The organism is Pseudescherichia sp. AS216 (assembly GCF_037152055.1).
Classification (GTDB): Bacteria; Pseudomonadota; Gammaproteobacteria; order Enterobacterales; family Enterobacteriaceae; genus Pseudescherichia.
Genome location: NZ_JBBCMV010000003.1, coordinates 112,974 through 169,210, shown reverse-complemented (window position 1 = coordinate 169,210; position 56,237 = coordinate 112,974). Strand labels below are relative to the sequence as shown.

Below are 56,237 nucleotides of genomic sequence, written 5' to 3'. Positions count from 1 at the left end.
ACGGCTAAAGACGTGACCGATGCTATTGAGGCGCAGAACGCACAGATCGCCGTCGGCCAGTTGGGCGGTACCCCGTCTGTAGACAGACAGGCGCTGAACGCCACCATTAACGCTCAGTCGCTGTTACAAACCCCGGAACAGTTTCGCAACATCACCCTGCGGGTCAACCAGGATGGCTCGGAAGTCCGCCTTGGCGACGTCGCTCAGGTCGAGATGGGGGCAGAAAAATATGACTACCTGAGCCGCTTCAACGGCAAGGCGGCCTCGGGGCTTGGGGTCAAGCTGGCCTCCGGGGCTAACGAGATGGAGACGGCGAATCTGGTGCTCAACCGGCTGGACGAGCTGGCGCACTTCTTTCCTCACGGCCTGGAGTACAAGGTAGCGTATGAGACCACTTCCTTCGTTAAAGCCTCGATTATCGACGTGGTGAAGACCCTGCTGGAGGCTATCGCCCTGGTCTTCCTGGTGATGTACCTTTTTCTGCAGAACTTCCGTGCCACCCTCATTCCAACCATCGCCGTGCCGGTGGTGCTGCTCGGTACCTTTGCCGTGCTCTACACCTTCGGCTACAGCATTAATACCCTGACCATGTTCGCTATGGTGCTCGCCATCGGGCTGTTGGTGGATGATGCCATCGTGGTGGTTGAAAACGTCGAACGCATCATGAGCGAGGAGGGCCTCTCCCCGCGCCAGGCCACGCGCAAATCAATGGGCCAGATCCAGGGTGCGCTGGTAGGTATCGCGATGGTACTGTCGGCGGTATTTGTGCCAATGGCCTTCTTCGGCGGCACCACCGGGGCGATTTACCGCCAGTTTTCGGTCACTATCGTCGCGGCGATGGTGCTGTCGGTGCTGGTGGCGATGATCCTCACCCCGGCACTGTGCGCGACCCTACTCAAGCCAGTACAAAAAGGCGAGCAGCACGGGCAGACGGGCTTTTTCGGCTGGTTTAACCGCATGTTTAACCGCAGCGCGGCGCGCTATGAATCCGGCGTCGCCAGGATCCTCCATCGCAGCCTGCGCTGGATGCTGATCTATGCCCTGCTGCTCGGTGGCATGGTGTTTCTCTTCCTGCGCCTGCCCACCTCGTTTCTGCCGCAGGAGGATCGCGGCATGTTCACTACCTCGGTGCAGCTGCCCAGTGGCGCTACCCAGCAGCAGACGTTGAAGGTCGTGCAGAAGGTAGAGAAGTACTTCGCCACCCATGAAAAAGATAACGTTACGTCGGTCTTCGCCACTATCGGCTCCGGGCCTGGCGGCAACGGCCAGAACGTGGCCCGCATGTTTGTCCGTCTGAAAGACTGGAACGATCGCGATCCGACTACCGGCAGCTCGTTCGCCATTATCGACCGTGCCACCAGGGCGTTTCGTGATATCAACGAAGCGCGGGTTTTCGCCAGCAGCCCACCGGCCATCAGCGGCCTCGGCAGCTCGGCCGGGTTTGATATGGAGCTTCAGGATCACGCTGGCGCCGGACACGATGCCCTGATGGCCGCTCGCGACAAGCTGCTGGAGCTGGCCGGGCGCGATCCGTCTCTGGCCCGTGTGCGCCACAACGGTCTGGACGACAGCCCGCAGCTACAGATCGATATCGATCAGCACAAGGCTCAGGCGCTCGGCGTCTCCATCGACGACATCAACGACACGCTGCAAACCGCCTGGGGCTCCAGCTACGTCAATGACTTTATGGATCGCGGCCGCGTGAAGAAGGTCTACGTTCAGGCAGCGGCGAAGTACCGCATGCTGCCGGATGACATTAACCTGTGGTACGTGCGCAACAGCACCGGGGGCATGGTGCCCTTCTCCGCCTTCGCCACCTCCCGCTGGGAGACCGGCTCTCCGCGCCTGGAGCGCTACAACGGCTACGCCGCCGTGGAGATCGTCGGCGAAGCCGCCACCGGGGTAAGTACCGGCACCGCCATGGACATTATGGAGAACCTGGTGCGCCAGCTGCCCGGCAGCTTTGGCCTTGAGTGGACAGCAATGTCTTACCAGGAGCGGCTCTCTGGTGCGCAGGCTCCGGCGCTGTACGCCATCTCCCTGCTGGTGGTCTTCCTCTGCCTGGCGGCGCTCTATGAGAGCTGGTCGGTGCCCTTCTCGGTCATGCTGGTGGTGCCCCTCGGGGTGATTGGCGCTCTGCTGGCGACCTGGATGCGCGGTCTGGAGAATGACGTCTACTTCCAGGTGGGGCTGCTCACCGTTATTGGGCTATCGGCGAAAAACGCCATTCTGATCGTCGAATTTGCTAACGAGATGAATGCCAAAGGCCACGATCTGCTTTCGGCAACGCTGCACGCCTGCCACCAGCGTCTGCGGCCGATCCTGATGACCTCTCTGGCGTTTATCTTTGGCGTCCTGCCGATGGCGACCAGCAGCGGCGCAGGCTCCGGCAGCCAGCATGCGGTGGGAACCGGGGTGATGGGCGGGATGATCTCTGCCACCGTGCTGGCTATCTTCTTTGTACCGCTGTTCTTTGTGCTGGTGCGTCAGCGCTTCCCGCTAAAAGAGCGTCAGGAAGATTGAACAATAAAAAAGGCGGCCCACAGTGGCCGCCTCGCTGTTGCGTGATATTGTTCACGCTTTTGTTATATTAGTGCTTCTTGGTAGTGCTTATCTGGAATTATTTACGAAGCATGCCTTCGATAAAATCTTTCCAGTTCCCCAGTTCATGTTCAATCATAACAACCTCATCTAATTATTATGGGTATTCTACAAAAAATCGTCATTGCTGTGAAGAGACGCGAAATCAATTGCTATGATTGGCCACCTCCGCGCTATTTGTTGGGCTTGAACAGACTATGACGTAGCGGCGTGTGTAATAATGTGACACATAGCAACATTCCTAAAAACGGGCAGCGAAACGTTTCGCGAGCGTGATGCACGTCGCAAGTTTGCACTTTCGCTGGCTCAACGTTGCCGAATAACTGCAGGACACTATTCAGGGCATATATTGCGCAAGAGATAATTTAATTAGCAAACAAATCTATTAAGGATCGCCTGCTAATTATTTCCTGAATACGTTTTTCTTTATACAAAATAGATGAACACTAAACTAAAACTTAAACAAACTGCTTCACCATCATGGCATATCGGGTAATACTCTCTCTTTACCTGCTTACAAAGTGAAATTTTATGAATAACATTTCATCAGACGCTCTGCCGGTGATGTACGGCATCAAAAACTGCGACACCGTTAAAGAGGCGCGCCGCTGGCTAGACGCACAGCAGATAGCCTACCGCTTTCATGACTACCGGGCCGACGGGCTGGATGCGGCTCTGCTTGATACCTTTATCGTTGAGCTGGGATGGGAAGCGCTGCTGAACACCCGGGGCACCACCTGGCGCAAGCTGGACGATGCGCGACGGGAAAGCATTCAAAATGCCCCCTCAGCGGCAGAGCTGATGCTTGAAATGCCGGCAATTATCAAACGCCCATTGCTCTGCGCGCCCGGTAAGCCTATGCTGCTGGGTTTCACAGAAGCCAGTTACGAGCGCTATTTTAACGAGGTGTAGTCTATGTCATGCCCGGTTATTGAGCTGACCCAACAGCTTATTCGCCGCCCTTCTCTTAGTCCCGACGACGCAGGATGCCAGGCGTTACTGATCGAACGCCTGCGTGCTATTGGCTTTACCGTTGAACGGATGGATTTTGGCGACACGCAAAACTTCTGGGCATGGCGCGGCCAGGGCGAGACGCTGGCATTTGCGGGTCATACCGATGTGGTTCCCGCGGGCGACGTAGACCGCTGGATCAATCCGCCGTTTGAACCCACCATTCGCGATGGGATGCTGTACGGTCGCGGCGCGGCCGACATGAAAGGCTCCCTCGCAGCAATGGTAGTGGCTGCCGAGCGCTTCGTGGCCCGACATCCGAATCATACAGGTCGTCTGGCCTTCCTGATCACCTCCGACGAAGAGGCCAGCGCCACGCACGGCACGGTGAAGGTCGTGGAGGCGCTGATGGCGCGCAACGAACGCCTCGACTACTGCCTGGTAGGCGAACCCTCCAGTACCGAAGTCGTGGGCGACGTAGTGAAGAACGGGCGTCGCGGCTCGATGACCTGCAACCTGACCATTCACGGCGTGCAGGGCCACGTGGCCTATCCGCACCTGGCAGATAACCCGGTACACCGCGCTGCGCCGATGCTTAACGAGCTGGTCGCTATCGAGTGGGATCGCGGTAACGAATTTTTCCCGCCGACCAGCATGCAGATCGCCAATATCCAGGCCGGGACTGGCAGCAACAACGTGATCCCCGGCGACCTGAAGGTGCAGTTTAACTTCCGCTTCAGCACCGAGCTCACCGACGAGGCGATCAAGGCCCGCGTCGCTGCGCTGCTGGATAAACATCAGCTGCGCTACACCGTGGACTGGTGGATCTCCGGCCAGCCATTCCTCACCTCGCGCGGTAAGCTGGTGGATGCGGTGGTGAAGTCGATTGCACACTATAATGAAATTGAACCGCAGCTGTTAACCACGGGCGGGACCTCGGACGGGCGGTTTATTGCGCGGATGGGGGCTCAGGTGGTGGAACTGGGGCCGGTGAATGCGACCATTCATAAAATTAACGAATGCGTAAACGCCGCCGATCTGCAGCTGCTGGCCCGTATGTATCAACGCATTATGGAACGGCTCGTTGCATAATAGGCGTTTCTGAATGAGGACATGAGCATGGAATGGCTGGCTAAATACTGGTGGATTCTGTTACTGGTTTTCCTGGTGGGCGTGCTGCTGAACGTCATTAAAGACCTCAAGCGCGTCGACCATAAGAAATTTCTCGCCAACAAGCCCGATCTGCCCCCGCATCGCGACTTTAACGATAAGTGGGACGACGAAGACGACTGGCCGAAGAAGAAGTAGTCGGTGCTGATTACGCCGGGCGGCGCTACCGCTTGCCCGGCCTACAACTTGCTCCACCGACAACTTGCTCGACCTACGAAACTACATAAACTCGACAATATCGTCGTCGTTGAACTTGCCGCCGCTCAGCGCCTCATCAAAATAGTGCTTCGGCACGGTGTAGCTCAGACGGTCCAGCGCCAGCTGCATACTCTCATGGCTGATGCCGTGTCCCACATCATCAACAATATCCAGCGTGACATCGCCCCCGGCCTGTAACAGCGCCTCCTGAGCGGCAACGGCATGCGTCAGCTCAATCACGCGATCCTCCCCGCCGTGGATCAGGTGGATCGTCACCGTCGCGCTGATAGCCGCAGGCAGGCTGGCAAAGCGACCGCTAAAGGCGATCACCCGCGACGCCAGCGTGGGCTGGGCTTTTACCCCCTCAAGGGCCATGATCGCCCCCTGCGAGAAGCCGATCAGCGCCGTGGCCTGTGGCCCCAGTCCACTCTCCTGCTGCCAGTAACGTACCGCTTCAATAAAAGCGGGCATGATGGCGTCCACGCGTTCCTGACGATTCTCCTCCGTGACGCCCTGCACGGAGAACCACTGCCGCGCGGGCGGCGGACCGCAGGGTTCAGCCCCGCCAACGCTAACGATCAGCGCATCCGGAAAGCGGGCGGTAAAGCCGGTGCCGACCTGTCCCATGGCGACCGGATTATCACCGACGCCGTGAAACAGCAGCAGCAGCTGGCTGGCAGGTTTGTCCGGGCGTTGTACTACATGGTAGTCGTGTTCCATGGCGGTCTCCTTATAGCGTTGAGGTAAGTTTACGCCGCACGGCGGCGATGACCATGCCATTTAACTGAATGAGTTAGTTAGAAAAATTGCAGCTGTGCTATCTGCTGCTGGCTTTGCGCTGCCCGATCGGCATCGATTGACGTCAGCGCCTCTGCCGTCTCGTGTCGTTGAGCCGCCAGCAGCGCCTTACGTCCGGCTAACCGGAGGCGGTGGCAGGCCTGCGCCTCATTCAGACTCTGCTCCAGCTGGCTACGTAGCGCCGCCAGCGGCAGGGTGCTGTGCATCAGCAGACGGCTGAGCGCACCGATCGCCGCCGAGAGTGGGCGATGGGCAAAAGCAAAGCCAGCCAGCTCGTGCCAGTCATCACTATTAAGGGTAGTTGGCTCCCCCGGCGGCAGAGGTAACTTTTCGTCACGCCAGGGCGCTAGCCAGGGGAGATCCCTCGCCAGCCTGCGCTGCTCCGTCGCTGCCAGCGCCTCTGCCGCAGGGGTGAGCGGCAGGATAGCCATCGCCGTGTAGCAGCCGCTGCTGGCTTCGCGATGGCTGCCCAGCCGCACCAGTTGAAAACCGCAGCGCTGCCAGAAGCGCCATAGCTCGCGAGTGTAGCCGAAGCTCACCGACAGATAGTCATAGCCTGCGCTGTGGGCGTGCGCCTTTGCGATCAGCCGCTGGCCGATGCCCTCCCGTTGGCGCGAAGGGTGGACGGCAATACGGCTGATACGACACCCCACCAGCGTGGCCGCCAGCGGGCTGGCTCCGTGCGCCGCCAGCGACTGAGCGACCAGATTGCCGCGCGGCCGTCGAAAGCCCGCCCACACCGCCTGGCTAAGCTCGGAAGAGAGTCCTCCCTCCTCCACCAGCCACAGCGCGGCGATGGGCTGCTCTCCGGCCAGCGCCTGCCAGAAGCGCTGGCCTGGCGCATCCATCATCCGCCGCAAATCGAGAGGCGAGGTCCGGTAGTGGGCGCTGGTCAGCAGGCGATAGAGCGCGGCGGGCTGCGCCGGCGAGGTCAGCCAGGCATCCTGCGTCAGAGGAGAAATAGCGTAGTCAGCACCGGCAGCCGAACCGGGAAGAGCATCATCAAACAGCAGCAGGTCACTGATGAAGACCTCGAGCGGGCAGCCGCTGGCCCAGCGTAGCGGCGTGTTGAGGCGATGGTGTTGCAAGCGATCCAGCCCGGCGCAGAGCTTCAGCAGGAAGCCCTGCCCTGTTCCCTCGTAGCCCTGTACGGTCGTCGTAAGCAGAACCCGGTTGAATCCGGCGATCAGCTGGCGCAGCAGCGGGCCAGGTATCGCCGCCGCCTCATCCACGATCAGCCAGTCAGGATACGGCGTATCTCCGTCAGCCAGCCGCTGGCGCAGCGTATCCGGTGGAACAAAGTTCACCTCCTCTCCGGCAAACTGTGCCAGCACGTCGGTGGCGGCCCGGGTGGGTGCGGTCACGATAGCATTGCCGTGCAGATGACGAAGATGCATCCCTGCCAGCGCCGATTTGCCGCGTCCGCGTGGCGCGGTCACTACCATGACACCGGGCGACATCGCGTGTAATTCAGCAAGGATCGCGGCCTGCTCCTGCTCCGGCGCCCCGCTGGCTGGGTGCCACGTCGGGCGCACGGCAAACTCAGGAAGCGTGCGCGGCTCTCCCTGCTGCCAGAGGATCGCTTCGTCGTGCGTCCGTAGCATGCGGCAAACGTGGCTGATAAAACGTGGGGTGGCGATGGGTTGAGCGGTGTCGCTCCAGCGACAGGCGTCGGCGTCAGGCGTTTCTGCCCAGCGGGAAAAGGGAGGAGTCAACAGGATCAGCCAGCCTCCCGCCCGTAGCGTACCGCCGAGAGCCGCAAAGGCGGCCACGTCAAAGCCGCGGCGCGCATCAAAGACGGCGTGGCTAAACTCGCGGCCCAGCAGCGTAATGAGCGCCCGCGGATGGCAGTAGTCTGCGGCCTGAGCAGCATCCTGCTCGTCACCTACCCACAGCGCCGCCTGCGGCGCTATCAGGGCAGTGGCCTGCTGCTGGCACCACGTCTCTTCCCCGCTGATAACCAGCAGGCGACGGATCCCCTCGCGCGCCATCTGCGCGCTCAGGGCGATCAAACGCTCCATGTCACCGTTCCCGAAAATGAAGCCTTACAGCGTATTGCCAAAGGTGTTGCACTGGGCGACATCACCCGTATCAAAGCCGCGCTTAAACCAGGTATAACGCTGCTCGGAGGTGCCGTGGGTAAAGCTGTCCGGTACTACGTGGCCCTGGCTCTGCTTCTGAAGACGGTCATCACCGATCGCTTCGGCGGCGTTCAGACCTTCCTGCAGATCGCCCTCTTCCATTACGCCCTGCTGCTGCATGCTGCGGCCCCAGACGCCAGCAAAGCAGTCCGCCTGCAGCTCCATCTTCACCGACAGGCGGTTAACTTCAACCTGGGAGGCGTTTTGCTGCAGCTGGCGTACTTTCGGCTCGATACCCAGCAGCTTCTGCACGTGGTGACCCACCTCGTGGGCAATGACATAGCCCTGAGCGAAGTCGCCTGCCGCGCCGAGCTTGCTCTTCATCTCATCGTAGAAAGAGAGATCGATATAGACTTTGCTGTCTGCCGGACAGTAGAACGGCCCCATGACCGACTGACCGGTACCGCAGCCGGTTTGGGTAGCGTTACGGTACATCACCAGCGTTGGCTGCTGATAGGTGCGGCCCATTTTCTCAAACAGCTGGGTCCACGTCTCTTCGGTGGTCGCAAAAATGACGCGGGTAAACTTCGCTGCCTCATTCTCCTGGGGAGTAGCAACCTGCTGAGTGCCTGGCTGAGACATCGGCTGTCCGGTGAGCAGTCCGGTTAAATCCACCCCGTAGTAGCCGCCAATCACCACAATCACCAGCAAAATAATCCCGCCTTTGCCCCGGGGCAAACGTAGCCCTCGGCCGCCGAGCGGGCTACCTGATTCGTTACGCCTGTCTTCAACGTTATTACTTTCGCGACGCCCTTGCCAACGCATAATCACCTCAGAGATATTTTAATAAATATGATTGATCGTAGGCGGTTAAAGGCAGGATTACCATAAGAAAGGTGCTGTAACAGGCCGGAGGAGTGGGGAACGCCTCCGGCTAACAGTGAAAGGGTGAAACTAGTCCAGTTTCACACCGAGACGGTGGGCCACGGCTTCATAGGCTTCAATCACGCCGCCCAGGCTCTGGCGGAAACGGTCTTTATCCATTTTATCCATAGTCTCTTTGTCCCACAGGCGGCTGCCGTCCGGCGAGAACTCATCGCCCAGCACTACTTCGCCGTTGAACAAACCAAACTCCAGCTTGAAGTCCACCAGGATCAGACCCGCATCGTCAAACAGTTTGGTCAGCACATCGTTGGCCTTGTAGGTCAGCTCTTTCATGCGCGCCAGGTTTTTTTGATTCACCCAGCCGAAGGTTTCGCAGTAGGAGTCGTTAACCATCGGATCGTGCATTTCATCGTTTTTCAGGAACAGATCGAACAGAGGCGGATTCAGGATCATCCCCTCCTCAATACCCAGACGCTTCACCAGCGAACCCGCCGCGCGGTTACGGATAACGCACTCTACCGGCACCATCTCCAGCTTCTTCACCAGGCACTCGGTATCGGAGAGCAGCTGCTCCATCTGTGTTGGGATGCCCGCTTCTTCCAGCTTGCTCATAATGAAGTGGTTGAACTTATTGTTCACCATGCCTTTACGATCGAACTGTTCAATGCGCGCGCCATCCCCTGCTGACGTATCATTGCGGAATTCGAGCACCAACAGGTCGGGGTTTTCCGTGCTGTATACGGTCTTCGCTTTGCCACGATACAACTCAGCTTGCTTTTGCATCTTTGTTACTCCAGGTTCCAGGTGTGATGATTTGAAGTCTAACTGCGGCCATTATCCGCTACGCACACGTTTGCGTCTACCCTGATAAAAAAGGCCGGAGCAATCCGGCCTGATTTTTTACTTGAATGCAGCTTCGAAAACAGCCACCAGCGCGTCGTTTTGCGCCTGGGTCAGGGTGTGCCCTTTCGGATCGATAAACTGCAGGCTGCTGCGGTTATCGAGATCGCCTACCTGTAACTTGTAGTCACCGGAGGTGAGACCCGGATCGCGTGCGCCAAGTGCCAGCCAGTCGCTGTCAGAGAGCGGCTTGTAGGTCACTGCCATGCTGCCGGTTGAGCGCGTGGAGTCGGTCACTTTCATGCCCACTTTCTCGAGGGTCGCAGGCAGACGCTGCCAGACCACGTTAAACGGCCCGCGGACCACCAGCATCGGCAGACCGGTGTCGTCGGCACCGCTCTGTACGTCGAGGGTCGCGGCGGAGCGGTTCTGCGCGGCGTTCTGTGACGCAGTGGCGGTTTTATCCAGCCCGGCGGAGATTGCGTTCAGCATTTCGGTGCTGTAGCGCTGCAGCGAGGCGGTATCGGCCACCGGCTTGCCAGCCTGCTCGAGGTTCATCAGCTTGACGACAACCGCCTGCTGATAGCCCTGCGGTTTAACCGAGATTTGATAACGGCCACGGTACTGCTGATCTTCGTCGAGGCGATTCCAGTCAATCCAACCGGTTGTCAGGGTCTGCGCGGCATCGTCACGTTTATCAATCGCGTAGTTGTTGCCCTGAACGATGCTTACCACCTGTGGCCACAGCGTGCTACGGTTGCCGTTCTCCACCAGCAGCGTTGCGGTATCACCGGTAAACTGGGTGCGGGCCCCTGTCACCAGCGCCAGCGGCTGGGCCGGTGGGCGGATATCCAGCGCTTTACCGACGGCACCGCTGCCGTTGGTCACTGGAATGTTGTAGTCACCGTTCTGCACTGGCAGGATCATGCCAGCAGGCGCATGAAGTTCACCAAGCGGCGCGGCATCCAGATAGGATTCATCACCGCTAACCTGGCGTTTATAACGCGAGTCCGAATTACAGGCAGCGAGCAGCATAACAAGCGAAACACTCGCTACCTTCACCAGGCGCGACTTCTGTACTGAGTAAGCCATCAAATCTCCCTAAACTTTACAGCAAACCGGCGTGCTTAAGCGCAGCGGTAACAGCCTCACGACCGTGGTCGGTAATCGGCGTCATCGGCAGACGCAGCGTGTCGGTCGCCACAAGCCCCAACTCCTTACATGCCCATTTCACCGGGATAGGATTGGGTTCGACAAATAGTTTGTTGTGTAACGGCATCAGACGCTGGTTAATCACCCGCGCTTCGCTAAACTGCCCTTCGGCAGCCAGACGGCACATCTCTGCCATGTCGCGTGCGGCCACGTTAGAGGTCACGGAGATCACACCGTGACCGCCAAGCTGCATAAAGTCCAGCCCGGTGGCATCATCACCGCTCAGCAGACCAAAGTCATCTGAAACCAGCTCTTTGATCTGGTGAACACGACTTAAGTTCCCCGTGGCCTCTTTGATTGCGACAATATTGTTCACTTTCGCCAGGCGACCCACGGTTTCAGGCAGCATATCGCAACCGGTACGCGAAGGTACATTATACAGAATTTGCGGCAGATCAGTGTGTTCCGCGATGGCTTTAAAATGCTGGAACAGCCCTTCCTGAGTTGGACGGTTGTAGTACGGCGTGACCGTCAGGCAGCCTACCACGCCGCTGCCGTTGAAGCGCTCGGTAAGACCAATCGCCTCAGCGGTGGCATTTGCACCGGTGCCTGCGATAATCGGGATGCGCCCGTCGGCCAGTTCAAGCGTCAGCATCACGACGTCACCATGTTCCTCATGGCTCAGCGTGGCGGACTCACCGGTCGTGCCTACCGATACAATCGCCGAGGTTCCGCTGGCGACATGATAATCAATCAGTTTCTTCAGGCTTGACCGGCAGACATTACCTTTCTCATCCATCGGTGTAACAAGCGCGACAATACTTCCCGTGAACATGGGCCATCCTCTGTGCAAACAAGATTCTCAATGGTACGTTTGGTGCTGTAATAAAAGCAAGCGACGCGAGGCGTTCCGGCGGTTGTATGCCGGTTTTTTTTATGCTTTCCTTAGGATTACCGAAACCGTTAGCGAAGCATCTACAGGAAGAACAGGTTTGACCCCTTCATCACAACATTATCTGGTTATTACCGCGCTAGGTGTCGACAGGCCTGGTATCGTCAATACGATCACCCGTCACGTGAGCAGCTGCGGCTGTAATATTGAAGATAGCCGGCTGGCGATGCTCGGGGAAGAGTTCACCTTTATCATGCTGCTTTCCGGCTCATGGAACGCCATTACCCTGATTGAATCCACACTGCCGCTGAAGGGCGCGGAGCTGGATCTGCTGATCGTCATGAAACGCACTACCGCACGGCCCGGCGCGGCGCTGCCCGCCACGGTGTGGGTGCAGGTGGAGGTAGCGGACTCCCCGCACCTGATCGAGCGCTTCACCGCCCTGTTCGATGCCCATCAGATGAATATTGCCGAACTGGTCTCTCGCACCCAGCCAGCCCAGGCTGGTGCGGCCGCCCAGCTCTTTATTCAAATCACCGCCCATAGCCCGGCGCTGGAAGATGCGGCAAAAATTGAACAAGCTTTCAAAGTACTATGTACAGAATTAAATGCGCAGGGCAGTATAAATGTCGTCAACTATTCCCAGAACGAAGAACAGGATGGAGTGAAGTGATGAATCCACTGAAAGCCGGTGATACCGCACCGAAATTTAGCTTGCCGGATCAAGACGGAGAACAAGTTAATTTGGCCGACTTCCAGGGACAGCGTGTATTGGTCTATTTCTACCCGAAAGCCATGACCCCAGGCTGTACCGTTCAGGCCTGCGGCCTACGCGATAACATGGACGATTTAAAGAAAATAGGTGTGGAAGTGCTGGGCATCAGCACCGACAAGCCGGAAAAGCTCTCCCGCTTTGCTGAAAAAGAGCTGCTGAACTTTACCCTGCTGTCCGATGAAGACCATCAGGTCTGCGAACAGTTTGGCGTCTGGGGTGAAAAGTCGTTTATGGGGAAAACCTACGACGGCATTCACCGCATCAGCTTTTTGATTGGCGCTGACGGGGTCGTTGAGCATGTGTTCAACGATTTCAAAACCAGCAACCACCACGATATCGTGCTCGGTTGGTTACAACAGAACGCGTAATCTATTAATGCCCGGCGGCGCTGCGCCTGCCGGGCCTACACCCTACTCTTCAACCGCCGGGACATCCGGCCAGGCATGCACCACGGCCTTGATCAGCGTGGCAAGCGGAATCGCAAAGAACACTCCCCAGAAGCCCCACAGTCCGCCGAAGATCACCACCGACAGAATGATCACCAGCGGATGCAGATTGACCGCCTCCGAGAAGAGCACCGGCACCAGCAGGTTACCGTCCAACCCCTGAATAATCAGGTAAACCGCAAAGCAGCTCCAGAACTCGGTTCCCAGCCCAAACTGGAACAGCGCAACGCCGATCACCGGGATAGTGACCACAAACGCGCCGATGTAGGGAATGAGCACCGAGAAGCCCACCAGCACCGCCAGCAGCAGCGAGTAGTTGAGACCGAAGAGAATAAAACCAATCCACGTCGCCACGCCGACGACGATCATCTCCAGCACTTTGCCGCGAATATAGTTAGTGATTTGCTGGTTCATCTCCACCCACACCTGGCCTGCCAGGCCACGGTTGCGCGGCAGAATGCGGCGCACAGCGTTGAGCATCTGCTCTTTGTCCTTCACCAGGAAGAAGACCATCAGCGGCACCAGCACCAGATAGACCGCGAGCGTCAGCAGCCCCACCAGCGAAGCGACGGAGTATTTAACCACTGAATCCCCGAGGCTAAGCATGCGGGTGCGCATGTTCTCCGCCATGGCATCGATAATGCCCGCGTCCATCAGCGCCGGATAGCGTCGCGGCAGGGTAGCCGCAAAATCAGAGAGCTTGTTGAGCATGCCGGGCATATCGCGGATCAGATTGATGCCCTGCTGCCAGGCGATAGGCATCACCACGAAGGCCATCAGCAGCAGGATGCCGACAAACAGCACCAGCACGATGCTGGAGGCGACGGTACGTGAGCAGCCGACGTTTTCCAGCCTGGCGGTAGGCCACTCCAGCAGGTAGGCCAGCACCATGGCGACCAGCAGCGGGGCTAATAACCCGCTAAAAAAGAACAGGATGCTAAACCCTGCCAGCAGAATGACCAGCAGCGCAATCGCCTCCGGATCGCTAAAGCGACGGCGATACCACTGCATTAACATTTCGAGCATAACTTACCTTACCTGTAGGTCCCTGGTGGGTTTTCCGGAGGAATTGTATCGAAGTGAAACAAAAAAGACTTCGCTTTTCGACGCTGCCACAGGAAACTAACGCATCAATTGATTAAGATGTTCATCATGCTCGCCATACAGGATTGAGGTTATGTTCAGGACGTTGAGAAAAACGCTGGTTGCTACCCTGATTGCTACCCTGACGCTGGGCCAGGCCGCGCCGGTCTTTGCGGATTCAGCGGATACCCTGCCGGATATGGGCACCTCGGCGGGCAGCACGCTGTCGATTGCCCAGGAGCTGCAGATGGGCGACTACTACGTTCGCCAGCTGCGCGGCAGTGCGCCGCTGATTAACGATCCCCTGTTGGTGCAGTACATTAATGGCTTAGGGATGCGCCTGGTCGCCCATGCCAATTCGGTGCGCACCCCGTTTCACTTCTACTTAATCAATAACGACGAAATCAACGCCTTCGCCTTCTTTGGCGGCAACGTGGTGCTGCACTCGGCCCTCTTCCGCTATGCCGATAACGAGAGCCAACTGGCCTCGGTAATGGCGCACGAAATCTCCCACGTTACCCAGCGCCACCTTGCGCGGGCGATGGAGGATCAGAAAAACAGCGCGCCGTTGACCTGGGCCGGGGCGTTAGGCTCTATTCTGCTGGCGATGGCCAGTCCGCAGGCGGGGATGGCGGCGCTGACCGGTACCCTCGCCGGCACTCGTCAGGGGATGATCACCTTTACCCAGCAGAATGAGCAGGAGGCGGACCGCATCGGCATTCAGGTGCTACAGCGTTCGGGGTTCGATCCGCAGGCGATGCCAACCTTCCTCGAAAAGCTGCTGGATCAGGCCCGCTACTCTTCACGACCGCCGGAGATCCTGCTGACTCACCCCCTGCCAGAGAGCCGTCTCTCGGATACCCGCAACCGTGCCAACCAGATGCGGCCGGTCGTGGTTCAGTCCTCTGAGGATTTTTACCTGGCGAAGGCGCGTACGCTGGGGATGTATAACAGCGGGCGCAACCAGCTTACCAACGATCTGCTGGATGCGTGGGCCAAGGGCAACGTGCGCGAGCAGCGTGCCGCCCAGTATGGCCGGGCACTCCAGGCGATGGAGGGCGCTAACTACCCCACCGCCAGCCAGGCGTTGCAGCCCCTGCTGAGCGCAGAGCCGGGCAACAGCTGGTATCTCGATTTAGCCACCGATATCGATCTCGGTCAGAGAAAGTTTGATCAGGCCATCAACCGGCTGAAAAATGCGCCGAAGCTGAAAACCGACCCGGTGTTGCAGCTCAACCTGGCCAACGCCTATTTGCAGAGCGGCCAGGCAAGCGAGGCGGAGAAGATCCTTAACCGCTACACCTTTACCTATAAAGATGACACCAACGGCTGGGAGCTGCTGGCGCAGACCGAGGGCACGCTCGGCAATCGCGATCAGGAGCTGGCCGCCCGCGCCGAGGGCCTGGCGCTGCATGGTCAGCTGGATCAGGCGATCTCGCTGCTGGGCAGTGCCAGCGCGCAGGTGAAGCTGGGCAGCATGCAGCAGGCGCGCTACGACGCCCGCATTGACCAGCTGCGGCAGATGCAGGAACGCTTTAAGCCCTATACCAAGATGTAATCAGGAGAATGTATGTCCGACGCGGTCACTATCTACCATAACCCCCGCTGCTCGAAGAGCCGCGAGACCCTGAGCCTGCTGCAATCCCACGGCGTTGAGCCGCAGGTGGTGCTCTATCTGGAGACGCCGCCGGATGCGACCACGCTGCGTAACCTGGTGCAGATGCTCAATTTAAGCAGCGCCAGGGATCTGATGCGGCAGAAAGAGGATCTCTACCGCACGCTCAACCTGGCGAACAGCACGCTTTCGGAAGAGGCGTTAATTCAGGCGATGGTAGAGAACCCTAAGCTCATCGAGCGCCCTGTCGTGGTGAAGGGCGACCAGGCGCGTATTGGCCGACCGCCGGAGCAGGTGCTGGAGATCCTGTAGGTACCGTAGGCCGGATAAGCGAAGCGCCATCCGGCGACTTCAGAGTTTAAGGATCTCTTTCACAAACGGGATGGTCAGCTTGCGCTGGGCGGTAATCGAGGCGCGGTCCAGCTGATCCAGCGTCTCAAACAGCGTGCGCATCTCGCGATCCAGCCTCTTGAGCAGAAAACGGCACACGTCCTCCGGCAGCTCAAAGCCACGCTGGCGGGCGCGCAGCTGCAATGCCAGCAGCTTATCCTCATCCGACAGCGGCTGAAGCCGGTAGATCTGCCCCCAGTCGAGGCGCGAGGCGAGATCCGCCAGGTGCAAATTGAGCTGGCGCGGCGGGCGATCGCCGGTGATCAGCAGGCGCGTGCGGCCTGATTCCAGAATACGGTTGTAGAGATTAAAGATCGCCATCTCCCAGGGATCGTCCCCGGCGATGCACTCAATATTGTCGATGCAGACCAGCGAAAGCTGCTCCATGCCGTCCAGCACTTCCGGCACAAACCAGGTGCGCTTATCAAGTGGGACATAGCCCACGGCGTCGCCGCGTGCGGAGAGTTCGGCGCAGGCGGCATGCAGCAGATGGCTACGACCTGCACCTTCCCGCGACCAGAAGTAGATGTATCCGCTATGATCCTGACGCAGCACGTTTTGCACAGCTGCCAACAGAGAGGGGTTATCACCCGGCCAGAAACTGGCAAAGGTTTCATCGTCGGGAAGATAGAGTGGCAGAGAGAGCTGCGCCGGTGCGTTCAGAGATACCTCAACAGGGCTTACGGAAAACGCAGCGAGTTTACCACAAAACGATGCGCGGTTTGAACCGGGCACGACGCCCGGTTCACATTCCAGATTAATGCGGAGTGACGTCGTTCTCCTGGGCGTCAATCACCTCTTCTTCTGGACGCAGGACGCTGATCAGTTTGAAGATCAGCGCCAGGCCGATGCCAACGATGGTGGCCAGCGCCATGCCCTTCAGCTCTGCCGCGCCGATGTGCACCTTCGCACCGCTGACGCCGATGATCAGGATCACCGAGGTGAGGATCAGGTTCTGCGCTTTGCTGTAGTCCACCTTGGACTCAATCAGCACACGAATACCGGACGCGCCAATCACCCCATACAGCAGCAGCGATACGCCGCCCATCACCGGAACCGGAATGATCTGGATAGCCGCCGCCAGCTTGCCGACGCAGGAGAGCAGAATAGCAATGATCGCCGCCCCGCCGATAACCCAGGTGCTGTAGACGCGGGTAATCGCCATCACGCCGATGTTCTCGCCGTAGGTGGTGTTTGGCGTGGATCCGAAGAAGCCGGAGATGATGGTAGAGAAGCCGTTGGCAAACATAGAGCGATGCAGGCCCGGATCACGGATCAGGTCGCGCTTAACGATGTTGGCCGTTACCACCAGGTGACCGACGTGCTCGGCGATGACCACCAGCGCGGCAGGCAGAATGGTAAAGATAGCGAACCACTCAAAGCGCGGGGTGTAGAAGGTTGGCAGCGCAAACCAGTGCGCCTGGGCAATCGGAGTGGTATCCACCACGCCCATGGCGAACGACAGCGCATAGCCCGCCAGCACGCCGATCAGGATTGGGATAATCGCCAGGAAGCCGCGGAACAGTACCGAGCCAAACACGGTAACGCCCAGCGTCACCAGAGAGATGATCACCGTTTTGCTATCCGCAGACTGCCCATCCGCCGGCAGCAGGCCGGCCATGTTGGCCGCCACGCCCGCCAGCTCAAGGCCGATTACGGCCACGATTGCGCCCATCGCCGCCGGAGGGAACATCACGTCAAGCCAGCCGGTGCCCGCTTTCTTAACGATAAACGACACCAGGCAGAACAGCACGCCGCACATAATAAAACCGCCGAGCGCCACCTCGTATCCGAGCGGTAGCAGGAGCAGCACCGGGGAGATAAACGCAAAGCTGGAACCCAGATAGGCAGGAATTTTACCTTTACAGATAAAGAGATAGAGCAGCGTGCCGACGCCGTTGAACAGCAGCACGGTAGCCGGGTTAATGTGAAACAGGATTGGCACCAGCACGGTTGCACCAAACATGGCGAACAGGTGCTGCAAACTAAGCGGGATTGTCTGTAAAAGCGGCGGTCTTTCACTCACCCCGATAGCACGGCGCGTCATAGTGTTTTCCTCTGAGTTGTGTTTTGTATTAGGCGAACTGCGTCTTTTATTCAAAAAAAAGCCGACTATCAAAGTCGGCTCTTTTTCATTTATTCAATTACTTGGTACCAAAAATCTTGTCGCCGGCATCGCCGAGACCAGGAATAATATACCCGTGCTCGTTAAGTCCCTGATCGACCGATGCGGTATAGAGTTCAATATCCGGATGCGCCTTCTCCAGCGCGGCCACGCCTTCCGGAGCGGCAACCAGTACCAGCACCTTGATGCTGCTGCAGCCCGCTTTTTTCAGCAGGTCAATGGTGGCGATCATTGAGCCGCCGGTCGCCAGCATCGGGTCAACCACCAGCGCCATACGCTCGTCGATGTTTGATACCAGCTTCTGGAAGTAAGGTACCGGCTCCAGGGTCTCTTCGTCGCGGTAGATACCGACCACGCTGATACGCGCGCTCGGGACGTGCTCCAGCACGCCTTCCATCATGCCCAGACCGGCACGCAGGATCGGCACCACGGTAATTTTTTTACCTTTGATCTGCTCGATCTCCACCGGGCCGTTCCAGCCTTCGATGGTTACCTTCTCGGTTTCCAGATCGGCAGTCGCTTCATAGGTCAGCAGGCTGCCTACTTCAGAGGCGAGTTCACGAAAGCGTTTGGTGCTGATGTCATGCTCACGCATCAGTCCCAGCTTGTGTTTGACGAGTGGGTGTTTTACTTCCACGATCTTCATACTCTTCTCCTTCCCCAGACAGTTGGCAGCCACAAAAAAAATCGCCGGATTATACCGCTTTTTCTCCGTTGCGCTATAGGTAGAGGGTTGATCCCGATCAATCAGATTGAAAATCAGTATATCGCAATGATCTCTGAGAGCCATGAATAATGGACTCGCAAACGTTTGCCTTGACTGTTAGAATTGCGCCGAATTTTATTTCTATCGCCATGTGGGGATCCAAGCAGTGACCGATAAAACCTCTCTCAGCTACAAAGATGCCGGTGTTGATATTGACGCAGGTAATGCACTGGTTGACCGAATCAAAGGCGTAGTGAAGAAAACCCGCCGCCCGGAAGTAATGGGTGGACTGGGTGGCTTCGGTGCGCTGTGCGCGCTGCCGCAAAAATATCGTGAGCCGGTGCTGGTTTCCGGTACTGACGGCGTGGGCACCAAGCTGCGCCTGGCGATGGATCTCAAGCGTCATGACGCTATCGGCATCGATCTGGTGGCCATGTGCGTTAATGACCTGGTGGTTCAGGGCGCTGAGCCGCTCTTCTTCCTCGACTACTACGCCACCGGCAAGCTGGACGTCGACACCGCTGCCAGCGTGATCGGCGGCATCGCGGAAGGCTGCCTGCAGTCTGGCTGTGCGCTGGTGGGCGGCGAAACCGCTGAGATGCCGGGCATGTACCATGGCGAAGATTATGACGTCGCGGGCTTCTGCGTGGGCGTGGTTGAGAAATCGGAAATCATCGACGGCTCCAAAGTCACTGACGGCGACGTGCTGATTGCCCTTGGCTCCAGCGGCCCGCACTCTAACGGCTACTCGCTGGTGCGTAAAATCGTTGAGGTGAGCGGCTGCGATCCGGAAACGACCCAGCTCGACGGTAAATCGCTGGCGGATCACCTCCTGGCCCCGACCCGCATCTACGTGAAAAACATTCTTGAGCTGATTGCCAACGTTGACGTTCACGCCATCGCCCACCTCACTGGCGGCGGTTTCTGGGAGAACATTCCGCGCGTGCTGCCAGACAATACCCAGGCGGTGATTGACGAATCCAGCTGGCAGTGGCCTTCCGTTTTCAACTGGCTGCAGCAGGCAGGCAACGTCAGCCAGCACGAGATGTACCGCACCTTTAACTGCGGCGTCGGCATGGTGATCGCGCTCTCTGCCCAGGATGCAGATAAGGCGATTGAGCTGATGAACGCGAAAGGTGAAAAGGCATGGAAAATCGGTATGATTAAAGCCTCTGATTCCAGCGAGCGCGTGGTCATCGAATGAAAAACATAGTGGTGCTCATTTCCGGTAACGGAAGCAATTTGCAGGCAATTATTGACGCCTGCGCGCAAAAGAGAATTAACGCCACTGTCCGTGCGGTATTCAGTAACAAGGCCGACGCGTTCGGCCTGCAACGTGCGCGTGAGGCCGATATTGCGGCCCACGCCATTACGGCCGACCAGTTTGCCAGCCGTGAAGCATTTGACCGTGAGCTGATGATGGAGATCGACGCCTACGCCCCGGATCTGGTGGTGCTGGCAGGCTATATGCGCATTCTCAGCCCCGAGTTTGTTGCCCACTATCAGGGCCGCCTGCTGAACATCCACCCCTCCCTGCTGCCGAAATATCCCGGCCTGCATACCCACCGTCAGGCGCTGGCCAACGGCGACGAAGAGCACGGCACCTCCGTGCATTTTGTTACCGACGAGCTGGACGGCGGACCGGTGATCCTGCAAGCCAAAGTGCCGGTATTTCCTGGCGATGGTGAAGAGGACGTCACCGATCGCGTCCAGACCCAGGAGCACGCGATCTACCCTCTGGTGGTGAGCTGGTTTATTGATGGCCGTCTGGCAATGCGCGAGGGTGCCGCATGGCTCGATGGCGTTCAGCTTCCCCCGCAAGGACACGCCGCCGAGTAGGCCTTCTGTTGCCGGACAGCCTGCGCTGTTCGGCAATAACCTCCGTATTATCAGATTACTGTCATACTTATCTGTCACAATTGGACAAGCTGTGGTAATTCTCACCATAATAAAGGCTGAGATGGATTTGCCACGTCCCGAGATTGAACCGGAGTGTGAGTTGTAATGGGTCAGGAAAAGCTATACATCGAAAAAGAATTAAGCTGGTTAGCGTTTAACGAACGCGTGCTTCAGGAAGCCGCCGACAAGAGCAACCCTCTTATTGAGCGAATGCGTTTTCTGGGCATCTACTCCAATAACCTTGATGAGTTCTACAAGGTGCGTTTTGCTGAGCTTAAGCGCCGGATCATCATCAGCGAAGAGCAAGGCTCCAACGCCCACTCCCGACACCTGCTTGGTAAGATCCAGACCCGCGTCCTGAAAGCCGATCAGGAGTTTAACGGCCTGTACAACGACCTGCTGCTGGAGATGGCCCGTAACCAGATCTTCTTGATCAACGAGCGCCAGCTCTCTGAGAACCAGCAAACCTGGCTACGCCACTACTTTAAACACTATCTGCGCCAGCACATCACGCCGATCCTGATCAACCGCGAAACCGACCTGGTGCAGTTCCTGAAAGATGACTACACCTATCTGGCGGTAGAGATTATTCGCGGGGAGAGCATTCGCTACGCGCTGCTGGAGATCCCGTCGGATAAGGTGCCGCGCTTTGTTAACCTGCCGCCAGAGACGCCGCGCCGCCGTAAGCCAATGATCCTGCTGGATAACATCCTGCGCTACTGTCTGGACGATATCTTCTACGGCTTCTTCGACTACGATGCGCTGAACGCCTACTCGATGAAGATGACCCGTGACGCCGAGTACGACCTGGTGCACGAGATGGAGTCGAGCCTGATGGAGCTCATGTCCTCCAGCCTCAAGCAGCGCCTTACCGCCGAGCCGGTGCGTTTTGTCTACCAGCGTGATATGCCGGAGGCCATGGTTGAGATGCTGCGCGACAAGCTCACCATCTCCCGCTATGACTCTACTGTGCCCGGTGGCCGCTACCACAACTTTAAAGACTTCATCAGCTTCCCGAACGTGGGCAAAGCCAACCTGGTGAACAAGCCGCTGCCGCGCCTGCGCCATGTCTGGTTCGATAACTTCCGCAACGGCTTCGACGCCATTCGCGAGCGGGACGTGCTGCTCTACTATCCGTACCATACCTTTGAGCACGTGCTGGAGCTGCTGCGTCAGGCTTCCTTCGACCCTAACGTGCTGGCGATCAAGATCAACATCTACCGCGTAGCGAAAGATTCTCGCATCATCGATGCGATGATCCACGCCGCACACAACGGCAAGAAAGTGACCGTGGTGGTGGAGCTGCAGGCGCGCTTCGATGAAGAGGCCAACATCCACTGGGCAAGGCGCCTGACCGAGGCCGGGGCGCACGTGATCTTCTCCGCGCCGGGGCTGAAAATTCACGCCAAGCTGTTCCTTATCTCGCGTAAAGAGGGTGAAGAGGTAGTGCGCTACGCTCACATCGGGACCGGTAACTTTAACGAGAAAACCGCCCGGCTCTATACTGACTACTCTCTGCTTACCGCCGACGCACGCATCACTAACGAAGTGCGCCGGGTGTTTAACTTTATCGAGAACCCCTACCGACCAGTCCACTTTGAGTACCTGCTGGTGTCGCCGCAAAACTCGCGCCGCCTGCTGTACGATATGATCGACCGCGAGATCGCCAATGCGCAAAACGGTCAGCCGTCGGGGATCACCCTCAAGCTTAATAACCTGGTGGACAAAGGCCTGGTGGATCGGCTGTATGCCGCATCCGGCTCCGGCGTGCCGGTTAATCTGCTGGTGCGCGGCATGTGCTCGCTGATCCCTGAGCTCGAAGGGCTGAGCGATAACATTCGGGTGATCAGCATCGTGGACCGCTATCTCGAACACGATCGCATCTATATTTTCGAAAACGGCGGCGATAAGCAGGTTTATCTCTCGTCTGCCGACTGGATGACGCGTAATATTGACTATCGCATTGAGGTTGCGGCCCCGCTGCTCGATCCGCGCCTTAAGCAACGCGTGCTGGACATCATTGAGCTTCTGTTCAGCGATACCGTGAAGGCACGGTATATCGACAAGGAATTGAGCAATCGCTATGTGCAACGGGGCAATCGCCGCAAGGTTCGCGCTCAGCTGGCGATTTACGACTATATCAAATCACTCGAACAACCAGACTAATCTATGCCGATAAATGACAATACCCCACGGCCGCAGGAGTTTGCTGCGGTCGATCTCGGTTCGAACAGTTTCCACATGGTCATTGCCCGTGTGGTGGATGGCGCCATGCAGATCATTGGCCGCCTGAAGCAGCGCGTGCATCTGGCCGACGGCCTGGATGAGAACAGCGTCCTGAGCGAAGAGGCGATTGAGCGCGGCCTGAGCTGCCTGTCGCTGTTTGCCGAACGCCTGCAGGGCTTTGACCCGGCTAACGTCTGCATTGTGGGCACGCATACCCTGCGTCAGGCCGCTAACGCCTCTGATTTCCTTAAGCGTGCGGAGCAGGTCATCCCCTATCCGATCGAGATCATCTCCGGCAACGAAGAGGCCCGCCTGATCTTTATGGGCGTTGAGCACACGCAGCCGGAAAAAGGCCGCAAGCTGGTGATTGATATCGGCGGTGGCTCTACGGAACTGGTGATCGGCGAAGATTTTCAACCTATCCTGGTTGAGAGCCGCCGGATGGGCTGCGTCAGCTTTGCGCAAACCTATTTCCGCGGCCGCATCATTAACCGGGAGAACTTCCATCGCGCGCGCATGGCGGCGGTGCAGAAGCTGGAGAGCCTGACCTGGCAGTATCGTATTCAGGGCTGGAACGTGGCGCTGGGCGCATCGGGCAGCATTAAAGCCGCCCATGAAGTGCTGCTGGCGATGGGCGAGAAAGATGGTTTCATCACTCCTGAACGGCTGGACAAACTGGTTACCGAGGTGCTGAAACATAACAGCTTTGACGAGCTGAACCTGCCGGGGCTCTCCGACGAGCGCAAGGCGGTCTTCGTGCCGGGCCTGGCGATTTTGTGCGGCGTGTTTGACGCGCTGGCCATTCGCGAGCTGCGTCTCTCCGACGGCGCGCTGCGTGAAGGGGTACTGTATGAGATGGAGGGCCGTTTCCGCCATCAGGATATCCGCAGCCGTACGGCGCAGAGCCTTGCCAACCAGTATAACATTGACCGGGAGCAGGCTCGCCGCGTGCTGGAGACCACGACCCACATGTACGAGCAGTGGGAAGCGCAGAATCCGAAGCTGGCAAATCCGCAGCTGGCGGCGCTGCTGAAGTGGGCGGCGATGCTGCATGAGGTTGGGCTGAACATCAACCACAGCGGGATGCACCGCCACTCGGCCTATATCCTGCAGAACAGCGACCTGCCTGGCTTTAACCAGGAGCAGCAGCTGATGATGGCGACCCTGGTGCGCTTCCACCGCAAAGGGATCAAGCTCGACGACCTGCCGCGCTTTACCCTGTTCAAGAAGAAGCACTTTTTACCGCTGATCCAGCTCCTGCGCCTCGGCGTGCTGCTGAACAACCAGCGCCAGGCGACCACCACCCCACCGACTCTGCGTCTTACCACCGACGATAACCACTGGACCCTCAGCTTCCCCCGCGACTGGTTCTCCCAGAACGCGCTGGTGCTGCTGGACCTGGAAAAAGAGCAGGATTACTGGGGGGCAGTCACCGGCTGGCTGCTGAAGATCGAAGAGGAGCACTCCTCCGGCGTCGCGGCCTGAGCCGCACCGCCCTGCCCCTCTCATGCTCAGGCACGCTGTGACAGTGCCTGAGCATCTCCCGCCAGCGCCTCAAGCGGCGCGGGTTTACCAATCAAGAACCCTTGCAGATAGTCAATCCCCAGCGAAAGGGCCGCGCTACGCACCTCCTCCGTTTCGACGTACTCTGCCACCACCCGCATCTTTTTCATCCGTGCCAGATGGCAGATAGAGGCCACAATCTGGTAGTCGAGGCTGTTTGACGTCAGGTTGCGAATAAAGCTGCCGTCGATCTTCAAAATATCGGCGTTAATGTTTTTCAGGCGCGCATAGCTGGCATAGCCGGTACCGAAGTCGTCTATGGCGACCCGGCAGCCTAGTTGTTGCAGCTGGCCCAGTGTCTGGTTTGCCTGGTTAATATTGGTCAACGAGTTACTCTCCGTGACCTCAAAAATAAGCTGCCAGGCCTCAATGTTATAGCGCTCAAGCAGTCTGGCGACCTCACGGACAAAATTGCTCCGACAGACGGACGCTGGCGACAGATTGATGGAGAAGCGCGCCCCCGGCTCAGTTTCGCGATAGTGCGCCATAAAGCGCAGGGTGTGTTCAATGACCCACAGGTCGATGCGTGACGAAAGGCCAAACTCATGAGCCACTGGCAGGAACGCATCCGGGCTGATGAGCTCGTCATCGTCATCAAGCATCCGCAGCAGGATCTCGTGGTAGCCGTCACCGCGCACGCCGACGATTGGCTGGGCCATCAGGCGGAACCGGTCCTCCTCCAGCGCCCGTTGCAGGCGGTTCATCATCTCCACCTTACCTTTCAGGCTGCGCTGTAGGTTGACCGACCCGCGATGCTGCAGGCTTTCTGGACGTTGGGTTTCCAGGGAGAGATCCGCCGTGGTGCTCAGCTCGCCCAACAGCAGATAGAGATGCGCTACCGGCGAACGCACGTAGCAGTAGCTCATGCCGACCTGCGGCTGCAGCGGCATGCCATCCCAGGCGAAGCGGAACTGCTTGATGAGCTTATCCAGCTCGGCGATACGCAGCGCATAGGATTCGGTATTTAGCCGGATAACGACGTCATACCCCGACAGATGATACACACACTCATTGCGTTGCAGCTTCTGCATTAGCCACTCGGACAGCATCTGCTTGTACTGGATGCGCAGCATAATACCGTAGTGCCTTCCCAGCAGCTCCAGATCGGGGATGCGTAAAAAGCAGAGCACCGACCAGGGGGTATCCGCCAGAGCGCGGTTGAGCGCCCGCAGGTTGGGCATATTGAGGACCGGGTCTAGCCACGCCAGGCGGCTCACCCGCTCGTGCATCAGCCGCTGGCGCGTTGCCAGCATCGACATCCAGGCGATGATAAACGAGAACACCAGGTAGCTGGAGGAGAGGATCGTCAGCTGGATTTCGTAGCGCGGCGAGACCGGCGTATAACGGTAGAAGTAGTGAATGCTTACCATCATAAACGGCGTCCAGACGATAGACATCAGGCGGTAGCCATAGCGCATCGACCCCCATAGCATCACCGGCAGCAGCAGCGACAGCGTATAGTTAGTGGTGAAGATGCCGGTATTTTCATCCCACGGGGAGAGCATCAGCAGCATCAGCAGTGCAATGACGGCAAACCAGGCGACCACCTCCAGCCGGGTCACCTTGGGATCAAAATCCCGGCGCAGGCGAGAGAGGTATCCTTTTATGTGGCGCGGATGGTGGAGCACCCTGATCAGCAGATAGCAGAACGGCGTTCCGGTCAGGCCGCTCACCAGCAGCGCCTGATAGTTAATCAGCGTGCGCAGGCTAAACGGCGTTACTCCGGCCAGGGCCAGATATTTGTCATACAGGCCAAGCCAGGCGATGGTATGGAAGATCAGCAGGAACAGCGTAGCCGGGCAGACGACCTGCCAGAACATACGCTGCGCGGTGAGCTGCGCATTGCCGTAGGAGACGTTATGCCGCCGGGTGACGAAGATCCGGTAGCCGCCCCAGCTTACGATGATGGGCCCCATAAAATGGACGATTTTGAGCAACGTCTCTGGGGCGCTGGTCTGCGGATAGTAGTGCCAGGCCAGCGAAAGCACAATGCCGGGCAGCGCTGCCCAGCCGTAGAAAAGCATCAAGCTTAACAGGAGCGATAGCGGCAGGTAATAGAGCACCATGCTGCCATCCGAGACCCAGGTAAAGGTATCGACCATGTGGGCAAGGGGCAGCAGCAGGAAAGGCAAGACGAGCGGCAACGCCCACCATTTAGCTTTATAGAGAGTATAAATTTTCGCGTAGCTCATCGATGTTCAGTGTAAAACCCAGCGTGCTGAAATCGATTTCAGGCGGGGTTCCAGGCTAACCATGAAGATTATAGAGTCGGTCAGACTGTGCTATTTGTGAAGAGTTTAGTGCCGCAAAAGCGGCTGCAATTGACCAGGATCAAGCAACCGAGTGCCTTACAAATATTGCCATCTCTTCTTCGCGCAATTTTTGTTAATAATTCATGCGCTTTACTATTATTTCATTATTATTGCTTTAGTAAATGCTTTCTTTGACGAAATTTTACATAACGACCGATTGATCTGCGCTGCGCTCTGTGCATTAATACAGCAATCGCCCGCCCGTCGGGTTAACCCTTAGGAACCTCTTGTGAGCCAGTCACACAGTATGCGAAAACGACAGCGATTTGACAGTCGCATGACCCGTATCGTATTGCTTATCAGCTTTTTCTTCTTCTTCGGACGCTTCGTCTACTCCTCTATCGGTGCCTGGTACCATCATCAGGATAAAGCCCAGTCACAGCAGTCCTCTCTCTCCGTTGAGACGCCGGTAAATAAGACGCTAAATTAACTCGCTTTTCTTTTGCAGCATTTGAATGATTGCCCCTATGCCTCTGCTCAGGATCTTATCCTGACGGATGACTATCGCCAGCTGGCGCTGCAAAAGCGGATTCAGTGAACGCACGTTTAGCGCCTTACGATCGTTTGGGTGAGCCACTGACATCTGCGGAACAATGCTATATCCCAGCCCGGCGCTAACCATGCGTTTGATCGCTTCGATACTGCCAAGCTGCATCACAGGTATCGTCGGCAGCCCGGCTGTTGCAAACCAGCCGTCGATAAGCGTGCGCGTACTGCTTCCGTTCTCAAAGGCGATTAGCGGCAGCGCATGTAGCACCTCGGGCGTTAACGATCCCGCCGGGTGCGGTTGCGCCAGCGCTTCGATAAAAACAAACTCTTCGTTGAGAAACGGCGTGATATCCAGCGTTCGTCCGCTGGCGGGTAGCGTAACCAGCCCCAGATCGAGGCGATTTTCCTCTACCGCCTGGACAATGCTGGGCGTATTTCCGGTCGTAACGCCTACCTGCAGCAGCGGATAGTCTAGCCGCAGCCGCTGCAATAGCGGTGGCAAAAGGTGAATGCACGCCGTCGCCCCCGTACCGAGCGTAACCGTGCCGCTGACTTCATGACTAAACGCGCTAACCGAACGTATCGCTTCGTCCACAGCCTGACCAATCCGCTCGCCGTGGGCCAGCAACGCTACGCCAGCGGCGGTCGCCTTAACGCCTCGCCCGGTTCGCTCGATCAACCGTGCCTGAAGAAACTGCTCAAGCTGGCGAATTTGTAGGCTTACCGCAGGCTGGGAGAGGCCAAGCACGTTTGCCGCGGCAGAAAAACTGCCCCGCTGTACAACCAGCCGAAAGGTCGCCAGATTTCCCAGGTTTAGCGTCGTCATGCAAAGTTTCTCTTATAGAGGTGATAAACGTTGAGGCCTGCCTGAACCATACCGCGCACGGTATGCTCAGGACAACTGCCTAACGGAATGAAAAATAATGACTTCGCGCGCGATACCTCGCTTTATCCCTCTCTTCGCTGGCTGTAATCAGCTGATTAACTGGGGTATATCGTTCTATATGCCCGGCACGTTTGCCCATGCTATCGCCCGCGATACCCACTGGACGCAGCCGCAGATCTATCTCGGCCTGACGCTGGCGATGCTGGTCATGGCGCTGGTATCACCCTTTGTCGCCAGGCTGCTGACCAGACTGGGCGGAAAGCATGTTGTAACTATTGGCACGCTGCTGATAGCGTTAAGCTGCGCCGCTATGGCCTGCACGCACTCGCTTGCGGGCTGGTATAGCGCCTGGCTTATCATGGGTATCGGTATGCGCCTGTCGCTTTATGACGCGCTGTTTGCTGCACTCATCACCCTCTACGGACAGCACGCCCGACGCACGATTTCCCAGGTGACGCTGGCGGGTGGACTGGCATCCGCTGTTTTCTGGCCGCTCGGTGAGTCGCTGTTAGCCATCATGAGCTGGCGTGAGGTGCTGCTGATCTATGCGCTGTTCGGCCTGCTCAGCGCCGCGCTGATCCGCCCGCTGCCCAACCAGCCGCTGGCCATGACCGCTGCCTTAACGCCGAAAACCGGCACTGCCCAAGACCGTCGCAGCGGCTGGCTGTTTGCCGCTTTTATTGCCCTTATCACCTTTGTCTCTAACGGTACATCGACACACTTGCCGGAATTTATCGCCAGTGCTGGGCTACCGGTCGCTGCGGGCATGCTGTGGGGAATCGGCCAAACGGGAGCGCGGTTTATGGAGGTCGTTGCGGGCGCACGTCTCACCCCGCTCAGGTTGACGCTGGTTACCGCTCTGGCCATGCCGCTCTGCTTCCTGCTCGGTCTGAGCGGATCTCTGTTTGCCAGCTCGGCCGCAGGGTTTGTGTTGGGGTACGGCGCGATCAATGGCCTGATGACGATTGTTAAAGCGACGCTGCCGCTTCAGCTGTTCGCCGCAGAGGATTATGCCCGACGGACGGGCGTCCTGTTGATTCCGGCGCAGCTGATGGCTGCCGCATCGCCCTTTGCCTATGCATGGCTCGATCGGGCGCTGGGGATCCAGGGCGCACTGGCCTTCTCACTGGCGCTAACGGTAGTCATCGCCGCCCTGGCAATCGCCATCGTCATGTATCAAACGCTGCGCGCTTCGGGCATTATCAGTAAGTCACTGGAATAAAAATGATTAAAATAACAGGAGATAAAATGCAGCTGCACTCTGAACGACTCATTCTGCGCCAGGTAAGGCCTTCCGATCTCAACGATCTGTTTCGTATCTACGGCGACCCGGCGACAAATCAATTTAATCCGGCCGGGCCGCATCCGGATATCGCTCATTCCCGCACGGTGTTGGACGGCTGGCTTGAGCACTGGCAGACCCACGGGTTCGGCAACTGGGCAGTCTCCCGACTCGACAATCCTGATGAGATTGTTGGCTTTGGTGGAATACGCATCGTGCAATACGACACGTTCACGATCAACAATCTGGGCTATCGCCTGGCGGTAGAGGCGTGGGGACAGGGTTTCGCCTCCGAGTTCGCCAGTGCAGCGCTGCACTACGGTTTCGATACGTTAAACCTTGATGAGGTTTCGGCAGTGGTGAGGAAAAATCATACCGCGTCACAAAAGGTGTTAACCAAGTGCGGACTGGCGTTTGTCAGGGAGATCCACGATGTAAAAGACGCGCCGCCTAGCCTGCTCTATACGTTGACGCGCAGCCGTTACAGAAGCAAAGATCGGTAAGGTGATAGGGAAACCCTCTGTAAGAGCAGAGGGCTTGATCCGTTGAGGTGGGCTATTCTAAGCTTAGATTGCTCGCTAATCTGCTATTAAACTACTCACATCGCGAATAGATGTTAAAAACCTATCGCCTGTGTTCACCTCTGACCATCCCTAATAAATAACTCGCAATGTAAGCAATAGCAAATGACCCGACAAAACCCGCGACCTTCATGGCAATATTATCGAAAACAAATAGTGAATAAAGAGCCACAAAACTCATCGCTACTGTTATAGTTCCCTCTAACGCATGGGCAAGGAACCAAAAAAGTGTTTTACCTGGCCAACTTACAAGTTTCATTATCAATCCTTTTACACACCACTGGAAATTGGTGATAATTTAAAATTTCCGTTAATCATACAAAATTTAGATAATTTAATTTGAAACCATTTCCCCCAAAAATATAATCAAGCATCCTCTTAAAGGATTGAGTAATGAAAAAAAGCAGTATCTTAGTCATTATCATAGCAGTTTTAGCCCTGGGGTTTTTCTTTGTTAATAAACCTGCTTCCGTTGAAGTGATGGCGGTAGACAAAACCCCAAATACAGTATTGATTGCGGTGAAAGGACTCCCCTACTCAGCTAAAAGCAAACTGAGCTGGTGGCTTGATAACAAAAGTCTGCTGTCATCACAGTATAAACTTGATTTCACCGAGCCTAATGAGCAGCCTAGTGTTTACATCTATGACTTTGGCGATGGCTTTAAAAAGGAAGAGATGAAGGACAGGATATGCTTTAACAGCGTATCGCCGCCCAATAACTGCATTGATAAAGACATCGCTATGGTTATTTCTCAACTCAGGAATGGAGAGATAAAGCTAGCCATTGATGACGATGTTTTCATTCAGGATAAAAGTGGCAAGATAGCAAAACAAAGCCCGCATTAAAGCGGGCTTAGAATATTTAGCGGATAACAACGCTTAACAAGCGGTTATTCCCACTCAATTGTTTACAGTCTAATTAACTTGCTGATATATAATGATATTTTAGTAGGTGCGATTGCACCATACCGTTTTATATACCGTCACCGGGAAGAAGTGCCCCGTTTCGTCAGGGAGTCATACTGCCTTTCGCAGGTGGCTCCGGCGGCGGCAGCCCGGTCAGCGAAGTCTGCCAGCTGTCGATTTCGTTCGACAGATTTGCTGAGCAGGTCGGCAAGCAGTATGCCGGTTTTTCCGGCTGACGACCCAAAGCCGTTAGCGGCGGAATACTCTCTGAGCTGCTGCCCGATGGTATTGAGTTGGCGCTGCAGCCCGCCAGCACGCTGAGCAGCAAGCATAGCATCGTTGCGCGCCTGGTCGATACGGTTTTGCGCTTCACGTTCATTGCGGGCCTTCTCCTCTTCTCTGAGCTTAAGAGAGGCTTTATCAGCCTCTACCTGTTCTTCTCCTCGCTTGGCATACCCGGCGTCGTATTGCGTCAGCCCATGCTTAACCCAGGCGATCCGGCAACCAGCCACGAGAAAAGCTAAAACCGCCAACAACACCAGCGGTTTCCACCATGCCTTTAGGAAGTAGGTCATTCCCCGATCACCTTACCGCCAGCTGCGCGGAAGTATTTCAGGAAGTCATCCATAGTCTCCGTGCGCTGTCCGTACTTCGACCCCGGCAGCGAGGCCCATATGTTATTCACTTTCGACACAGCTTCCCGGATCCGCCCAGCATCGATATCCGCTAGCGCGCGGCGCTCGCTGATCTGCTGGAGGGCGATCTGGTCCTGACTGGCCGGTCCGAAATCCGGGAGGTTGAGCTGCTGTTTGTACGTATCGTAATACTTGCTCAACAGCTGATAGCGTCCGGCGGCGGTAGAAGATAACCCGGGACGGAGACGAACAAGGCGGTTAGGATGCCTGCTGTAATCCGAGAAAAGCGAGCCGCCGACCACCACGTCGTAACCGTGGTTGCGCGTTTGCTGGCGTCCGTTGTCCGTCCCTTCCCCTACGGCGATTGCGTCCAGGAACGCCCGGCGCTGAGGCGTAACGTTAAATTTCATTATGCTGACCTCTGGCTATCTTGAAAATTTGCACGACGTTGCCCTTTGTCTTGAGCATCGCCGCCAGGAAAACGCCGTTCAGGATGACGTCACCCCAGTCGACGGTTGTGTAGTGACCATAGAAAATGCGGATCGGGATGCTGGCCGCCACGACGATCACCAGGTAGGCCAGCCAGCCACCCCACCAGCGGTGGCGCGACCCCTCCCGGCGGAACAGCAGCACCCGCAGCGACAGCAGGCCGCAGATGATGGCGTTGGCTACTAGTAGAAATTCATGGCTGATCATCGTCCCCCCTTTTCGGCAGCATCTGCCCAGGATTGTCAGACCGGTGATACAGCCAGATGCCGACCCGCACGGCTACGATGCTCGCAACGAAAGCGCCGGCAGAGAAAACTATGCCGGTTTCGAATGAGCTGGCCGTGATGGTTGGGATCAGGCTGAATACACCGATGATGATGGCGGCGGCAGGCTTGAAGAAGAGAAGTCCACAGACGAATGACAGAAGCGCCAGCAGTAGCCTGCGACGTATTGGATACTCAATCGCAGAGGTAACAAATATTACTGCCCCGGCCAGTGCTCCAATCGCCACCTCCGGAGGAACGCCTACGAGCCATGCCGTCAGCGCACCGACACTAAGCCCCTGATTGATACCGGAGACGGTTAGCGAGGCTGACATGGTAGCCACCGATTTTTGTGCATATAAACCCCCTTATGTTGGTGGTTACATGATACACAATAAACCGAAAACGGATAATGTTACCTAGGAATGGTCTTAACAAAATTACCTTATTGGTATAAAGTGCATGTCTAAGGGAGTGACCAGCCGCCAACGGAGGTTACTTAATGATGATAAGCGCCTGCTTCAGGGCAATTTCAAAAAAAAATTCATGAAAAAATTTAGGAATGACATCGTCACTTTACGGGCTATCGCGGTCATTGCGGTGGTTTTCTATCATTTCAAGATCCCGTTTTTTAGCGGGGGATATGCAGGTGTAGATATATTCTTTGTTCTTTCTGGTTATCTCATGTCATCTATTTACTATGACAGGATTTCCACAGGAACACGGGGTGTGCTTGATTTCTACATTTCGAGGGTGAAACGTTTGTTCCCGGCTTTGCTGGCGACCTGCGTTGCAACAACCATCCTGATATATGCTATATTGCCTGAATATATGGCATTGAATTTTATTAAAGAAGCGAAGCACGCTCTCACATTTACTTCTAACTCATTCTATAACATTCGCTCCAGTTATTTTAGTGAAGCGTCAGAGACATACTGGTTACTGCATACATGGTCATTATCTGTTGAGTTCCAGTTCTATCTTATCTTTCCGTTTATAGTCCTGCTATCTAAAAAAATACCATCTAAAAATAAAGCAATCGCCACTTATATTGTGCTTATGATTATCTCATTTGCATATTGCCTGTATCTTGCCGGGCATAAAGGCGAATCACCGTTCTACTTATTGTCTACGCGTGCTTGGGAACTGCTTGCAGGTGCTGCAGCATCGAGAGTGGTGCTAACCGCAAGCAACCGCTTAAGATTTGTTTTGTCTTCAGTAGGCGCGATTATGGTCGTTGGCTCAATTCTTCTTTTAAAAGAGCCAACATCATGGCCGGATATGAAAACACTGCTTCCTGTATTTGGCGCGGTGATTTGTATCATAGCCTGCAACAATAGTCACTTTGACTTCAAGAGTAACAGGGTCGTCCGCTTCATTGCTGACATATCTTATTCCTGGTACCTGTCACACTGGATCGTAGTGTCTTACATCAACAACAGCGATTTGCAACTCGAAGGCAAGACAATAATTATAGGTATTGCAGCTTCCTTTGCTGCTGCTGTAGTTTCGTGGCTGTTCATTGAGCGAAGCCTTGGCGCATCGCTAAAGCGTGTTGTGTCTTTCGCCGTGGTCACAGCTGCCGTGATGGTTCCGCTTGGGCACACTATATCGACCTCTGTTGGTGCCATATCGCAATACACGGATTACGCATCGTCTGATGATGTAAAAACCCAGTTCCACTTCGAGTGCTTTGTGCAGGGGCCTAAGTTCAACGTCGCAGACTTTAGAGCTTCTGGTTGTGAAAGTATTGACCCTAAAAAGAAAACCGTTCTTCTAATTGGGGATAGTCACGCAGCCCAGCTATCAACCAGCTTCAGAAAAAACATCAGCGGTTATAATATTATTCAGTTCACCGCTTCTGGATGCTTCCCTTTTAAAGATGCATACAAAGATGTCGATAACGGGTGCAGCCAGTTAATGGCTTACCTGTTTAACGATTTCCTGCCGAAGCATCATGTTGATTATGCCGTGGTGTCCGCTCACCTGATCGTTTATGCCGGTGACCATATTGAAGAGCGTGTAGGTACTCTGTCCGGGGACCTTAAAAAATATGTTCCGAATGTTTATGCCGTAGGGCAAACTAAAGTTTTCCTGAAACCTTTTGTTAAGGTTGCTTTAACCAACCGGAAAGAGGATATTTGCATTCATCAGCGCGATGATGTTAAGGGTTTTAATGACTGGCTGCATAAAATGTACGCCAATGGCGGAGTTAGTTATATTGATGTGTTCGCTCTCGATGAGATCGATAATATTTGCGGCTTATCAAAAGATGGCGAACCTCTGTACTTTGACACTAACCATCTCACACCAACTGGCGCAGACATCATTACTAAAACCATTAAAAAATCAGTAGCGTTATAGTTTTACGCCGCAAAAAAATCAGGCCTTGCAGTTAGCAAGGCCTTTTTTTTATTTGTTCGCTGGTATGAAGTGTCCGGCACTATTATCAAACAATGCAACCATCCCGATGTCTACCCCATTAGTTGCATACATCGTTAACGTAATACCGGAGATATTTGTTTTGTTGGGAAAATTACCTGCAAGGATAGTTGAAAGATCCACCCGCACCATTGTCCACTCTGACGCAAACTCCAATTGTGGGATCGCTAGCGTGAGGTTTCCCGTCGTTACCCCTATGGTCAGCGTAGACCTATTGGTGCCGTTAAACTCAGGAGACAGAGAAGATATTGAGTGACCGTTTCTGGCAACGACAACCAGGTTGTAGTTAGAAAGGTTGCGCTCCATATTGTTCTGGATGTCAACGCACTGGATAAAGGTTGAGGGGTACGCGTTCAGCCTGACGCACCAGGAGCTACCAGCATATCCGTGAGCAATCTTGGTGCAGTTCCCTGACCAGGAATCCGGAGTCGCTCCTGTCCATGCATCAAATTTTGTATTTGGCACGATCGAATAAGGAGAATATCTCAGACATTGCTCGAAAGTCATTTTGCCCGCATTTCGGGTCTGTCCAAGATCTGCTTCCTTAAAATACCTAAGGAAGTTATTGTCCTGCCACCCGCATTTTTCTCCAGCCAGGTTCGAGAATCCGCTTGGGTTTTCAAAGTCTTTGGTTCCGATCTCCCTTCCGAAGAACTCCGCTTTGTTATTAAAGCCAGATGCTAATGCATGAATCTGTAAAGGCCAGCTCGCGTTTAACGTATCAAAATACCCTTTAACAAGACATCCCCGCGTCAGGCCCGTTTCAAACTTCACTACAGCATCGCCATTGCTTGGCGCGCCTGATGCGGCAGCAAAATTATTCTCGAAGTAACCATCGATCTGGATGTCGTCAGCAGTGCCATAAACTGAAACAGCGCGTCTCTTATTCCCCTCAATAATGGCCCATATTCTTACGGAGAACTGATTATTTAGCCCTATACCGTCCCCACCGCGGCAGGCAGTAATTTTGTTGACGCCGGTCATATAAAATGTCGTGCCTTTCGCACCGAAAGATTCGGAGCCATCGAGATAGATGCTGCTCGATCCCCTGGCCAGTAAACTATCGGAATTATGCCACTCGGTGTAACCAAGCCCAAACGCATACATATTGTATGTCTGGCCGTTCCATAGAGCGATATCTCTAATCTTGTTCCTGTAGCTCAGACCGCCTAACGCCACTAACGACGGTGGTATTTCCGGGTTCGTTAAGGATTGCAGTCGCAACAATCCATATTTGTAACCAGTAGCGTCGGGAAGCTTACTATCAAGAGAGATGGCTTCAAGGATGCAGTCCCAGCCCAGCGTTAACAGGTCAACATCAACATCATGCAGTTCGAGCCATGTAAAGAATTTGCCAGCGCCACGGATGTATGTGCCATCACGGGGCTTTAGGCCTGCTGTAATTTTATAGTGCCCTGCGGGTACAAAAACCTGATACGACGCATTAAATGCCTTGATGAAGGCCTGTGTATCATCTGTCTGGCCATCACCTTTAGCGCCAAAGTCTTTCACACTTATCCATTCAGCATTTTTATCATGCTGAGTCCGCGCTACCGCTCCCTGAAGAGGTTGTCGAACCGAAACCAGTTGATCACCTTTTCCATCGCTACTGCTGGCCAGCTGTAACAAAACGTCAGCAGCGCTACCCGATGGAACTGGTAAACCTACGGGCCTGCCATTGGCAAAGCCAAGTACAGTTCCCTCCATTTGCGACAGTGGAGGGAGGGGATCTACAAAGCCATCAGGAAGTCGTAGCGTCCTCTTAGAGAGGGCCTGCAACGAATAAATACTTTGCTGGATCAGCATTGTCAGATAATCAAAAGCATCTTCATGCACTTCAGGGAAAAACGCGCCCTGGTTGCGCAGGTCGGTCTCCTGAACAGCCGGCAGATCTCGGGTGATGGATAAAATGGTCCCGGCTGCGACCGGCACGCTGGTTACCACACTGCCGCCGCTACCGGCGTTAATGCCGGTAACAGTGTAGTCAGTTCCCAGCGCCAGCGTTTTCACGTTGCCAGAAGTATCTGTAGCGCTGACCTGTAGTTGAGTCTGATTAAAAATACGAAAACTATAGGGAAAAACAGTCGTCACACCGTTCCCTGTGTACTCGTTATGGCTGACCTCTGTCGATACCGTCATCGTGAAAGCTCCGTCATTCAGCGCGGGCGCGCATGGGGGATAACGGCATTTTATAACCTACCAACTCACATATGCATTATTATGACTAATAATCAACATAAAATTACCTATTAGGTAACTAATTACATTTTGAAAAAGATCGCCGAGTCTGTTATATGTATATATATACAGTGTTTGCGTGGAGGGATAGCGATGCGGAAGGTGTACAATCACCCCTTAGATGTTGGATTTTCTGAAAAAATACATACCCCGGACGGGGTGAGATCCTTAGTAGAAAAGTCCCATCTGATGGAGCTTCTGAGGGAACTGGAGAAGGATGGCCATAACGTCAGTGGCGCTTCGGCAGAGTTAGCTGCACTGGTGAACTATGTCACCGGAACGCATATCGCAATGAACGATATTCAGACCCACCTGGATTACTGCGCTTTAGCTTTGAAAAAAAATATTGGGTAATAAAAAGCCCGCCATATGCGGGCTGTGACATGTCACGTTTTCAATATCCCCAGCAACTCTAAACCGCGCCGAAGCCCCATAATAAGCAGACCTATACCTATCCCGAAAAACACGAGCACCAGGACAAAGTCGGTTGAGGTAAGCCTCGTATCATCAAAGAAAAGGATCGTGATGCTTGGCCATAGGAAGAATGCCACCATGAATATATAGACCAGAAAGAACTTTAATTTTTCCATTATTTACCCAGCATAAATTGCGATGGTGGCACCAGGAATTCATTGCCCTGCTCACGCTCAACACGACGCTGATAGCGCTCAAGCGACCCCGGATCAAGTGCATCCTGTATCCTGTTCAGAATTAAACCATTCATTGCCGTGCGAAGCCAGAACACGTTCAGGAATGGTGTGTTGTCCAGCGTGGTGCGATACCAGTCCCCCAGGTCAGCGTCGCCGCGCGTCGTGCTCTGCAGCAGGGTAATGATGCTGTCTGCATTGGATGCCGCGGGCCCCATCATCGAGGTTACGGGACCTGCGCCCATACGGTTAACCTCACCAAACATGAAGTCGCCAAGAATACCCAGCCCCCCGCCCTGCGCTGCCGCTGCAAGGAAAGTCTTTGCGTCCGCCGGGCGCGGCGTCTGGCCCTTCAGCAGCAGCTTGGCCTGCATTGACGTATAGCCAAACAGCGTCGCCCAGACAAAGAGGTTAGCGGCACCGATGAAAGCGCCATTGCCATTGCGCATCAGCGCATTGGTCATAGACGTAGTTTTCGATTCGCCCAGTCCGGCAGGCGTATAGCCGCGGCCAAACACCTCCCGGCCGAGCACGTTCTGCATGAAGCTGGCGGTAAAGGACTTGTACTGTCCTGCGAACCGGATCGCCTCCCCTGCTACTGTTCCCGGCACAGTGCCCATTTTCATGAATACCTGTGTGCGATCGCCAGGCTCCGACATAGCAATGTTCAGGCGGTCAAGGACGTAGCCGCGCAGCTGTCCCTCAAGCTGGTCGCGGGCATCGGCTATAGCGCGCTCGGTTGGCTTCAGGCCTTTGCTCTGCACATAACCGGAGATCACTTCTTCCGGCACGCCACGGATACCACTGGTCGTCATGAATTTACGGCCTTCGCTGTCGGCCATGTCCATGTGCCGGAAGATCTCCCACTCACGATCTCCAATGCCGTGCAGGTCCAGCACCCGGCGCAGGTCCTCCGGGAGTCGGGCATGCGCCTGGTCGGCGTTCTGCGCCAGCCAGTTGGTGATCATCATGGCGTTGCTGTTACGCCCGCTCTCCGTCCAGAAATTCATGAGGTTATATTTGAAGAACAGCTGCTGTGCGCGGCCCATTTTCCCGGTCAGGCTGTCATCGCCGGAGATGCGGCGGATGATCTCCTGCGTCATCGCATCGGAGTAAACGCCGATCGATGACAGGATCTCTTTCTGCTCAGCGCTGGTATAGCGGGTAAAGCGCCCTTTCATCGCGCCAAGCACCGCCTGCATGAAGTTCTGCCCCTGGTAGCGCATCTCGGTCGCGGAGATAGGCACGTCGTTGAATGAGGAGATCACCGCGCCGCCGAGCTGGCTCATACGCAGCCAGCCGCGCACGTTGGCTGACGCATTGGCCCAGCCCACGCTGCCGGGGATATTCAGGGAGCCATCAACCTGCGGCATGACGGTGCGGTTAAGCCTGCGTACCTTGGTCATGTAGTCGGCCAGCGCCGCCGGGTTGCCGGACTTGCTGACGTCATCGGCAATCGTGTCGGTCAGGTACTTGAACATGTTTCCGGGGTTAGTGCCCAGCACCCGCATCATGCCAGTGTTGCGCGCCGCGCTGTTCAGGCCGCCAAAGACTGCCTCGCGCAGGCTGCCGGTGCCGAACTGCTGATTGTATTCATGCCACGAGATACCGTCTCTAAAGTGCAGGACGCGCTCCTGGCTGGCGCGCTTGGCGGTGTTTGCCGACCCTTTGAAGCCGTTCATCCAGTCCGGCTTCTCAGACGTAAGGTGTACGCCGGAGGCCAGGCCGTTGTAAACACTGCGCATGAACTGATCCCGGTCGCTCACGCCGTCGAACGTGCGCTCATTGAGGCGCGGCAATATTGCATTGCGCCAGGCGTCGAAACCTGCGGCCCGGATTTTCATGATGTCGTGCGACTGCCGAACAATATAGCCTGGCTCTTTGCGGATCCATGCCCCTGCACGGTTCTCATCGATGCGCGCCGACTCCTGCCACTTAGAGATAATCTGCGCGGCGGCCACAGACTGGCGTGTCATGCCGTCGGTAGGCTCACCGCGACCGATACGCCACATGGCGTCGGCGATCTCTCGGTCATTACTGCCGCTGGCGATAAACTTCACCAGGTCAGCACGGTCAAAATCGTAGTTAATACCGGCGTGATACTTGCCGCGAAGCTGGGCCACCTCTGAGGATACAGAGCGGCGGGAGCCAGTACGCGCATCGTTACGACCCACCAGCAGCGCTTCAAGCCCGATATCTGGCCGGTCTTTCCATGTGGTTCTCAGTTCGCCCAGGCGCTGGGCAGCGATGCGGGTATTGATAGCCTTGTTACGGGCCTCAATCTTCTTCGCCAGCACGTCGGCGTTACTCAGCTCCTCGGCGGCACGCAGCGCGGCCTCTTCGAGAGACAGAGCCTCGTTGCCTGCCATAATCCGCTCGGTGGTATCGCGCATGTCGCGCACCAGCGACTCCATTTCATCAGGTGACAGGTCACGCCCGGCGGCGGTGTTAACTGTACGCTCACACTGCGTTAAAAAATCATTGGCTGCCATCAAATCCCCCGGTTAATCATACAGGCGGCAAAGGCCCGGAAAGCGTTGCTCATGCTATTGTCGCTGGCCTCGGCGCGAATAGCATTGAGGTTTTCGCGCATCGTGGCCGCAAGCTCGGGATTGTCGACAGCGATATCATCCAGCAACGCGTTACTCAGGTTGAACTCGTTTTCGAGATCGGCAGCTGCGGCGGTGACTTCGTGATTTTCCTGCTGGGTTTCGCGATACACGCGATCAGCGGCTTCGCTGGCCGGGCGGGCCGTTTCATCCACCTGGCGAACCGGGTTCTGTATGCGCTGAATGGCCCGCTCCCGGAGCGCTGGGGTGTGCAGTTCATAGAAGGGCTCAACATCCGGGCTTCTGCCTTCCATCATGTGCGCGAGCGCAGCGCGGTACGCCTGCTGGTTAACAGCCCAGTCGGCCTCGCGTATAGCACTGGCGGCGGTACGAACAGCACCGGCCACTGGCGACATCTGCATGCCGTCGCGGATCTGCTGCGCACGGTCGGCAATACGCACCTTCAGGTCGTCGGGGATCTCGCCCTTATTAACCTGAGACTGACGGCCTCGCGCCTGCTCGGCGGCGGCATTCTTCTCCAGCGTGCGGTTAATTTCATCGTTGCGGGCGGTGAATGTATCCTTTTCGGCCTGAATATCTTTCAGCGCACGCGCCCGCGCATCCTTGAATTTCATCCGCTGAGACTGGTAGTCAGTAGTGCGTTGCTGCAGGGTGGCGTCTAGCGCGTCGGCCTGGCGCTGATTTGCAGTAAGCTCAGCGCGCAGATCAGCCACGTTATCGATCTGCCCTGTCTGTAGTTCCCGCTGCTGTGCCATGTACTCCGGTACAACATCATCATAGGCCCGGCTGTATGCGTAGTTCTCAGCGTCGCTGGAGATGGCAGCAGCCAGATCTGAGTTAGTCCCGCGCTCCGGGATATTGACGCCTGCCGGAATATTGTCGGGGGTCACCACCGGAGTGGGCTGCGCGTCTGCAGCGGGGATCGCTGTTTCTGCTGCGGCAGGTTCGGCTGCGCGACGTGGGCGCACCAGGTCAGATATAACCCCGCCGCCCGCATGCATCAGGCCGCCCGCCAGCGTGTTAAAGAATGTGCTCTCCAGCGCGTTGCCATACGTGAAATCATCGCCGTCGGCAGCAGCTGCCATCGCAGTAAATGGAACAGTAGCTACTGCCTGCGCAGCACCCAGGCGTGAACCGGCAACAAAGCGCTCACCAAAACGGCCCAGCATGGAGGCCGCCCGCGCCTCACCGGCGAAAGGCACAAACGCCAGCGCCACGTTGCCGGGATCAGCCATCGACCCGGCCAGGCTTGCAGTGAAGTTGAGCGGCGTTGCCACCCAGCCGGACGGCGCAGACGCGGCGATCTGCTGGCGTGCAAGCGAATCCTTGCGCTCGGCAACAACGTGATCGAGAAACGCCTGGGTAACGCCGGTATCCGGCACGTTGATGCTTTTCACGCCGTACTGCTTCAGGCGCTCGTCAGCGTCCGCCTTGCTGACGATAGCGGAATTAGGGTCATTCGCCAGCATATCAGCCTGCGCGAAGCGGTAACCGGACATAACCGGCCCCTCTTCAAAGCCCTGCTTAAGGGAGGACAGCAGCGATTCACCCAGACCGGATGGAGCGTTGCCGATTGGCTGGTTAATCCCCAGCCCCGGATCGTCGGTATAAATTGGCATATTATCGTCCTGACTGCTGGCCGCCCTGGAAGATGTCGATCAGGTTGTCGCGCTGACTTTCAGCGCTGTAGCCTTTCGACTGCCCCGGCGTGTATTTAACAGGCGTATCGGTGAATTTCAGCATGCTGTTCCACGTTGAGCGGTTAGCCGCGCCCAGTTTTGACAGGTCCTGGAACGAAACCGAAACAGGACGTCCGTCGGCACCATTGACGATCAGGCCGTTGAGCATAAGGGTTAGCCCCGTCTCGTTGCTGTTGGTGACCCACTGCGCAGAGTCTTTAATGCGTGACAGACTCTGCTGGCGGTTAACTTCCTCCGGCAGCCGTGGGTCGCCCACCAGCGGCATTATCTGCTCAGCGGTGAGCTGCTCAAGGTATTTGCCCGCCCCGTCGTTGACGTCCCGCAGATCCACTCCGGCCCGGTTAGGCAGCCGCCATGTGCCGCTGGTCTGGTACTGCTCGCCGAGAATGTCCTGGTAGGCCTGTTTAGCCGCGTCAGAGGCTGACATTCCGCGCTGCATGTTGATGTAGGTAAGGCGCTTGCCCTGCTCGTTGAAATTGTTCCACACAGCGGTGCCGCCGGGCTGTACCACCATCGTGCTGGCGAAGTCTTTCGCCTTGTCGTTCCATGATGAGTCGGCGCTGTCGGCGTCGGTCTTTTCAAAGCTGCCGCGCAGTTCTGACGTTTTCACGCTGCGACTCTGCCAGAGGGCATTAGCGGCGCGAGGGTTCTCTGTGGCCATGATGACCTGCAGCGCCGGGTACGCGTTTTTCTGTACCTGCTGCATGACCTGATCCGAGTATTTACCGAACGACTGCGCCACTGCCTGAATGGCCGTAACGCTGGATTCCTGCGTGTTGTCGATGCGATGCAGCAGGTTATCGATCATGGTATCCGGCAGCACCTTTTTGCTGTTGATGCCCAGGCGATCTTTTTCTGCCTGGATGCGCGATACCAGATACTCCCCGGACTGCTGATTGTTCTGATACTCGGCAAATGCCGATTTAACGACGGGGGAGTTTAGTTGCAGCCAGTTTCCGGGATCGGCCTCGCGGGCCTTTTGCACCTGGTTTAATTTTGCCTGGGCAGAAGAATAAAGCTCGGCCTTGTATTTGAAATCAGGATCAGACTCTTTCGGCATCATAGCCTGTACTGCTGCGATTCCCTGCTGGGCGCTGCCCTGCACAATAGTCTGGTAAACAGGTTGCAGCGTCATCGCCTGCTGATACTGCTGGTAGGTTTTTTCCATTTGCAGGCGTTCGGCTGGCGCGGCCTGCAGCGGCATCACCGCCGCCCATTCACGGGCAGAGATCGGGGTTACCGGCTGGCCTGCTTCGAGTTTCGCGAGATCGTCCTGCATACGGCCCTGAATAGCCACGCGACCGGCAGCGGCCTGCATGTCATACAGCCCGGCAACCTTGCTCATCATGGCGGATTTTTTATCCGAACTCATCGCATTCCAGAACGGCTGGCGTGACAGGTTTTCCATGGTTGCAGATCCGGGGATCGCACCAGCGCTACCAGTAACTTTCGCTACGTAGTTACGGGTTTCCTCATAGGGGATAGCGGCGGCAAACTGCGCATTGCTGACCTGGCCGGTACGCGGATCCCCTATTTTTTCAAGCCATCCATCAACAGCACCAGGGCCTGCGTTATACGCAGCAACCGCAAGCACAGGGTTATTATCGTATTTCAGCATCTGCGCGCCGAAGTACGCCTGGCCCAGCTTCGCATTATAGCGGGGGTCGTTCATCCACTTATCACGATCCCATGGCACGCCAGCAAGACGCGCAGCCTCGGGGCCCGTGGACTCCATGACCTGGGCGACACCGACAGCGCCTTTCGGTGAAACGAGCGGCGCGCCGTCTTTGCCATACTGGTTACCGCCGCTCTCCTGCCAGATCATGGCCGAGAACAGCTGCGCCTCGCTGGGTGTGTCGGTTACCTCAATCTTGCCGTCCGGGCCAAGCATCTGCTGATACATCGGCGTGTACCATGCCTCAGCTGCGCCGTTGGCAGCATTCTCGCGCCAGGAAACCCAGTTCTGCTCGATCTCCTCCTTGCTTTGACCGTGGGCCTCACCGTATGCCACGATACTGTCCATCGCCTTCGTGGCAACAGTGTGAGCCATTTCAGGGTTGCGGAACTGCATTGAAAGGTTTTTCAGTGTGGCATCCTGCATCCCGGCTTCGTACTGCCGCACCTGCCCCACCTCATGCCGCCCGGCCTGCGTGCTGAATGCCATGCGCTGCTGCTGCGCCTGCTGCAGGAATGCGGTGCGGGCATTGGCATCCGGCAGCCCTGCGGCGATCTCTTCAATCTGCTGATCAAACTGCTGGCTGTATTTCTGCGCCTGGCCTATGACGTTTTTCCCCTGCAGATTGATGAATCCCGTATCGGGGTTATTCATCAGGTCATTGCCGATAGCGTCAAGCTTCAGGCTGGCTTCCTGTGTCAGGGCCACGTTGGCGCGATTTTTGGCATCGGCCAGCACACCAATAGTTTTCTGCCCGGCATCGGCCAGAGCGTCACCGATGGTCGGGGTGTTGAAGGATGCGATTGCTGGAGCGTTGACACCGCGGCTTTCAACCTGGCGCCCGGTTACTGTAGGTACGACTGGCATGCTGTTTTCTCCTTATCGACGAGCAGCAGAGATCGGCGCGGCTTTCTGTCCAAACGGATTCCAGTCTCCGCCGCCCATCTTATAGGCACCATACGCCTGAAGCGGCGTTGTCAGCAGGGTTGAAAACGCGCCAACGTTCCCCTGTTGCTTCGCTGCCGAAGCCTCTGCTTTGTAGTTGCTGGCCTGCACCTCGTAGCCGTAAGCCTCACGCTGGGCGTTGTTGACTGTGGTCAGTGCATCAAGCTCGCCGAACTGAGCGGTATCGCCGAAAATATCCACTACAGAGCCAGAGGCGAGATCCGCACCATTAGCGCCTGCAGTAGCCAGCTGCGTGCCCAGCGCCTGGCGGTTACGTCTGCGAGCCTCATCAGCTGCGGCGTTGCCACGGTTAATGGAGTCCTGCGCCTGAGCCTGAGCGGATTCTGCGTTAGCGCTGGCAACAGCGGCAGCCTGGCGCCCTGACTGATACTGGGTAACCGCTGATAGCGCCCCCGCGGCAAGAGACGCTCCAGCGAGTGCGGTAGCCGGATCACACATTATTTTCTCTCCAGGTGAAAACGATGAAAATTAAGACCTGCGGCGCCAAACGGCGCGGCATCTTCCAGCCGGAAACCCAGCCAGTGGAGCCATGCCTTGGCGACGTGGTTCCGCTCATCGACATAATTTTCAAGATAAGGGTAAACAGACAGCATTGCATTGACGACATTGCCGCAGCGGCGGAGGAAGGTGCGCTGATAGCGCTCCAGATCGTCGGTTCCCACCAGCCACGGCGTGCCGGTGCCGCCAATCATTGAGCCTGGCGCCACGCCGAAAATGGTCACCACCTGCCCGTTAATCAGCCCGGCGCAGGCAAATGTCGATATTTTCAGGCCGGTCAGCAGCACCTGCTCCGGCGTCGAACCATTGATCGCCAGAAACTCGTCGATATCCGCCTGACGGACACGAGGCAGCATTTCGGCGATATGGGCGGCGGTGGCCGGTACTATGCGGGCATCAATCATCATGAACCTCCCACAACCAGACGAGGGATAACGGCCAGCACCGACAGCGGGAGCGGGTCGGTCTGTCGGATATAAACGCGTCCGTTTTTGTCCCAATTGCTGTCTAGCTTCACCTCAACCACACCCGTAGCGTCAGAAACGGGATCGTCGTAAAACTCAAAATCACGCTGTGCATATTCATAGAGGTGATCAGCATCGGTTCCCGCGAAGATGCCGCGGCTGGCATTCACCACCAGGCTGACCGACGGGATCAGCTTTTTCTTGTCCAGGAGCGTCTCCTGTCCGTTGATATTGACGTCCAGCGTCTCAAACTCGGCGATCACCGGCAGGCCGATATGCACCACTGCGCCAGGGTTCTCCAGCGTGACAGCGCCACCGGTGACAACCTTTTGAGGCTCAACGTTGGCATCGCTGAGAATGTTCACCGTTTTGCCTTCGAGGTGCGCGAGGCCAGCAAATCGCTTGCGGGCCAGCTGCCAGTTAATAGTTGCCACATCCTGCAGCGCGGCGGGAACGTTGCGGTTAGGTACGATCTTCACGACGTTGCCGTTGACGAATGTGGTGATGTTGCACCGCAGCTCAGCGTTACCGTCATAGGGGATCTGCACCTGAGACCCGACATCGGCGGCGGTAAAGTATGCCGATCCGGAGAGTGTCAGCGTATACTCGTTGTCATAATCCCATTCACCTGAACCGCCGGAGATCGTCACAGTCCTGGAGGTATCAGTGTTTCGCCCGTCATAGCTCAGGCCGCAATCCACAAAGAAGGCGTCCTCTGTTTTGGTAAACAGCCTGCTGGCCAGCCGCTCGATATAGCGTACTGTCTGCCCGTTCACCCAGCGCCTGACCACGAAATACACTGCATCTTCGCTGCCTTCGCTGATGGAGCAGGTAGATTCAAAAAGACCGTCTGATGGTTGCGGTGCCCAGGCAAAAACCTGCTGTTCGCGCAGGTAGGTCAGCACCAGCAGCGTGCCGTCGTTACGTATGGCCCAGGCGGCGCTGTATGGCACGATAGTGAATGCCCAGTCAACGATGCTGTGGCGCTGGAAAAGGTGGTTTGCCAGTATGGTTAGATCGTTTCCCTGATAACCGTCCACGTCGAAAGAGTACGCCAGATCCCGGACGGTGCTGCCCTTCTCCTGGATAAACAGCGCAATGTTAGCCACAGCGATCGGCGGCACAGTGCTAGCGCCGTTAGAACCCTGCGAACTGAGAGAGAAGGATCCTGGCGTCAGCACCTTGTTCTGGTCACCGGTCGCTACATACTCCCCGCCGGAGGTCAGCACCACCAGCGATCCGACATCAATCATATGGCGGATCTCGTTCACCTGCTTGCCGGCGTAGGTGTAGATGATACGGTCATCGTCCTGGGTTGGGATGCTCTTGCCGAAGTCTTTATAATCGCCGGTGCGGCTGGCCCAGATGGTTTGCGGGTACGCTGAGGACGCAGCGAAATAAAGGCGCTGCTGATAGTAGACGACGGTGCCAGGGTAGCCCTTGGCGCTGTTCCATGCGTAGTGCGCCCATTTGTAAGACGCCTTGCCGCTGCCGATCACATTTTCCGGGATGCGGGAAACAACGGTAGCTGTAGCCGTAGTACCGCCATTGCCGATAGTGTTTATGCGTGCCAGGCCAAATCCTGAATGCAGGTATTCCCACTGGATCCCGGTGTCATCGTCGCCAGTCCCGCCCCATCCGTCATAGGCCATGCCCTCGGTGTGTGACGGGCGGAGTGTGCCGGTTTTGCCGCTGGTATTGGCCCGGTAGTAGTTGCTGTCCGCCCGGCGGATATCTCCGGCCGTTGTTTTCTTACTGGTCTCCCATACCGGAACGGCGTCGACTGCCGGCTGCTCCAGGTAGAACAACTTGCCGACCTGCTCGGCACTGAATATAGCTGAGCTGGCGTTAAGCATGATCGTGCCTGTGGCCGCGCTGGCGTAGACGGTCACGGACTGGTTAATGTTGATGTCGTCAAACGGGCCGTTTACGGTCACCACCTCGGCGATCTGCCAGTTGTCATGCGCATAGCGGCGCAGTTCCATGGGCGGATATGCAGGATGACAAAGCGTCATGACGTCAGCGCTCTGCGTGAATTTGATGCGGAAGAGATCCGGCTCGTTGTAGGGCATGAACAGCTCATAGATTTCGTTACTGCTGTTCAGCACGTATGCGCCATCCTTGATGACGCGCAGGTACTGGTGACCGAACTCCAGCGCATAGGTCTGGATGGTAGAGAACTGGAACGGTATCAGACGGCTCTTGCGGTTAGGGTATTTTGTTTCGCCAATGAACTGTGTGCCCGGGCGGTTTTCGACCCCGCCATACTGCCGCACAATGAAATTCCGGCACTTGCGAAGGGCTACGGAGTATTTCGCCATATCGACACGCCCATAGAGCGACGGGCCGATCTCGCCACCGGCAAAGCTAGGCTGGATCCAACTGAAAGTCATCAGCACAACCTCGCATTAGTAAATTCACTCTCAGGCGCAGCCGGTTCCTGCGACTCGTTCATGCTGTGCGTTCCGGCGCTGCGGATAACGACTGAGTACATGTTCAGTGCGTTGTTCCCTAGTGATGCGTCACCGGTAAGTTGCATATTAATCGCGGCGGCCAGACGCCACGCGAGAGCCTCAACGAAGATAGGATCGAACATATTGACGTCAGTAACGCGGGAGACGTATTTAAGCCAGGCAGCAGGCTGATCCGTGTAGACCAGTTTCCCGGTACCGCCAGCATCTGAACCGACCTCATACTGGATGCGCATTGCTGCCGTCGGGTAGCGGTGTCCGGGGACCATAATTTCCGTGATCCGCAGACAGTCAGTGGGGTACTGATAAGCGAACTGCCAGTCAGGCGGCGGGTTTCCGATATCGGCCAGCGCCACGCGCTTGGTTGCGAAATTCCAGTCGAAGTCCGCCAGCACAGCGTCACGGCATCCTTCGAAATGAAGGTCGCACGCCCCGGCCTCTTTGCTCTTCTCAGTCAGGCTGTTGATGGTGCGACTGTTGCCGATATAGCTCAGCGCCAGGTTACAAATTCCGATGACGGAAGGCATTAAGCACCTCCGCCATACAGGGTGTCAGCGGCGCTCTTCTGCTCTTGCGCCTGGGCGGGTTCCATAGCCATGTCAGTGATTTGCAGGCAGGAATCGTGGCGGGTTCCCTCTTCGGTTTCCCGGGATGAGGTGCTCTTGATGATAGCGCGGGCGGTGATCATCACCTCAGTACCCACCGCCTGCGGCGTGGCGCCGAGCTTTTTCAGCGTCTCGTTATCGAGGTTGATGCTCAGGCCCCAGGGGTAATCATCGCGTGTCTGCGTTTTACCGCTCTCGTCCTGGTAGGTGTCGGTACCGCTTTTCAGGTTAACCAGTTCCATAATCCACTCCTGCAAGAAAGGGGCCGAAGCCCCTCTGTTTTACCCGCGAGGCTTAAACGCCCAGTTCTTTACGCTTATCAGCAATTTTCTGCTTGATGGTCTCAAGCTTCATATTTCCCGGTCGCTCGCCGAACAGCTCCTGATACTGCTGGCGCAGCGCATCAGGGTCCTGCTCGCCACCTTCAGGCTTTTTCTCATCGCCGTCAGTAATAACAGTGGTTTCGGCTGGCTTGACATCCTGCTGTCCGCCGCGCTTCTGATCCGCCTTTTTCTTGGCCGCTTCCGCAGCTTCGTTCAGCGGCTCCAGCGCGCTACCCGGCTCGCCGTCGTACTCCACCTCTGCGCCTTCGTCCAGAAGCTGATTGCCGATGAAAGACAGGCGCGTGATGCGGTAACGTGCTTTTTCCTGTGACATTTACGGCTCCTTAGCCAGTGATTTTGGAACGGATGCCGTAGTACTTATTGTTCCCGTCCACATCAAGGTTGATGCCGGAAGTGAACGCGCCAGCGGTAAGCGGGCCAGTACCGACGGTATAGTTAAGGCGCAGGTAGCGCAGAACGCCCTGAGGCACTTTTTGCGAAACGATGCGCTTACCGGCTGTTAGTGCAGACAGAGCCAGGTCGCCAGAGCTTGCCAGCGTTACCCAGGTGGAGTTATCCGCGCTGGTTTGCAGGTTAACGTTGACCGTAGCAGCACCAGCAGCTGTTGCAGTGGTGTCGGCGTTGACGAACCATTCCAGTGGCTCACCCACACCGATATCACGGACAGTGCCGTCAATCGGCCCCAGGTCGATTACATCAGTCGAGGCAGCGGAAGCCGTAACAGCCTGCTTCTCGGAGAACATCAACAGTTTGTCGAGGATCATCTTACTTTCTCCATACATGGGCCTTTCGGCCCATCGGTTAATGACAGGCGTTACACAACGCGGGATTCTGTTTCCAGAAGCGCGTCAGTTTCACGGATCGGGATGCCACGGAAGGTGGTCCAGAATTCGCCTTCAGTCTCTTTCACGCTCAGCGCCAGAGACGCTTTATCCAGAGATTGCAGGTCCAGCGCCTGGGCAATTGTGCGGTTCATGTAGAACACCGGCTTGCCCATGCCACGGTTCGGGATGCGGTGCAGCGCGGCAACCATCAGCTTCACAATGTTGGCCGCATTCGCGGTGACCGACAGATCGCTAACATCGATGTTTGCGATTCGCACAACATAGCGCCAGTCACGCAGGGCCAGGCCGTTATCCCACTTATAGTGGGTGCGGTAGCCTTCGTACTGTCCGCCGTTAGCGTCTGTCAGTGTCTGCTGCCCTTTATCTTCCATCTGAAGACCAGCTTTCTGGCCTTTCGGGAAGATGCCGTGCACGGTGTTTTCTCCCCAGACCACCAACCAGATCGAGGTGTTATCGGTGCCAGTGCCGCCAGCGTCGATAATGTTCTGAGCGTTACCTGCGGATTTGCTGGAGTAACGGGAAGAAAGCCCCATGAATTGCTGCGGGTTGACGCTGGTATCACCATAGAAAAGCGTCTGCGCCATCTGCTGGTTCATACCTTCGATGAAGGCGCGATCTTCCGACAGGCGGAATTCTGCGGTGTTGCCGTTCAGATCGGCCAGAGACTTATCCACCTGGGCATAGGTTTCCAGCATGCCGACGGTATCGGTGATCTGCACGGTGGTGGATTTGCTCGGCTGTACGCCATAGTTAAGCAAGCGCCAGGTTGCCTGCGGCAGGCCTGAGCGAATGGTGGTGCGGTGCCCGGTAGGCAGGTTGCCTTCCACGAATGGCATATCCATCAAAATCGGGTTGGTCTGCCCAAGCAGCTCAATGATTTTGTCGATCTTACCGTTTGGATCTACGCGCTTACCCCAGTCAGCCAGCGTCAGCGCAGTTAAGCCTTTAACAGCCATGGTTGTTTCCTCTCTTATTTGCCATAAAGCACTTCGGCAGCAGAACGCTGACCGGCTTCTTTCCCGGTAACCATGCCGTCTTCTGACATAGCCTTACCGATCTTAACGAACGCCTTGACCAGCTCGGGGTGATTACCGAGGCCGGAGGCGGTCAGATATTCTTTGAGTTCAGGTGTGCCGAACGTATCAAGCGCTCGCTGGGCCACGCTGATGTTGCTGGTCAACTTGTCGCCGCCGATCTCTTTATCTGCTTTGACGTCAGCCGCCCACTGCTCGGTGGTCTGCTGCCAGGCTTCTGCCTGCTGTTTCTGCACCATGGGCAGGATCTGCGAGCCGTACAGGTCGACCATTTTCTGAGCCTGCTCATTGGTCAGGTTCAGTTCGCGGGCGATTGGCTCAAACTGCTCCAGCGCTGCGGCGTCCAGCTGCTGCCCCTCGGCGGGCTTGAACTCATATTTCTCCGGCGCACCTTCCGGCTTTTGCTCTTCCTGCTTCTTCTGGTCGTCCGGTTTGTCACCTTCCGGTTTCTCCGGATCTGCAACAGGCTTAGCCGGGTCTGCCGCTGGAGGCTCATTGCCTGCAGGCGCAGATGGATCAGCAACTGGCGCGGGAGCATCACCACCACCGCCTGAATCTTCCGGCGCTGGCGCTTCACTCATCAGCACTGACTGGATTAGCTTTCTGAACAATGCATTGCCCATGTTGATACCTTTAAACGATGGTTAAGTTGGTCAGCGCACCAGCTGCTACAGCGCTGGTCACTTTGCGGTTAGTGGTGCCGATGGCAAGCAGTGCGTTATTAGTCACCGGCACGGCGTTCTGCACCTGTCCATTGATGAGCGGTGCAACAGTCGGGTCTAGTTTCAGCGTCAGCACACCGTTGACGATCGAGAGCTTGTGAGAGCCTGCAACTGCCACGCCTGCGCTGTTCTGCACCGTGACGGCGTCACCATCTGTCATCAGCTTCTGGTTGCTGTTGGGCGTGGTGGAGTCACCCATCACCATGGTCTGGAAAAAGTCGTAGCCACCGCTGGCGTTATTGGTGTTGCGGATCTGCACTGAGCCATAAGGCTGCCAGCCCGATTTCAGAAGTGGTGGAACCATGGTTTCCAGTTCGGCTATGGATGAGGCGCGCACAAACTTGACGTCGGTAATCGGCATCTATTTCTCCTCCTGGGTGTTGGCCTCGGCGGCCATCTTCAGATACTGCTCAGGGCAGACGGACATGACGCGCATGAACAGCGCCAGGGCGATGTTACGCTGCCCTTCGTTGAATGCGGTGATCGCCGGGTCTACGGCGAACGTGGAGCCGAACACCTTGCCCTGCTCCAGCACGGACCAGACGACGCGGCGGCCCTGCTCGGTACTCATCACCTGACGGATATCGTCGGCGTCACGCTCTTCGCGAATCTGCTGGCGCTTTACCTGCTCAGGGTTTGGCTGGTCGTCGTCCCAGGTATCGGTCATTGCTGGCCTCCTGCTGCGCCTGTCAGCGCGGTTAGCGCGCTAGGCTCGCTGGTCTGCGTCTCGCTGAGCGTTTTCGCGCCCTGGGCGGCGGCCTGAGCCATCGCGGCGGTTTGCATCTGCTGCTGCTGTTGAGCGCGGTCTTTGCGGATCTGGTCAACCTGTTCCTGCGGAAGGATGACGGTCGGCGACACGCCGGACATTTCGGCGTAGGAGTCGATGGCCTCATCGATGTTCAACTTGTCGAGTGCCTCCGGCTTGACCTGCGCCAGCTGGCCGATAAAGCCAACGGCCTGCGTCAGGCTGCTGAGACCGATGGATTTCTGCGCCTGGGCCATCACGGAGATGTATTCGATGCGCAGCGGCATGCCCTGCATGACCTCCGGCGGCTGCGGGATCATGTTCTTGCGCACCATCAGTGAGAAGGCGCGGTCGATGAGCGGGTTTAGTGCTTCGTCGTTCAGGCGCTCCAGCACCGGCCCGAGCATCAGGAGCTTTTCTTCCTTCATCTCGATCACGGCTTCCACAGGCATGGAGCGGGTATTGATGCTCTGGAGCATGCGGAACAGGTCAACGAAGTAGCAGCGATCGATGATCTGCCGCGTGTCCTGGATATCGGCCAGCAGCCCGGACATGTCGGGATTAACCTGATACGCCGGGCGGAAACCGTCCTGCTGGGTCATCTGGTCGATGTAGGTGATATCGCCTGGTAGCAGGCTGACACGCTGGTTTTTCAGCGAGGACGGACCGACCATCGGCGGGTTAGTGACTTTGTCGATGAGCTGGCTTTTGCGCTTCTGCTCCAGCTGAAGAGCTTTTATCTGGCCGAGCGCCGTCATACCCGGGCATTTGCTTCCGTACACGTCCTCGCCGTTGACGGTCCAGCGCGGTGCGATAATGGGGAACTCGTCGAAGCCGGACTCGCGCAGCAGCTTGTCACTGTCGCCGCCGACCTCGTAGTAAACCGATTTCCAGGGCTTGTTCTTCGAATCCATGCGCCCGGTATCACGATCCACGTTCGGATAGACGGCGTGCATAACCTCTACCCACTGCTCGTAATTACCGGATTCCCACATGCCACGGACTGACAGACTGACGTTGTCCTTGCCGAACTGCATTACCAGCTGGCGCACCGTCATGCTGAATTTGCGGTAGCAGGTATCGACGCTGCCGCGCGCGGAGTTAGCCAGGTGGTAGCTGCCGATCGGGAATGGCACGGTGCGGATGATGTCGTCGTCGTCTTCGAGAACGGCCATAGCGCCGGTGCTGTAGTTGCCCAGGCTGGAGTAGAGCAGCGGCAGGGACTGGTACAGGTTCGACTTATTGAACATGTCGTTCATGCGGTTCTGCACGGTCTCAAGCCATACCTTCACCGGGCCATAGTCCATCATGTCGGGATCAGGTGTTGCCAGGCGGAACCACGGGCGGGCCGGGGAGGTGATGCCGGACATCATGCCGCTGGATAGCGTATCCGCTGCCAGAGTAGCGCTGGGGTCGACGATGCGGGAGTTACGGCGCTCGTTGCGGTTAGTTTCACTGGTGAGAAAGCGGGATCCGCGCGGGTCGATAAACTCGCTCAGTTCGCGCCAGTGCGACACGAACGACGACCGGTCGCTATCCAGCTGCGCAAACTGTTTGCCGAGTCTTTCTTTCAGTGATTCCGCCATCTGCATTCGCTCCGTTACTGACCGAGCAGGGTCTTGCCGCTGGTATTAGCGGTGGATGTGTCACCCTGCGCACCGGTCAGCAGCGTGGAGCGCTGGCCTGATGCAGCGCGGCGGCGGCGGGTTTCCTCGTCGCGGGCGTCAACAACAGCGGCGTCCTGCTCCTGCGGGGCGGCCTGTATTTCCGGGGCGGCGGGAGCTTTTGGGGTCTTGGCAACGCACATAGAACAACTCCGACGGGATTAAATTATTACCAATTTAACCACATAAGAATTATTTAGCGTAGGGTATTGACAGTCAGCGCCTCAATTATTACCTTTTAGGTAAATAAAACACGCATCAACGAATGACTCTTAAGCCGGGTCGTTAAATGCAAACGGCGGTGCGTGGTTTATTTCGGTGCATGGCACATGTGCCGATAGCGGTCTTTCAGGTTCCCTTAGTTTTCATGCCCTGACAGGTAGCCGGAATGTGCAAGCCAGGCAAGCACGAAAGGCGATCCACCATCGCGGCGGTACGGTGTGACACCTCGGAAGAGACGAGGGCATAACCAAAAGAGCGCTGGCATGCAAAAAACATCTCGCAGCCGTTGCAGTACCAAAAGCCAGGATGGAACGGCAGAACGCGGTAGTGCTCTTTTTGTTGTGGTGAATGGCGGGGCTGACCGTCAAACGGTTGAGAAAAGATAAGCAGGCGAAACGTTCTAAGCGAGCATAAGGACTGATCGAACGCGGATGGAACGGGCGGTTACGATATTGAAACACCGCGCCACTGAGCCGGAGATCAGCACCGGACATCACAACCCAATCCAGAGTCGTGTGGATAGGATCAGCTTTCGGGCGTAACTCCTACATAAAAACGGCGAGCGATGTCCTGAGCTCATAAGTGACGTTAAAGAGCCGAGGCCGGATGCGTGAGTTCCGGCACATAACAGGAAAGAGCATTGAGGGGCGCATTTACCCCGAGCCGCTGTGCTGTCAGCCAGTGCTCTTTCCGTTGTGGTAACTGCGGCTATGCGCGCGTGACGAGCCAAACCCGTCCAGATGAATACGTTTCCGGGCAGTGTACGTCGCTGGAATTGGCTAATACCAGCAGGTGGAGGCACCACCGCCACAACCCAATCACGTAGGGCCGTGATGCTGTGTAGTACCCCGTAATCATTGCTTCCAGTTTCGCCCGGTTCGCCGGGCATTTTTTTAAGGTGATCCGAATGAAAACAGTTGAGATCCTGGCGAAGTATTTGCCCGAGTGGCCGCGGCGTTATGCGCGAATTGTGCAGGGCGGAGAATCCTCTTTCTACGGCGTGCTGGTAGGCGACGAGCTTGCTCATGTAAAGATCGATTCTATTAGTCTGTCTGGGCTTGTTTTGGCGGACGATTACGGCACCAGCGTAACCCGTGAGGAGTGGGAAGGCTGGCGCTACAAGCACCTTGCTACACAGGGTTGTCAGGTGGCTTTAGGTGAGGACAAGATCAAAGCAGCCTCGGTCAAAGCGGATGATTTAGAGCACTCAGTGATCGCCGAAGCTCGCTACCAGGAGAAGCTCGTCTCTTTGCGCGAGTGCCTTGTGACGACCGTAAGCCGGGAGGGCAGCATCAGCAGAATTGAATCTGAAGGCATCGCCGATGCTGTCAGCGCAGCATTCGATAAAATTAAAATGTAGTTCCGTGACATGTCACGATAGCCCGCTGCGTGCGGGCTTTTTTTGTACTTAGTGACTAAGAATTACCTTATAGGTAAAATAAGGCAAAACCTAAAAGGATCTGGTCATGCTGGAATCACTTAAAGAATATGTTTCTTCGACCATCAATACCGCATCACAAAGGGTAAGCAACCCAGTCTTTGGAGCTTTCGCTCTCTCTTGGTGTGCTTTCAACTGGAAGTCAATTCTGTATCTCTTCCTCAGCGACACTAAAATAGCCGACAAGATCGATTACATTTCAGCTCACAGCAGCTGGAAAACGGTAGCTCTTTATCCGTGCCTGTCAGTAGCAGTTCTATGCGGCTGCCTACCTTGGATTAACAATGTTATTTCAGCGTGGCAAGCTAAGCCACTGGACAATAATGATTCCATTGAAAACCACCGCAAAGCTAAGCAGATTATCCGCTCTACGCGCTTACGACGCCTTGAGGCCAAAAGAGACGTCACTTATGAAAAAGTAAGAACTGGCGATGAAATAAACATTCAGCAGATGAAGGAGCAGATCGCTCAATCCCAGGAGCGAATGGGTGAAATTACCGCCGAAAAAGATATGGCAGTCAACCAATTTATAGAGCTCTCTAAAAAGTTTGAGCAACTAAAGGAAAGAGCCGAGAGGTTCAAAGCCGAAGCAAATCATTTTAAAGAGCTAAGCGAAAGCCAATCAGCTGATATAAAGGAACTTTCTTACAAAATAGAAGATTTACAACAGATTAATGATGAAAGGTTAAAGGCGATGTACAGCGCAAA

General features: G+C 56.3%; 56 protein-coding genes (2 of these 56 cut by a window edge). 20 read left to right on the top strand and 36 right to left on the bottom strand.

Going from position 1 to position 56,237, the window contains the following annotated elements; translation table 11 throughout:
• Window positions 1-2,523, top strand: partial view of a multidrug efflux RND transporter permease AcrD gene (acrD, locus tag WFN61_RS10140; protein ID WP_144818202.1) — the 3' portion only. The gene continues 594 nt to the left of window position 1, outside the view; 2,523 of the gene's 3,117 nt are visible here — the last part of the coding sequence; the start codon falls outside the window, past its left edge; the stop codon is at window positions 2,521-2,523.
• A 97-nt stretch (window positions 2,524-2,620) separates the two neighbouring features.
• Here the strand turns inward: acrD and ypfM are convergent, their stop codons facing one another.
• The gene (gene ypfM / locus WFN61_RS10135; protein ID WP_100181659.1) at window positions 2,621-2,680 is read right to left on the bottom strand and encodes a protein YpfM; all 60 of its coding nucleotides are present in this window, start codon (window positions 2,678-2,680) and stop codon (window positions 2,621-2,623) included.
• Between the two features lie 476 nt (window positions 2,681-3,156).
• On the opposite strand from ypfM, the gene WFN61_RS10130 reads away from it, so the two are divergent.
• Genes WFN61_RS10130 through WFN61_RS10120 form a run of 3 tightly spaced genes read left to right on the top strand, consistent with a single transcriptional unit; the run spans window position 3,157 to window position 4,860 of the window.
• Window positions 3,157-3,513, top strand: coding sequence for an ArsC family reductase (locus WFN61_RS10130; protein ID WP_337038750.1), 357 nt, complete (start codon window positions 3,157-3,159; stop codon window positions 3,511-3,513).
• Between the two features lie 3 nt (window positions 3,514-3,516).
• Window positions 3,517-4,644, top strand: a complete 1,128-nt coding sequence (gene dapE, locus WFN61_RS10125; protein WP_313573238.1) for a succinyl-diaminopimelate desuccinylase — start codon at window positions 3,517-3,519, stop codon at window positions 4,642-4,644.
• A 27-nt stretch (window positions 4,645-4,671) separates the two neighbouring features.
• On the top strand, window positions 4,672-4,860 hold the full coding sequence (locus WFN61_RS10120) for a YpfN family protein (protein WP_042389360.1): 189 nt from the start codon (window positions 4,672-4,674) through the stop codon (window positions 4,858-4,860).
• Between the two features lie 81 nt (window positions 4,861-4,941).
• On the opposite strand, the gene ypfH is transcribed toward WFN61_RS10120, so the two are convergent.
• The 6 genes from ypfH to dapA form a co-directional block, all read right to left on the bottom strand.
• A complete protein-coding gene (gene ypfH / locus WFN61_RS10115; protein WP_144818200.1) occupies window positions 4,942-5,640 on the bottom strand; it encodes an esterase in 699 nt (232 codons plus the stop codon).
• A 77-nt stretch (window positions 5,641-5,717) separates the two neighbouring features.
• Window positions 5,718-7,739 (bottom strand): tRNA(Met) cytidine acetyltransferase TmcA, encoded by a 2,022-nt coding sequence (locus WFN61_RS10110; RefSeq protein ID WP_337038649.1) that lies wholly within the window; start codon window positions 7,737-7,739, stop codon window positions 5,718-5,720.
• Between the two features lie 24 nt (window positions 7,740-7,763).
• Window positions 7,764-8,624, bottom strand: coding sequence for a KPN_02809 family neutral zinc metallopeptidase (ypfJ, locus tag WFN61_RS10105; protein WP_144818198.1), 861 nt, complete (start codon window positions 8,622-8,624; stop codon window positions 7,764-7,766).
• A 129-nt stretch (window positions 8,625-8,753) separates the two neighbouring features.
• The gene (gene purC, locus WFN61_RS10100) at window positions 8,754-9,467 is read right to left on the bottom strand and encodes a phosphoribosylaminoimidazolesuccinocarboxamide synthase (RefSeq protein WP_103818897.1); all 714 of its coding nucleotides are present in this window, start codon (window positions 9,465-9,467) and stop codon (window positions 8,754-8,756) included.
• 117 nt (window positions 9,468-9,584) lie between these two features.
• The gene (bamC, locus tag WFN61_RS10095) at window positions 9,585-10,616 is read right to left on the bottom strand and encodes an outer membrane protein assembly factor BamC (protein WP_238085381.1); all 1,032 of its coding nucleotides are present in this window, start codon (window positions 10,614-10,616) and stop codon (window positions 9,585-9,587) included.
• A gap of 16 nt (window positions 10,617-10,632) precedes the next feature.
• Window positions 10,633-11,511: a 4-hydroxy-tetrahydrodipicolinate synthase gene (dapA, locus tag WFN61_RS10090; RefSeq protein WP_042389345.1), complete on the bottom strand. Its 879-nt coding sequence runs from the start codon at window positions 11,509-11,511 to the stop codon at window positions 10,633-10,635.
• Window positions 11,512-11,668: 157 nt separating this feature from the next.
• On the opposite strand from dapA, the gene WFN61_RS10085 reads away from it, so the two are divergent.
• Complete coding sequence (locus WFN61_RS10085; RefSeq protein WP_222126335.1) at window positions 11,669-12,241, top strand: glycine cleavage system transcriptional repressor; 573 nt, start codon at window positions 11,669-11,671, stop codon at window positions 12,239-12,241.
• The gene (gene bcp / locus WFN61_RS10080) at window positions 12,241-12,711 is read left to right on the top strand and encodes a thioredoxin-dependent thiol peroxidase (RefSeq protein WP_144818193.1); all 471 of its coding nucleotides are present in this window, start codon (window positions 12,241-12,243) and stop codon (window positions 12,709-12,711) included. Before WFN61_RS10085 ends, bcp begins: the two co-directional genes overlap by 1 nt.
• A 42-nt stretch (window positions 12,712-12,753) precedes the next feature.
• On the opposite strand, the gene WFN61_RS10075 is transcribed toward bcp, so the two are convergent.
• The gene (locus WFN61_RS10075; protein WP_144818192.1) at window positions 12,754-13,815 is read right to left on the bottom strand and encodes an AI-2E family transporter; all 1,062 of its coding nucleotides are present in this window, start codon (window positions 13,813-13,815) and stop codon (window positions 12,754-12,756) included.
• A 151-nt stretch (window positions 13,816-13,966) separates the two neighbouring features.
• Here WFN61_RS10075 and bepA point away from each other — a divergent pair, with 151 nt between their 5' ends.
• Entirely contained in the window at window positions 13,967-15,430 is a 1,464-nt protein-coding gene (gene bepA / locus WFN61_RS10070; RefSeq protein ID WP_144818191.1) for a beta-barrel assembly-enhancing protease, read from the top strand.
• 12 nt (window positions 15,431-15,442) lie between these two features.
• Window positions 15,443-15,799 (top strand): arsenate reductase (glutaredoxin), encoded by a 357-nt coding sequence (gene arsC, locus WFN61_RS10065; RefSeq protein WP_337038648.1) that lies wholly within the window; start codon window positions 15,443-15,445, stop codon window positions 15,797-15,799.
• A 39-nt stretch (window positions 15,800-15,838) separates the two neighbouring features.
• Here the strand turns inward: arsC and WFN61_RS10060 are convergent, their stop codons facing one another.
• The 3 genes from WFN61_RS10060 to upp form a co-directional block, all read right to left on the bottom strand.
• A complete protein-coding gene (locus WFN61_RS10060; protein WP_103818889.1) occupies window positions 15,839-16,540 on the bottom strand; it encodes a DnaA inactivator Hda in 702 nt (233 codons plus the stop codon).
• Window positions 16,541-16,634: 94 nt separating this feature from the next.
• A complete protein-coding gene (gene uraA, locus WFN61_RS10055; RefSeq protein WP_144818189.1) occupies window positions 16,635-17,924 on the bottom strand; it encodes a uracil permease in 1,290 nt (429 codons plus the stop codon).
• Window positions 17,925-18,021: 97 nt separating this feature from the next.
• Window positions 18,022-18,648 carry a uracil phosphoribosyltransferase gene (upp, locus tag WFN61_RS10050; RefSeq protein WP_042389323.1) on the bottom strand — a complete coding sequence of 209 codons (627 nt, stop codon included), beginning with the start codon at window positions 18,646-18,648 and terminating at the stop codon, window positions 18,022-18,024.
• 226 nt (window positions 18,649-18,874) lie between these two features.
• Between upp and purM the strand changes: the two genes are divergently transcribed.
• The 4 genes from purM to ppx all read left to right on the top strand — a co-directional run bounded on the left by purM (window position 18,875) and on the right by ppx (window position 24,318).
• A complete protein-coding gene (purM, locus tag WFN61_RS10045) occupies window positions 18,875-19,912 on the top strand; it encodes a phosphoribosylformylglycinamidine cyclo-ligase (RefSeq protein ID WP_222888474.1) in 1,038 nt (345 codons plus the stop codon).
• The gene (purN, locus tag WFN61_RS10040) at window positions 19,909-20,547 is read left to right on the top strand and encodes a phosphoribosylglycinamide formyltransferase (protein WP_042389318.1); all 639 of its coding nucleotides are present in this window, start codon (window positions 19,909-19,911) and stop codon (window positions 20,545-20,547) included. The genes purM and purN overlap by 4 nt, the downstream gene beginning before the upstream one ends.
• A 165-nt stretch (window positions 20,548-20,712) precedes the next feature.
• Complete coding sequence (gene ppk1, locus WFN61_RS10035) at window positions 20,713-22,773, top strand: polyphosphate kinase 1 (protein ID WP_144818187.1); 2,061 nt, start codon at window positions 20,713-20,715, stop codon at window positions 22,771-22,773.
• A gap of 3 nt (window positions 22,774-22,776) precedes the next feature.
• A complete protein-coding gene (gene ppx / locus WFN61_RS10030) occupies window positions 22,777-24,318 on the top strand; it encodes an exopolyphosphatase (protein WP_222888475.1) in 1,542 nt (513 codons plus the stop codon).
• Between the two features lie 26 nt (window positions 24,319-24,344).
• On the opposite strand, the gene WFN61_RS10025 is transcribed toward ppx, so the two are convergent.
• On the bottom strand, window positions 24,345-26,588 hold the full coding sequence (locus WFN61_RS10025) for a sensor domain-containing phosphodiesterase (RefSeq protein WP_337038647.1): 2,244 nt from the start codon (window positions 26,586-26,588) through the stop codon (window positions 24,345-24,347).
• Window positions 26,589-26,937: 349 nt separating this feature from the next.
• On the opposite strand from WFN61_RS10025, the gene WFN61_RS10020 reads away from it, so the two are divergent.
• Window positions 26,938-27,138 (top strand): YfgG family protein, encoded by a 201-nt coding sequence (locus tag WFN61_RS10020; protein WP_072015186.1) that lies wholly within the window; start codon window positions 26,938-26,940, stop codon window positions 27,136-27,138.
• Here WFN61_RS10020 and WFN61_RS10015 read toward each other — a convergent pair.
• A complete protein-coding gene (locus tag WFN61_RS10015) occupies window positions 27,130-28,023 on the bottom strand; it encodes a LysR family transcriptional regulator (RefSeq protein ID WP_257758213.1) in 894 nt (297 codons plus the stop codon). The genes WFN61_RS10020 and WFN61_RS10015 overlap by 9 nt on opposite strands.
• 97 nt (window positions 28,024-28,120) lie before the next feature.
• Between WFN61_RS10015 and WFN61_RS10010 the strand changes: the two genes are divergently transcribed.
• Together WFN61_RS10010 and WFN61_RS10005 are read left to right on the top strand one after the other, a co-directional pair.
• The gene (locus WFN61_RS10010) at window positions 28,121-29,305 is read left to right on the top strand and encodes an MFS transporter (protein WP_337038646.1); all 1,185 of its coding nucleotides are present in this window, start codon (window positions 28,121-28,123) and stop codon (window positions 29,303-29,305) included.
• Between the two features lie 26 nt (window positions 29,306-29,331).
• Window positions 29,332-29,868 carry a GNAT family N-acetyltransferase gene (locus tag WFN61_RS10005; RefSeq protein ID WP_337038749.1) on the top strand — a complete coding sequence of 179 codons (537 nt, stop codon included), beginning with the start codon at window positions 29,332-29,334 and terminating at the stop codon, window positions 29,866-29,868.
• 121 nt (window positions 29,869-29,989) lie between these two features.
• Here the strand turns inward: WFN61_RS10005 and WFN61_RS10000 are convergent, their stop codons facing one another.
• Window positions 29,990-30,205, bottom strand: coding sequence for a hypothetical protein (locus tag WFN61_RS10000; protein WP_337038645.1), 216 nt, complete (start codon window positions 30,203-30,205; stop codon window positions 29,990-29,992).
• 134 nt (window positions 30,206-30,339) lie between these two features.
• Here WFN61_RS10000 and WFN61_RS09995 point away from each other — a divergent pair, with 134 nt between their 5' ends.
• Window positions 30,340-30,792, top strand: coding sequence for a DUF943 family protein (locus WFN61_RS09995; protein ID WP_337038644.1), 453 nt, complete (start codon window positions 30,340-30,342; stop codon window positions 30,790-30,792).
• 137 nt (window positions 30,793-30,929) lie between these two features.
• Here the strand turns inward: WFN61_RS09995 and WFN61_RS09990 are convergent, their stop codons facing one another.
• The 4 genes from WFN61_RS09990 to WFN61_RS09975 are packed head-to-tail and all read right to left on the bottom strand — an operon-like array spanning window position 30,930 to window position 32,574.
• Window positions 30,930-31,427, bottom strand: coding sequence for a DUF2514 family protein (locus WFN61_RS09990; RefSeq protein ID WP_337038643.1), 498 nt, complete (start codon window positions 31,425-31,427; stop codon window positions 30,930-30,932).
• The gene (locus WFN61_RS09985; protein ID WP_337038642.1) at window positions 31,424-31,897 is read right to left on the bottom strand and encodes a glycoside hydrolase family 24 protein; all 474 of its coding nucleotides are present in this window, start codon (window positions 31,895-31,897) and stop codon (window positions 31,424-31,426) included. The genes WFN61_RS09990 and WFN61_RS09985 overlap by 4 nt, the downstream gene beginning before the upstream one ends.
• On the bottom strand, window positions 31,887-32,183 hold the full coding sequence (locus WFN61_RS09980) for a phage holin family protein (RefSeq protein ID WP_337038641.1): 297 nt from the start codon (window positions 32,181-32,183) through the stop codon (window positions 31,887-31,889). Before WFN61_RS09980 ends, WFN61_RS09985 begins: the two co-directional genes overlap by 11 nt.
• Complete coding sequence (locus WFN61_RS09975; RefSeq protein WP_268107157.1) at window positions 32,170-32,574, bottom strand: putative holin; 405 nt, start codon at window positions 32,572-32,574, stop codon at window positions 32,170-32,172. Before WFN61_RS09975 ends, WFN61_RS09980 begins: the two co-directional genes overlap by 14 nt.
• A 127-nt stretch (window positions 32,575-32,701) precedes the next feature.
• On the opposite strand from WFN61_RS09975, the gene WFN61_RS09970 reads away from it, so the two are divergent.
• Complete coding sequence (locus tag WFN61_RS09970) at window positions 32,702-34,603, top strand: acyltransferase family protein (RefSeq protein WP_337038640.1); 1,902 nt, start codon at window positions 32,702-32,704, stop codon at window positions 34,601-34,603.
• Between the two features lie 48 nt (window positions 34,604-34,651).
• On the opposite strand, the gene WFN61_RS09965 is transcribed toward WFN61_RS09970, so the two are convergent.
• Window positions 34,652-36,820, bottom strand: a complete 2,169-nt coding sequence (locus tag WFN61_RS09965) for a glycosyl hydrolase family 28-related protein (protein WP_337038639.1) — start codon at window positions 36,818-36,820, stop codon at window positions 34,652-34,654.
• Between the two features lie 192 nt (window positions 36,821-37,012).
• Here WFN61_RS09965 and WFN61_RS09960 point away from each other — a divergent pair, with 192 nt between their 5' ends.
• On the top strand, window positions 37,013-37,273 hold the full coding sequence (locus WFN61_RS09960) for a hypothetical protein (RefSeq protein ID WP_337038638.1): 261 nt from the start codon (window positions 37,013-37,015) through the stop codon (window positions 37,271-37,273).
• A gap of 32 nt (window positions 37,274-37,305) precedes the next feature.
• On the opposite strand, the gene WFN61_RS09955 is transcribed toward WFN61_RS09960, so the two are convergent.
• Genes WFN61_RS09955 through WFN61_RS09875 form a run of 17 tightly spaced genes read right to left on the bottom strand, consistent with a single transcriptional unit; the run spans window position 37,306 to window position 54,012 of the window.
• Window positions 37,306-37,509: a hypothetical protein gene (locus WFN61_RS09955; RefSeq protein ID WP_337038637.1), complete on the bottom strand. Its 204-nt coding sequence runs from the start codon at window positions 37,507-37,509 to the stop codon at window positions 37,306-37,308.
• Complete coding sequence (locus tag WFN61_RS09950; RefSeq protein WP_337038636.1) at window positions 37,509-40,058, bottom strand: hypothetical protein; 2,550 nt, start codon at window positions 40,056-40,058, stop codon at window positions 37,509-37,511. The genes WFN61_RS09955 and WFN61_RS09950 overlap by 1 nt, the downstream gene beginning before the upstream one ends.
• The gene (locus tag WFN61_RS09945) at window positions 40,058-41,755 is read right to left on the bottom strand and encodes a hypothetical protein (RefSeq protein WP_337038635.1); all 1,698 of its coding nucleotides are present in this window, start codon (window positions 41,753-41,755) and stop codon (window positions 40,058-40,060) included. The genes WFN61_RS09950 and WFN61_RS09945 overlap by 1 nt, the downstream gene beginning before the upstream one ends.
• Before the next feature lies 1 nt (window position 41,756).
• A complete protein-coding gene (locus WFN61_RS09940; protein WP_337038634.1) occupies window positions 41,757-44,378 on the bottom strand; it encodes a transglycosylase SLT domain-containing protein in 2,622 nt (873 codons plus the stop codon).
• A 12-nt stretch (window positions 44,379-44,390) separates the two neighbouring features.
• A complete protein-coding gene (locus WFN61_RS09935) occupies window positions 44,391-44,915 on the bottom strand; it encodes a virion core protein, T7 gp14 family (protein WP_337038633.1) in 525 nt (174 codons plus the stop codon).
• Window positions 44,915-45,379, bottom strand: coding sequence for a hypothetical protein (locus WFN61_RS09930; protein WP_337038747.1), 465 nt, complete (start codon window positions 45,377-45,379; stop codon window positions 44,915-44,917). The genes WFN61_RS09935 and WFN61_RS09930 overlap by 1 nt, the downstream gene beginning before the upstream one ends.
• Window positions 45,379-47,832 (bottom strand): hypothetical protein, encoded by a 2,454-nt coding sequence (locus WFN61_RS09925; protein ID WP_337038632.1) that lies wholly within the window; start codon window positions 47,830-47,832, stop codon window positions 45,379-45,381. Before WFN61_RS09925 ends, WFN61_RS09930 begins: the two co-directional genes overlap by 1 nt.
• Entirely contained in the window at window positions 47,832-48,437 is a 606-nt protein-coding gene (locus WFN61_RS09920) for a hypothetical protein (protein WP_337038631.1), read from the bottom strand. Before WFN61_RS09920 ends, WFN61_RS09925 begins: the two co-directional genes overlap by 1 nt.
• On the bottom strand, window positions 48,437-48,757 hold the full coding sequence (gene gp10 / locus WFN61_RS09915; RefSeq protein WP_337038630.1) for a capsid staple protein: 321 nt from the start codon (window positions 48,755-48,757) through the stop codon (window positions 48,437-48,439). Before gp10 ends, WFN61_RS09920 begins: the two co-directional genes overlap by 1 nt.
• Window positions 48,758-48,809: 52 nt before the next feature.
• Complete coding sequence (locus WFN61_RS09910) at window positions 48,810-49,172, bottom strand: hypothetical protein (protein ID WP_337038629.1); 363 nt, start codon at window positions 49,170-49,172, stop codon at window positions 48,810-48,812.
• Window positions 49,173-49,182: 10 nt separating this feature from the next.
• Window positions 49,183-49,623 (bottom strand): Bbp16 family capsid cement protein, encoded by a 441-nt coding sequence (locus tag WFN61_RS09905; protein ID WP_337038746.1) that lies wholly within the window; start codon window positions 49,621-49,623, stop codon window positions 49,183-49,185.
• A gap of 50 nt (window positions 49,624-49,673) precedes the next feature.
• A complete protein-coding gene (locus tag WFN61_RS09900; protein WP_337038628.1) occupies window positions 49,674-50,660 on the bottom strand; it encodes a major capsid protein in 987 nt (328 codons plus the stop codon).
• A 14-nt stretch (window positions 50,661-50,674) separates the two neighbouring features.
• Window positions 50,675-51,361, bottom strand: coding sequence for a peptidase (locus tag WFN61_RS09895; protein WP_436880891.1), 687 nt, complete (start codon window positions 51,359-51,361; stop codon window positions 50,675-50,677).
• Window positions 51,362-51,371: 10 nt separating this feature from the next.
• The gene (locus tag WFN61_RS09890) at window positions 51,372-51,821 is read right to left on the bottom strand and encodes a DUF1737 domain-containing protein (protein ID WP_337038627.1); all 450 of its coding nucleotides are present in this window, start codon (window positions 51,819-51,821) and stop codon (window positions 51,372-51,374) included.
• Window positions 51,822-52,127: a Bbp19 family protein gene (locus tag WFN61_RS09885; protein ID WP_337038626.1), complete on the bottom strand. Its 306-nt coding sequence runs from the start codon at window positions 52,125-52,127 to the stop codon at window positions 51,822-51,824.
• A complete protein-coding gene (locus WFN61_RS09880) occupies window positions 52,124-53,791 on the bottom strand; it encodes a portal protein (RefSeq protein WP_337038625.1) in 1,668 nt (555 codons plus the stop codon). The genes WFN61_RS09885 and WFN61_RS09880 overlap by 4 nt, the downstream gene beginning before the upstream one ends.
• 14 nt (window positions 53,792-53,805) lie before the next feature.
• A complete protein-coding gene (locus WFN61_RS09875) occupies window positions 53,806-54,012 on the bottom strand; it encodes a hypothetical protein (RefSeq protein ID WP_337038624.1) in 207 nt (68 codons plus the stop codon).
• Between the two features lie 986 nt (window positions 54,013-54,998).
• Here WFN61_RS09875 and WFN61_RS09870 point away from each other — a divergent pair.
• Both WFN61_RS09870 and WFN61_RS09865 read left to right on the top strand, forming a co-directional pair.
• A complete protein-coding gene (locus WFN61_RS09870; RefSeq protein ID WP_337038623.1) occupies window positions 54,999-55,451 on the top strand; it encodes a hypothetical protein in 453 nt (150 codons plus the stop codon).
• 106 nt (window positions 55,452-55,557) lie between these two features.
• Window positions 55,558-56,237 carry the 5' portion of a hypothetical protein gene (locus WFN61_RS09865; protein WP_337038622.1) on the top strand. It continues 52 nt past the right edge of the window, so the window shows 680 of its 732 coding nt (coding positions 1-680); it begins with the start codon at window positions 55,558-55,560; its stop codon lies off the right edge, out of view.

What these genes read in the sequence shown, in the direction of transcription:
- dapE (WP_313573238.1), top strand. Translation starts at nt 3,517, where the DNA reads ATGTCATGCCCGGTTATTGAGCTGACCCAACAGCTTATTCGCCGCCCT.
- WFN61_RS10120 (WP_042389360.1), top strand. Translation starts at nt 4,672, where the DNA reads ATGGAATGGCTGGCTAAATACTGGTGGATTCTGTTACTGGTTTTCCTG.
- ypfH (WP_144818200.1), bottom strand. Translation starts at nt 5,640, where the DNA reads ATGGAACACGACTACCATGTAGTACAACGCCCGGACAAACCTGCCAGC.
- WFN61_RS10110 (WP_337038649.1), bottom strand. Translation starts at nt 7,739, where the DNA reads ATGGAGCGTTTGATCGCCCTGAGCGCGCAGATGGCGCGCGAGGGGATC.
- ypfJ (WP_144818198.1), bottom strand. Translation starts at nt 8,624, where the DNA reads ATGCGTTGGCAAGGGCGTCGCGAAAGTAATAACGTTGAAGACAGGCGT.
- purC (WP_103818897.1), bottom strand. Translation starts at nt 9,467, where the DNA reads ATGCAAAAGCAAGCTGAGTTGTATCGTGGCAAAGCGAAGACCGTATAC.
- bamC (WP_238085381.1), bottom strand. Translation starts at nt 10,616, where the DNA reads ATGGCTTACTCAGTACAGAAGTCGCGCCTGGTGAAGGTAGCGAGTGTT.
- dapA (WP_042389345.1), bottom strand. Translation starts at nt 11,511, where the DNA reads ATGTTCACGGGAAGTATTGTCGCGCTTGTTACACCGATGGATGAGAAA.
- bcp (WP_144818193.1), top strand. Translation starts at nt 12,241, where the DNA reads ATGAATCCACTGAAAGCCGGTGATACCGCACCGAAATTTAGCTTGCCG.
- WFN61_RS10075 (WP_144818192.1), bottom strand. Translation starts at nt 13,815, where the DNA reads ATGCTCGAAATGTTAATGCAGTGGTATCGCCGTCGCTTTAGCGATCCG.
- bepA (WP_144818191.1), top strand. Translation starts at nt 13,967, where the DNA reads ATGTTCAGGACGTTGAGAAAAACGCTGGTTGCTACCCTGATTGCTACC.
- arsC (WP_337038648.1), top strand. Translation starts at nt 15,443, where the DNA reads ATGTCCGACGCGGTCACTATCTACCATAACCCCCGCTGCTCGAAGAGC.
- uraA (WP_144818189.1), bottom strand. Translation starts at nt 17,924, where the DNA reads ATGACGCGCCGTGCTATCGGGGTGAGTGAAAGACCGCCGCTTTTACAG.
- upp (WP_042389323.1), bottom strand. Translation starts at nt 18,648, where the DNA reads ATGAAGATCGTGGAAGTAAAACACCCACTCGTCAAACACAAGCTGGGA.
- purN (WP_042389318.1), top strand. Translation starts at nt 19,909, where the DNA reads ATGAAAAACATAGTGGTGCTCATTTCCGGTAACGGAAGCAATTTGCAG.
- ppk1 (WP_144818187.1), top strand. Translation starts at nt 20,713, where the DNA reads ATGGGTCAGGAAAAGCTATACATCGAAAAAGAATTAAGCTGGTTAGCG.
- ppx (WP_222888475.1), top strand. Translation starts at nt 22,777, where the DNA reads ATGCCGATAAATGACAATACCCCACGGCCGCAGGAGTTTGCTGCGGTC.
- WFN61_RS10025 (WP_337038647.1), bottom strand. Translation starts at nt 26,588, where the DNA reads ATGAGCTACGCGAAAATTTATACTCTCTATAAAGCTAAATGGTGGGCG.
- WFN61_RS10015 (WP_257758213.1), bottom strand. Translation starts at nt 28,023, where the DNA reads ATGACGACGCTAAACCTGGGAAATCTGGCGACCTTTCGGCTGGTTGTA.
- WFN61_RS10010 (WP_337038646.1), top strand. Translation starts at nt 28,121, where the DNA reads ATGACTTCGCGCGCGATACCTCGCTTTATCCCTCTCTTCGCTGGCTGT.
- WFN61_RS10005 (WP_337038749.1), top strand. Translation starts at nt 29,332, where the DNA reads ATGCAGCTGCACTCTGAACGACTCATTCTGCGCCAGGTAAGGCCTTCC.
- WFN61_RS10000 (WP_337038645.1), bottom strand. Translation starts at nt 30,205, where the DNA reads ATGAAACTTGTAAGTTGGCCAGGTAAAACACTTTTTTGGTTCCTTGCC.
- WFN61_RS09995 (WP_337038644.1), top strand. Translation starts at nt 30,340, where the DNA reads ATGAAAAAAAGCAGTATCTTAGTCATTATCATAGCAGTTTTAGCCCTG.
- WFN61_RS09990 (WP_337038643.1), bottom strand. Translation starts at nt 31,427, where the DNA reads ATGACCTACTTCCTAAAGGCATGGTGGAAACCGCTGGTGTTGTTGGCG.
- WFN61_RS09985 (WP_337038642.1), bottom strand. Translation starts at nt 31,897, where the DNA reads ATGAAATTTAACGTTACGCCTCAGCGCCGGGCGTTCCTGGACGCAATC.
- WFN61_RS09980 (WP_337038641.1), bottom strand. Translation starts at nt 32,183, where the DNA reads ATGATCAGCCATGAATTTCTACTAGTAGCCAACGCCATCATCTGCGGC.
- WFN61_RS09975 (WP_268107157.1), bottom strand. Translation starts at nt 32,574, where the DNA reads ATGTCAGCCTCGCTAACCGTCTCCGGTATCAATCAGGGGCTTAGTGTC.
- WFN61_RS09970 (WP_337038640.1), top strand. Translation starts at nt 32,702, where the DNA reads ATGTCTAAGGGAGTGACCAGCCGCCAACGGAGGTTACTTAATGATGAT.
- WFN61_RS09965 (WP_337038639.1), bottom strand. Translation starts at nt 36,820, where the DNA reads ATGACGGTATCGACAGAGGTCAGCCATAACGAGTACACAGGGAACGGT.
- WFN61_RS09960 (WP_337038638.1), top strand. Translation starts at nt 37,013, where the DNA reads ATGCGGAAGGTGTACAATCACCCCTTAGATGTTGGATTTTCTGAAAAA.
- WFN61_RS09955 (WP_337038637.1), bottom strand. Translation starts at nt 37,509, where the DNA reads ATGGAAAAATTAAAGTTCTTTCTGGTCTATATATTCATGGTGGCATTC.
- WFN61_RS09950 (WP_337038636.1), bottom strand. Translation starts at nt 40,058, where the DNA reads ATGGCAGCCAATGATTTTTTAACGCAGTGTGAGCGTACAGTTAACACC.
- WFN61_RS09945 (WP_337038635.1), bottom strand. Translation starts at nt 41,755, where the DNA reads ATGCCAATTTATACCGACGATCCGGGGCTGGGGATTAACCAGCCAATC.
- WFN61_RS09940 (WP_337038634.1), bottom strand. Translation starts at nt 44,378, where the DNA reads ATGCCAGTCGTACCTACAGTAACCGGGCGCCAGGTTGAAAGCCGCGGT.
- WFN61_RS09935 (WP_337038633.1), bottom strand. Translation starts at nt 44,915, where the DNA reads ATGTGTGATCCGGCTACCGCACTCGCTGGAGCGTCTCTTGCCGCGGGG.
- WFN61_RS09930 (WP_337038747.1), bottom strand. Translation starts at nt 45,379, where the DNA reads ATGATTGATGCCCGCATAGTACCGGCCACCGCCGCCCATATCGCCGAA.
- WFN61_RS09925 (WP_337038632.1), bottom strand. Translation starts at nt 47,832, where the DNA reads ATGACTTTCAGTTGGATCCAGCCTAGCTTTGCCGGTGGCGAGATCGGC.
- WFN61_RS09920 (WP_337038631.1), bottom strand. Translation starts at nt 48,437, where the DNA reads ATGCCTTCCGTCATCGGAATTTGTAACCTGGCGCTGAGCTATATCGGC.
- gp10 (WP_337038630.1), bottom strand. Translation starts at nt 48,757, where the DNA reads ATGGAACTGGTTAACCTGAAAAGCGGTACCGACACCTACCAGGACGAG.
- WFN61_RS09910 (WP_337038629.1), bottom strand. Translation starts at nt 49,172, where the DNA reads ATGTCACAGGAAAAAGCACGTTACCGCATCACGCGCCTGTCTTTCATC.
- WFN61_RS09905 (WP_337038746.1), bottom strand. Translation starts at nt 49,623, where the DNA reads ATGATCCTCGACAAACTGTTGATGTTCTCCGAGAAGCAGGCTGTTACG.
- WFN61_RS09900 (WP_337038628.1), bottom strand. Translation starts at nt 50,660, where the DNA reads ATGGCTGTTAAAGGCTTAACTGCGCTGACGCTGGCTGACTGGGGTAAG.
- WFN61_RS09895 (WP_436880891.1), bottom strand. Translation starts at nt 51,361, where the DNA reads ATGGGCAATGCATTGTTCAGAAAGCTAATCCAGTCAGTGCTGATGAGT.
- WFN61_RS09890 (WP_337038627.1), bottom strand. Translation starts at nt 51,821, where the DNA reads ATGCCGATTACCGACGTCAAGTTTGTGCGCGCCTCATCCATAGCCGAA.
- WFN61_RS09885 (WP_337038626.1), bottom strand. Translation starts at nt 52,127, where the DNA reads ATGACCGATACCTGGGACGACGACCAGCCAAACCCTGAGCAGGTAAAG.
- WFN61_RS09880 (WP_337038625.1), bottom strand. Translation starts at nt 53,791, where the DNA reads ATGGCGGAATCACTGAAAGAAAGACTCGGCAAACAGTTTGCGCAGCTG.
- WFN61_RS09875 (WP_337038624.1), bottom strand. Translation starts at nt 54,012, where the DNA reads ATGTGCGTTGCCAAGACCCCAAAAGCTCCCGCCGCCCCGGAAATACAG.
- WFN61_RS09870 (WP_337038623.1), top strand. Translation starts at nt 54,999, where the DNA reads ATGAAAACAGTTGAGATCCTGGCGAAGTATTTGCCCGAGTGGCCGCGG.